We start from the raw sequence: 56,154 nt of genomic DNA on the forward strand, positions 1-56,154 counted from the left end.
ACCACGACCTGGCCGATCTGATGCGCCTGACCGATCCGCTCGGCTTCCCGCCGGTCGTGTGCGCCAACCTGCGCCCGCCCGCCGCCTTTCGGGGCAGGTGGGTCAGCGGGTTGACGCTCCGGGGCAGCACCCGCGTGGTGGGGATCGTGGGCTATCTCGGTGCACAGGCATTCGAGGCGATCCCGAAGGAGGAGCGTGACGGCTTCGACTTCCGCCCTCCCACCGCGGACCTGATCGCCGCCGAAGCGGAAACGCTGCGCCGCAAGGGTGCCGAGATCGTCATCGGAGTGAGCCACAGCGGCTTCCTCAACGACGTCGCCGACCAGGAAGCCGGCTGGCCGCTCGACACGGTGATCGCCGCCCACTGCCACTCCCCGTGGTCGCACTGGGCAGACGGATCGCGTCACGTGACGAAGCCGCCCGCCTCCGGCAAGGGGCTGCTCCGCCTGCGGATCGGCGGGAACGGGCTGGAGAGCATCAGCCAGCACCTGAACGCAGACGGCGCGCGGGACTTCGACGACCGTCTGGACGAGGACCTCGCCGGCTTCTCCGCCTGGGGCGCGGAACGGCTCGGTGCCCTGCACGAACCCCTGCCCGACCGGGACAGCGTGGCCCGCAAGCTCGTCGGCCGGGGCCTCGCCGCAGCCGGCACCGGCAGTTTCCTGCTCAACACGTACACCCTGCGCGGCGGACTGCCGGGCACCGTGACCCGACGAGATCTCTTCCGCTGCGCACCGTTCAACAGCGAACTGGTCGTCCTCAACGCCGGCCACCAGGTCGAGGACCTCATCCTCCGAGCCCGAGAACTGGGCGAGGACGTCACCGCGTCCGCTACGACGCCCGCCGGCCCGCACAGCATCGCCACGACCCGCTACCTGGCCGAGCGCCTTGCCGTGGCCTTCCGCCCCCTCGACCCGCCGTGCTCCCTGCACGACCTCCTCATCGACCTCGCTCAGGAGTCCCGATGACCAACCTGCTGACCTTGGACGGCCGCGACCTGACTCACGGCCCGTCCGCCCCGCGCCACTTCGCCGAGGCCCTCACCGGCCCCGGCGCCGGCCGCGCCCTGGTCACCTTCCCCGGCGCCGAGCACGAGCGGAACCTCGAGCTCAGCCTCAGCCTGCTCTCCAGCCTCGGCCCCATCCTGACCGTCTACCCCGGCGACGGCTGCTGGAGCGACCTGTCCGTCCGCGAGGACGCCGACCCCGGCCGTACGCACGGCGTCGGGGAGAACCGCCTCCACGTCGACCTCGTCGACCGCGACGGCCTCCCCCGCTACATCGCGCTGTACTGCGTGCGACAGGACCCCCATGGAGGAGGAGCCTCCGCACTGGCCGACCTGTGGCAGGCCGCCGACGCCCTGGGCGAGGACGACCGCCGGCTTCTGGGCCGCTCCGTCTTCTCGTACTTCGCCGACCGGGACGTCCACGGCGTCGGCGAGAGCCTGAAGACCTTCGCCGTGCTGCCCGCCCGGCTCGACGGCACGACGCCGGTCCGGTTCACCGCCAAGATGAAGCCGCACCTGGAGCGCGGCGAGCTCACCGAGGACGACGACCCCGTACCGGTGGCCACCGCGTTCGGTCGGTTCGTCGACGCCGTGTACGCGGCGCGCACGACGTGCCGCCTCCAGCCTGGGCAGCTGCTCGTCTTCGACCAGCACCGCTACGCCCACGGCCGGATGCCGCTCGGTGCGGGCCAGGGGGACCTGTCCGCGGACGTGCGGCGGCTGCTGAAGCAGACGTACGTCGGCGCCGCGCCGCTCGGGGGTGCCCTGTGATCCTCACCAAGACCGCCATCCGCGAGGCCGTCGAGGCCGGCGATATCACCATCGACCCCTTCGACCCCGAGCTGCTGAACCCCAACAGCTACAACTACCGCCTCGGCCACACCCTGAAGGCCCTCACCAGCGCCCCGGCCGACCCCCGCCGCGAGCCCGAGACGACCACCGTCGTCCTCCCGCCGGAGGGCTACGTCCTGCAGCCCAGGGTGGTCTACCTCGGAAACACGGTGGAGCGCATCGGCAGCAACGAGCGGGTGTCCAGCCTGATCGGGCGCTCCTCGGTCGGCCGGCTCGGCTGCTTCCTGCAGATCTCCGCCGACCTCGGCCAACTCGGAGCCGAGCACTGCTGGACCCTGGAGATCACCGTCGTCCAGCCCCTCAGGGTCTACTCCGGCATGCGGATCGGGCAGGTGTCCTTCTGGCGCCCCACCGGAGACCGGATGCCGTACCAGGGGCACTACGGCCGGATCAGCGACCCGGCGCCGTGGGCGCCGAGCCCCTTGCCCGGCGCGGTCGCGCACGCGGCGCTGACCGGGCAGGAGGTGGCCGCGTGATCCTCACCGGCCCGCAGATCGGAGAGCGCGTCAAGGACGGCGGCATCCGCATCGACCCCTTCGACCCGACCCTGCTCCAGCCGAACTCCTACGACTTCCACCTGAGCGGGCGGATCGGCTGGTACACCGACGACGTCCTCGACTGCGCGCGGGAGAACCCGTTCGAGGAGCACCCCTTTCCGGACGACGGCATGGTTCTCCTGCCGGACCGCATCTACCTGGGCTCCACCGTCGAGCGGATCGGCAGCGAACACTACGCCCCGATCATCCGCGCGAAGTCGTCCGTCGCCCGGCTCGGTCTGTTCGTGCACGTCACAGCCGACCTGATCGACATCGGCTCGTACGGGCAGCTCACCCTCCAGCTGCACGCCGTCCAGCCCGTCCGCGTCTACCCCGGAATGCTGATCGGTCAGGTGACCTTCTGGACGCCCGAGGGCGAGATCACGCTGTACGACGGCAAGTACCAGGGCTCCGACGGCCCCCGCCCGTCGGAAATCCACCGGGACTTCGAGGCCGACCGGTGACCGCCGCCCAGCGGCTGGCCGGGCCCAGCGAGCACGTCGTCGCCGTGGTCGCCCACCCGGACGACGCAGAGCTGCTCTGCTACGGCACCCTGCGCCAGGCCCGGCTCGCCGGCGCGGCGGCCACCGTCGTGGTCGTCACCCACGGCGCCAACGGCGTCTCCGTGGCCGACGCGGACGCCGGCCACCGGCTCGACGAGGACGACCGGGCCGCCGAGGTCCGTGCGGCCTGGACCGGGACCGGCGTCGACACCGTGTTCCTCGGCCTGCCCGACGGCGCCCTGGCACCGGACCGGGACCTGATCTCCGCCGTGGAACGCGAACTCGCCGCCCGGCAGTGCACGGTACTCATCACGCACAGCCCGCGGGCGGCCAACGACCACCAGGACCACCTCGCCGTCGGCACGGCCGCCGCGAACGCGGCCACCCGCGTCCCGTCCTGCCACACCGTGCTGCACGGCGCACCCCACGCTCCCCGCTCCGGCTTCACCCCCACCGTGCTGGTCGACATCACCTCCTTCCTCGACGACAAAGTCCTCGCCCTCAAGGCCCACCAGAGCCAGGCCGGCCGCTGGTACCTGGGCGAGGAGTACACCCGGCACCAGGCCGCGCAGGCCGCTTGGCGGCTGCGGCCCACCGCGGCGGCCGACGGCCGGGTCTTCGAGACCTTCGAGACGAGCCTGCTCACCCTCACCTTCCCCGCGGGAAAGGAGCCCCGCTCGTGATCTACATCGAGCAACCGCCGTTCTCTCCGTGGCTCGGTTTCTGCGAGGCCCTCATCGGCTGTGACACCGTCGCGCTGTACGACTCCGTCCAGTACACCGACGGCGGCTACCAGAACCGCAACACGATCAAGACCGCCGACGGCCCTCAGCTGATCACCGTGCCCGTGACCCGCTCGGCGGGCCGGCTCATCCGCGACATCCGCATCGCGCCCGCCTTCGACCCGGACGTCCTGCTCCGCCAGATCCGCCTGGCCTACGCCCGCAGCCCCCACGTCGACGAGGCCCTGCACGTCCTCCGCCCCGTCCTGGGCGCCGGCCACCAGTGGCTGGTCGACCTCAACATCGCCCTGATCGACCAGATCACCACGGCGCTCGGCGCCCGGGCCCGGATCCTGCTGACCTCCGAGATGAAGATCGACTGCGAGGACAGGACCGAGCGGCTGGCGGCCATCTGCGCCCACGCCCAGGAGACGGTGCTCTGGGCAGGCTCCGGCACCCGGCAGTACCTCGACACCACCGCCCTCGCCGCTCACGGCGTCGACGTGGTCTGGAACGAGTTCAACGACCGGCACCCCGTCTACCGACAGGCGTGGCCGCGGCAGGGCTTCCTGCCGCGGATGTCCGTCATCGACGCCGTCTGCGCCCTGGGCTGGGCGGGCACCGCCGCCCTGCTGCGCACCTCGTTCGACACCTACCTCCCCCACGGCCAGAAGGGAGCAGCGGCGTGACCCGCCCCCTGATCCTCACCGGCATCGACCTGCCCATGGAGCCGTCCTGCGGCTCCACCATCTGGTGCAGCGACGTCTACTCCCGCCTCGACGGCTTCCGCACGGTCTTCGTGGGCCTTCCCGGCAGCGGCACCTGGAAGCACGGCTTCACCGACACCGTCCTGCTCGGCGCCACGAAGCAGCCCTACGGCCCCGCCTTCGACGCCTACACCGACCACCTGACCGAGGAGGTCGCCGACCTCCTCGACGCACACCGCCCCGACCTCATCCACGCCCAGCACCTGGGCTTCGGCCTGTCCCTCGCCTTCGCCCGGGCGGCCGGGGCACGACGCCGGCGGATTCCGATCGCCTCGGTGGCCCACGGCACCGACGTCATCGCCGCCGCCGAGAACGACCAGGCCCTCAGCACCCTTCGGGAGATCGCCACCGCCAGCGAACGCATCGTCGTACCCACCCTGGCGATGGCCTCGGAGGTCGACCGGCTCACCGACGGCCGCCACACCGGCCGCGTGAAGGTGGTGCCGTGGGGTATCCCCCTGCCCGAAGCCCCCCTCGCACGCCCCGGTGGCGGCCGGCGACTGCGGCTGGTGCACGCCGGCCGCCTGGACGCCAACAAGTCCACCCGGACCGCGATCGAAGCCCTCGCCCTGACCGAAGAACCGCACCAGCTCACCGTCATCGGAAGCGGCAGCGAACTCGCGGCCCTCCAGCACCGGGCCGCCGAACTCGACCTTGGCGACCGGGTGCGGTTCGAGGCGTTCCTCCCACGAGACGAACTGTGGTCCCGCCTCCCGGACTTCGACCTCAAGCTGTTCACCACCCGCCAGTTGGAGGCGTACGGACTGGTCGCCGTCGAGGCCCAGGCCCACGGTGTGCCCGTCCTGTACGGAGACCTCCCGGGCCTGAAGGACATCCTCGGCCCCGGTGCACTGAGCTACCCGCCCGGTGACGCCACCGCGCTGGCGGCCCTGATCGACGACCTGGCCGCCGACCCGGCTCGGCGGCAGACCCTGCGCACCGACGCGATCGCCAACGCGCGCCGACACGACATCGCGGGCACAGCCGATGGTCTGGCCGCGCTGTCTCGGTCCGTTCTGGAGGGTCTTCGGTGACCGAGACACCGCTGTACGCGAGCCGACTGTGGCCGCCGGTACGCCCCCGGACCGGTGAAGCGACCGCCACCACCATCGACCTGCTGCGCGACCTGGGCCTGGTCGCCCGCACCGGAGCCACAGGGGTGCACACCCTCCTGCCGCTGGGCCTGCGCGTGCACGACCGCCTGACGGCCATCGCCCGGCGCGCGTTCGAGGAGCACGGCGCCCTCACCTTCTCCGCGCCAACGCTGCAGAGCCGGGAGCTGTGGCAGGAGACCGGCCGGTGGGACGCCTACCGCGCGGAAGGCGCCCTGCTGACCGTCACCTCCGCCGGAGGGGAGGAGATGTGCCTCGCGCCCACCTCGGAGGAGATCGCGACCTCCGTCATCCGCGAGCATCTGCAGTCCTTCCGTGACCTGCCGGTCCGTCTCTCGCTCAGCACGAGGAAGTTCCGCGACGAGATCGCCCCCCGGGGCGGGCTGATGCGCGGACGCGAGTTCGTGATGGCCGACGCCTACACCTTCGACGCCTCCCGAGAAGGGATGCTCGAATCGGTCGAATTCCTCAACGCCTCCGTCACCGCCGCCCTGACGGGCATGGGTCTGAGCGGCGTCTTCCAGGCATCCGCCGACGGCGGCAGCATCTCCTCCGGCCCGAGCACCGAGCACCTGGTGCTGTCCGACACCGGTCAGAGCACGATCGTCGTCTGCGACCACTGCGGTAACCGGGGTGACGGCGCCGTCATCGCCTCCCAACCCCCGCCATCCCCTCGGGACCCCATCGTCAACGTCATCGCCCTCGCGCTCACCCTCCCCGACGGCACGAGCCGCGCGGCCACCGCCTCCATCCGCGCCGACCTCCAGGTCAGCCTCCGTAAGGTCGCCGCCGCCACCGGAGCCGTCCACGTCCGCCTCCTCGACGAGGACGCCCTCCCCGCGCTCCTCGGCAAGAAGGCCGGCACGCTCACCCCGTGGGACGCCGCCACCGCGGACACCGTCCTGCCGCTCTACGACCAATCCGCAGTCGACCTCGAGCGGTTCTCGATCTCCGACGGCCGCGACGGACTGCGCACGAACGTCCAGTGGAGCGGAACATCCGGCCTGCCCGCCCTGTCCCCGCACGGCGCCGACCTCCATCACGCCGCCGACCGCAGCCGCTGCGCCCGCTGCCGCGAAGGCCACTACCGCGAGACCAAGGCCGTCGAAGTCGCCCACGTCTTCGAGCTGGGCACCCAGTACTCCCAGCCCATGAACCTCACCTTCACCGACGCCAGCGGCCAGCAGGCCACGCCGTGGATGGCCTGCTCCGGAATCGGCATCACCCGCTGCCTGCAGACCTCCGCCGAACTCCACCGTGACCACCACGGCCTGCGATGGAAGCCCGGCACCGGGCCCGCCGACATCCACCTCACCGTCCTGCGCGCCGACCAGCCCGAGATGCGCGAACGAGGCGACAAGCTCACCCAGCAGCTGCACACCCAAGGCCTCCGCGTCCTCGTCGACGACCGGCCGCTGCCGACCGGAGACAAGCTGCGCTACGCCCGCCTCCTCGGCCTCCCCCACACCGTCGTCCTCTCCCCCCACCGCCCGGCGAACGAGCTCGAACTCCTCGACCGCTGGACCGGCCGCACCACCACCACCACCACCGAATCCAGCCAGATCCACCAGATCATCTCCGCCCGATAGCAGCACATCCGCCCACAGAAGACAGCGAATAGCGTCGCCACAGTCCGCGAAAACAGGCGACGCTATCAGCGCTGCCGAAATAGAGAAATCCGCACAAGAAATCCAGATGATCAGCCTGGAAAAGGCTCTGGCTGGAATCTCCCGAACCGGTTGACGACCCATCCAGGGGCCTCTAGCTTGAGGAACATCGCCGAAGCGAACGGGTCGTAGCTCAAGGGCGGAGCACGGTCAAAGCGTGACCGAGGAGCTGGTTCGAATCCAGCCGACCCGACTCAACGAGAAACCGAACGCAATGCGGCAAAGCACTACCGAATTCGATGCGTCGCCGGGACCGCCACGATCACAGAATGGTGCAGATGAAAATTGCCATCACGGGCGGCGCCAGCGCCGGCCACGTCGTTCCGGCCCTCGCTGTCGCTGGCCAGCTCCGCGACCGTGGTGCTGAGCTGGTCTACCTCGGACGCGAGAACACGATCGAGCACGACTACGCCCAGCGCGCAGGGATCCCATTCCGCCACGTCCCCTCGGCCGGGCTGCGCCGCCACCGCTCCGCCGGCAACCTGCTGATGCCCTTCACCGTCGCCCGGGGCATCCTCGCTGCCTTCACGGCGCTGCGGCGCGAACGGCCCGACGCCTTGTTCTCCAAGGGTTCGTACGTCTCCGTGCCTGTCGGCATCGGCGCCGCCCTCGCCCGCGTCCCCGTCGTCATCCACGAGAGCGACCACTCCCTGGGCCTGGCGAACAAGATTCTGGGGCGGGTGGCCACCACCATCTGCCTGAGCGTCCCGGCTTCCGGCCCGACGCCGCGCTGGATGCGCAACAAGACTCAGGTGACTGGGCTGCCGCTGCGCGCGGACCTTGCCGACGCCAAGCCTGAAGTGCTGCGCGAGCGCCTCGGCGTCTCCGCCGACAAGCCGGTGCTGCTGATCTTCTGCGGAAGCAGCGGATCGCAGCGCATCAACACCGCCGTCCGCAGTCAACTCGACGTCCTGTGCGAGCGGTACAGCGTGTTGCACGTCGTCGGCAAGGGCAACCTCGAACCTCAGCTCACCGGCCGGGCCGGGTACTGGCAGCTGGAGTACCTCCACGACGACATGCCGCACGCCCTGGCCCTGGCCAACCTCGTCATCGGCCGGGCCGGGGCCACCACCCTCGCCGAACTCGCCGCCCTGGAGCTGCCCGCCGTCCTGGTACCGCTGCCCGTCTCCGTCAGCCGCGGGGACCAGCTCGACAACGCGCGCGCCTACGCCGCCGAGCACCCGCAGCGCTGCCGCGTCGTCGCCGACGAGCAGCTGACTGACGACCCTGGCGCCCTCGTCCACGCCTGCGCCGCCCTGTCCGCCGCCCCCCGCGGCGGACAGGGCGCCAGGCCGCGCCCGGAAGCCGCGGCCGAACGCGTCGCCGACCTCGTCCTGCGGGCGGCCGGCCGGCACAGGTAGCGGGAGGTCAGTCGTGGTTGCCGTACATGTCGCGGATCTCCGCCTCGCTCTCACCCCTGTAGGTGAGGTGCCAGTGCATGTGCTTGGACTCCTGGTACAGCCCCAGGTTCGTGTTCACCGAGCACGATCCGTACTCCTTCTCCACTCCGGCGGCCACCTCCCGCACCACCGCGACAACCTCGTGCAGAAGGCTCTCGTCAGAGTTCCCGAGGTCGGTGAGCGAGGGGACGTGCTCCTTGGGGATCACCACGATGTGCACCGGGTACGACGGGTTGGTGTGGTGGAAGGCCAGCACCCGATCAGTCTCCGCCACCTTCTCGATGGGGACCGCGCCGGTGAGCGCCTGGTGGCAGTAGAAGTCGGAGACGGTCTCGGTACTGGTCACAGGTGCGCACCTTCGTTGGGCAGGAATGTCGGACGAGCGCCCGCCGCGCGTGTTCGCCAGGCAGGCGTCGACGCCAGCGTAGCGATCAGCCAACCGACAGCCGAATCAGCTCAACACCGGCTCTGCGAACGGGTGTTCGTCGAACCTGTGCAGCGCTCCGCGGAACTCTCCCGCCCGGGAGGCACGAACCGATCCTGGACCATCGAGAAGGGACCACGTTCATGACTGTCACGCTCGAACCCGCGGTGGCGAAGCCGCCGACCGCGCCTGGGCTCCTCGAACTGGAGATCACACGGCGCTGCCAGTTGACCTGCCGATCGCACTGCTACGCCGAGGCCGGCCCGACGCAGGGGCACGGATCCATGACCACCGACGAGTGGAAGCGGATCATCAGCGAAGCCGCCGCCCTCGGCACGGAGCGGATCCAGCTGATCGGCGGCGAGCCCACGCTGCACCCCGACTTCGCCGAGCTCGTCGAACACGCCCTGTCGAGCGGGCTCGAGGTGCTCATCTACTCGAACCTCTACCACGTGCGCGCCGAGCACTGGAAGCTCTTCACGCGGCCCGGCGTCAGCCTCGCCACCTCCTACTACGCGGACACCGATGACGGCCACGACCGGGTCACCGGCCGCACCGGATCCCACGCCGCCACCCGAGCGAACATCGCCGAGGCGCACCGCCGCGGCATCCACGTCCGGGTCGGGATCGTCGACGTCCTGGAGGGACAGCGCGTCGCCGAGGCCCGCGCGGACCTCCAGAGCCTCGGCATCACGGACATCCACACCGACCGTGTCCGCGCCGTCGGCAACGCCGCCAAGGGCACGGCCCTGCCGTCCACCTCCGCGCTGTGCGGCCGGTGCGCCAACGGCATCGCCGCGGTCCTGTCGGACGGGACGGTCACCCCGTGCGTCCTGGGCCGATTCCTGCCCGCCGGCAACATCCAGGGCAATACGCTGCAGGGGGTGTTCGCCTCCTCGTCCTGGCGGCAGGTCGCCGCGAGCATCCCTGCCAGCCGGCATGACCCCTGCGGCCCCGACTGCGGGCCCAACGACGACAGCTGCAAGGGCGGCGGCACCTGCGACCCCGCCTCCGGCCTCACTCCGACCACCGCGGACTGAACGGGGAGAACTTCGATGGACTGGGAATCAGCGGCACGCCGGCTCGCCGCCAGCACTGCCGTCCGGCCGGAGTCCCGGTGGTACGCACCGGTTGCCACCACGCAGCGCCACCGGTTCGTGCGGCGCTGGTGGGCCCGGGACACTGCGGACGACGGCAAGCCTGTCTGGGTGCTGCGGGACGGTGCCGCTGACCCCGAGCAGTGGCTGCGGACTGCCTACAGCGACAGCACGCTCGTCACCCGGGTTGGCCCCCATCATGCCGACCACGCCGACCCGGGCCAGACCCTTGTCCGCAGCTCCGACCGGTACTCCACCTCGTCTTCCACGCTGCCCTCGCTGGTGCTGCTGATGTACCGCTCCGGATGCATCACCGACACCTCCCGCGTGCTGGTGACCACCGGAAGTGGCTACGGCACCGCCCTGGCATGCGCCCGGCTCGGCGAAGACCAGGTCACAAGCGTCGATGTCGACCCCTACCTCGTCTCGGCGGCCCGACAGCGCCTCGCCGATGCCGGTCACCACCCGCGGCTCGAGGTCTGCGACCTGACCAAGGCGCTTCCCGACGGCAGCTACGACCGGATCATCTCCACCGTGTCGGTGCCCGCCGTGCCTGTCTCGTGGCTGGAGGCACTCGCCCCCGGCGGACGGCTGGTGACCACCCTCGCCCGGACCGGACTGATCATCGTCGCGGACAAGAACAGCGACGGCGGAGCGACTGGGTACGTCGCGCCCGAGTCGGCCGGCTTCATGAGTGCACGTCACGGCGAGGACTACGACGCCATCCTCACGGACGACGCGCCCGGATGGCAGCACGCCCGGCACGCCGAAGGCGAGACCAGCACGGGCCGCTACCCGCTGACGTACGTGCCGGACACCTGGGACCTGCGGTCCACCCTCGAACTCCTGCTGCCCGGCATCGAGCACCGTCAGCACACGGCGGACAATGGCAGCCGCACCGTGTACATGCTGCACAGGGACGGCTCCTGGGCCCGGGCGACGGCATCAACGCGCCACGAGCTGCCGACGGTGCACCAGGGGGGGCCGACCCGCCTGTGGGACGAGCTGGACCGCATTCGCACCTGGCTCGTCGTAGACGGAGAGCTCCCCGTCCGGGGCGCTGCGGTGACCATCACCGCCAACGGGGTGGTCACCCTCTCGCGGAAGGGATGGACGGCCACGGTCGGGTGAGAGCTTGCCGGCCGGTTCGAGCCTGGCGACCGCCATGCCGTACTCCGTCTAGGCGAGCGGTCGCCCCCGTCCGCGAATGCCTGTCCGCTGCCGTGGCCTTCGCCCTCGGTGGCTTGCTCACCTCGACGACGGGCGACACCTGGCTCCGGCAGCTCATCCCGCTTCAGCAGTAGTACGTCGCTGGCTGTGGCGCGTCACCTCGACGCCCTACGGCCGCACTGCTGTCGGGTGCCGCGCAACAGCGATCTGTCCCAGAGGATGCCACCGTCGGCGATTCGGCCAACCGCTCTACTGCACAGACCTGTTGCGGGGGCTGGATCCGTGCATTCTCCATGCGCTCGCACCCGCTCTATCTCGGGAAATCCGAAGCGACTCAAATACACCAGTTCGATATGCCCGGCGTGGTCGTTGAGCCTCACGACCACGCCGGACGACCGTCTAGGGGGACCACGTTGACCTCGGCCGCAACGAACGAGCAGCAGAACTCAGCGCCTCCTCCGCCCCCGCCGGCAGAGATCACGTACAGCGGGCAGTACTCCGTTAACCCGCTCGCCGAGGTCTCCTTCCGGCGCATGTGCGCGCAGATCCCTGCCGTCCTGGGCCGAATCGGACGTCTGTCATGGCGAACCGACCGGCGGGCCGTGCAGCTTCTCCTCGGCTGCCAGGTAATCACCGGCGTAGCGGCCGCCGTACTGCTGGCCGCCACCGCTCGCGCCATGGCACCAGTCCTGGGGGACGGCACTGCTGCCGAGCGGTTGCGCGGCGCACTGCCGGCTCTGGTCGTAGTGGCGCTCGGCGCCGCACTGGCACGAGTGGCGGGGGCGGCCGCCACGTACGCCGAGCGGCGGATCACTCCGCGGTTGACCACGGAGACGGACACCGCCCTGGTCGAGGCGGTGTGCCGGGTCGAGGCCTCCGCATACGCCGAGGACGGCTTCTCGGACCGGCACGAGGCTGCCGAGATGGGGGTGATCCGCACACACGTCATGGTCACTGACGCCCAGCGGTTCCTGTCCGCGCTGATCCGGATGGTCACCGCGGGCGGGGTTCTGTCGGTGCTCAACCCGTGGATGCTGCCGCCGCTCCTGCTCGCGGTGCTGCCGGCCGGTGTCGGTGCCGTGTTGACCGCCCAGGTCGACTACGAGATCCACTACGCCAACATCGCCGACCGCAACGTGCGCGGCATGATGCGCTGGTGGGCGACTGAGTCGAAGTACGGCGACGAGGTCCGCGCCAACTCGATGACCGACTACCTCGTCTACTGGTACCGAGCCCTGTCCGACCGGTGCGACCGCCGCACCCTAGCCGCAGCCCCGCGTACCCTGCGGATCTCCCTGTTCTCTGCACTGGCCGGCGGCATCTTCCTCGTCGCGACCTGGGGCGCGCTGGCCTGGCTGGCGGTGTCCGGGCGAATCGAACTCGCGGTCGCGGCGACGGCGGTCATTGCCGTGCAGACCACGCTTTCCGCACTGTCTCAGGTGGTCATCAACGGCGCCGCGGTCTTCCACACCAGCCTGTACCTGAGCGACATGCAGGCCTTTCTCGACGACGCCGCCGCCCGCGCCCCCAAGCGCGGTTCCCACGTGCACACCGCGCCGACGGAGGAGATCCGGCTCGACGAGGTCGTCTACCAGTACCCCGGCAAGGAGAAGCCCGCCGTGGACGGCGTCTCCCTTACGCTGCAGCGCGGCCAGATCCTCGCGATCGTCGGCGCGAACGGCTCGGGGAAGTCCACGCTCACCCGGCTGCTGACCGGGATCTACCTGCCCGACAAAGGCAAGGTCACCTGGAACGGCACTGACCTGGCTGAGGTGGACCCCGTCACGGTGTGGGCGGACACCGGCCTGGTGCCGCAGATCTTCGCCCAGTGGCCCCTGCGGGTCCGGGAGAACGTCACCCTCGGCCAGCCCCGCACCCACGACGACGCCCCCGTGTGGGAGGCCGTCGACGCGGTCGGTCTGCGCGAGGCCGTCGAGGATCTCCCCGCGGGTCTGGACACTCTTCTGGCCCGGGATGTCTTCGGTGGCTCGGAGCTCTCCGGCGGACTGTGGCAGCGCGTGGCGTGTTCGAGGGCCCTGTACCGGCGCCCGGGGCTGCTGATCCTGGACGAGCCCACCTCCCAGATGGACCCGCGTGGCGAGCACCAGATGTTCGAGCAGATCAAGGCCATCGCCGCCGACCGCATCACGATCGTGGTCACGCACCGCCTGGAGAACACCAAGATCGCCGACCACATCATCGTGATGGAGCACGGCCGGATCACCGAGCAGGGCCGGTACGACGACCTTGTCCACGCCGGCGGGACCTTCGCCGAGCTCCTGGAACTGTCGCAGGACCGCTGATCCGCCTCGCCCCTCATTCCGTCAAGGAGGAGCCGTGCCACCATCCCCCGCCGTTGCCACCGTCTTCGCCTCCCGCTCCTCGTACGCTTCGCACCTGGGCACGAGGTGCACGGCGTGAGGCAGACGAAACCCCTGCCCACCGCCGTGCAGCGCTGGGTTGAGCAGCTGACCGGGCCGGTTGTGGCCGTACGCGACGCCTCGCACGACTGGCACCGCTCCCGGGTATGGGAGCTGACCGGCGGGGGTGGGGCCCGCTGGTACGTGAAGGTCTCGCCCTCGGGGAAGTTCTTCACCCGTGAGACCAGGGCCTACCGAGGCGTCGTTCCCGCGCTCGGGCACGGCCGGGCGCCCCATCTCCTCGACAGTCGCGCGGACGACTTGGCCTTGCTGCTCACGGTGGCGCCCGGTGTCCCGGCCCCGGGCATGAGCCTGGCCTCCGCCGAGTGGCGGTCCGTGCACTCGCAGGCCGGCATGCTGTGCGCCCGGCTCCACGAAGCCGGTGCACTCGATGCCCGCGACCGGGCTGAGGCCGCAGCGTCGTTGGCGGCCGCGGCTGACGGTGCGGAGAAGTACCTGGGACGGGCCGGGGACCGGCTCACCGAGGACGAGCAGCAGCTGGTGCGCGACTACGCGGCCCGGCTCCGCCGCGTGGGACGGGTGCCGCTCGGCTACATCCACGGGGACAACCAGCCGAGGAACTGGCTGTGGTCCGAGGCGGGGCTCGCGCTCGTCGACTTCGAGCGAACCCGACCGGCCGCCCGCGTGCAGGACCTGGTCATCCTCGCTGTCACCGAGTGGCTCGACCACCCCGACCGCGAGCAGGCATTCCTCCAGTCGTACGGGCGAGGGCTTACCGGCGCCGAACGGCAGGCTCTGCGCTGCCTGAGCGCGCTGGACGCGGTCAACTGCCTGGCCTGGGGCCCGGACAACGACCATCCCGAGGTCACCGCCCGAGGCCGGCGAACCCTGGACCGGCTCATGAAGGAGGACCGGCCGTGAGCGGCGTCCACCGCAGCATCACGCACGTCATGGTCCTGCTTCAGCATCCAGCCGACGGTCGGGTTCTCACCGTCCGGCACCAGCCGCGCTCGTGGCACTCTCCCGGACTGCTCACCGTCGTCGGCGGCCGACTTGAAGCCGACGAGTTCTTCGACGAGGGTGCCGCACGCGAGCTCGCCGAGGAGACCGGCATCCTGATTGCCCCGGCCCGGCTCGAGTTCTGTCAGCTGGTCCACCTGCACGCCGCGGACGGGGAACGGGTGACCGGCGTGGTGTTCCTGGCCCGGGAGTGGGAGGGCGATCCGTACAACCGGGAGCCGGGCACCCACAGCGAGCTGGTCTGGGCCGATCCCGCCAGCCCGCCCGAAGACTGCCACCCCTTCACCCACGAGGTCCTGCGCCGCTTCGCCGCCGGAGTGCGGTACGCCAACGTCGCCCCAGAGCTGACCAGCGGCGGTGAGTCGCCGTGACGGTCACCGCCCGGGCCGCGAAGGCCACCGCGTGGTCAAGTCCCGCTTTCCGGTTCCTGCTCGGCAGCGAGGCCGTGACCCTGTCCGGGTCGGCGGTGAGCACCGTCGCCCTGCCCGCGCTGGCCGTGCTGGAGCTGCGCGCGTCCACCACCGAGGTCGCCGTGCTCGCGTTCCTCGGACAGCTTCCGAGCGCGGTCGCGCTGTGGGCCGGGGCCCTGTCCGACCGGCGCCCCAAGCGACCCCAGCTGATCGCCTCGGACCTGGCGGCGGCTGGCGCCCTGGTGACCATCCCAGCAGCCGCTCTCGCCGGTGCGCTCACCGTCGGGCAGCTGTGCGTGGTCGCGGTCGTGCTCGGGGCGGCCAAGGTGCTGCACGACGCCGCGGCGATCAGCCTTCTGCCGGCCCTCGTCGATCCGAGCCAGCTCCACGACGCGAACTCGAAGATCGGCGCGGCGTCCTCGGTGGCCGACAGTGCCGGGACCAACGCCGGTGCCGCCCTGGTCGGCGCTGTCGGTCCCGCCCTTTCCGTCCTTGCCGACGCCCTGTCGTTTGTCGTCTCCGCACTGCTCATCTGGCGCATGCGCTTCCTCGAGGCCGCCACCGCTTCGCGCGCCCGTACGAGCCTGGCCGGGGACATCGCCGACGGCGTGCGCTACGTGGCCCGGCAGCCCACGATCCGCACGGTGATCGCCGCCTTGTCGACCCTCGCCTTCGGTCTGGCGGTGATGAACACCTACTGGGCGTACTACCTTCTGGACCGGCTCGGGGCTTCCCCGTCCGCCTTCGGCGTGATCATGGGCGTCGGCGGTGTCGGAGGATTGGCCGGTGCACTGCTCGCGCCCTGGATCGCCGCCCGGATCGGCATCGGGCCCACGATCATTGTGGGGTTCGCGGTCAGCCCCCTCGCCCAGGTGCCCCTGCTGTGCGCCGGCCCTGGCCTGCGGTGGCAGATCGTCCTGGCCGCCACGCTGGTGGTGCAGCTGTTCTGGGCGACGGCGTCGGGGATCAGCCAGCGCTCTCTGCGCCAGGCCATCTGCGATCCCGCCTTCCAGGGCCGTATGCAGTCCGCCAGCACCACGCTCACCGCCGGGGTCCGCCCGCTCGCCGCGGCCACCGCCGGCGGCCTGGTCCTCTTCCTCGACGTCCGGGCCACCCTCGCCATCGGCGCGCTCCTCCAAGTCGTACCCGTCGTCCTGTTGCTCGTCTCCCCCATCCGCGCGCTGCGGAAGATCCCCGCCCGCGCCGCCGTGCTGCCCGCCCGTGAAGGAGCCTGATGACCACCACGTCCACCGCGGCCGCGACCTACTGGGAGCCGCTCTGGTCCCAGGGCCGCCGCTACCGTCAGCTCGACGACACCGAGAACCAGCTGCTGGAGGACCACCTCGGCCCTGGCCGCGCCCGCCCGGCCCTCGACATCGGCTGCGGCGACGGCGCTCTTACCCGACGCCTCGCCCAGCTCGGCTACCGCACGACCGGCATCGACTGCTCCCCCAGCGCCATCGCGCTCGCCGCCACCCAGGACACCGCGCCCGGCCACGGCCCGGTCTGGCGGTGCGTGGACATCACCACCGACGACCTCAGCACCCTGCCGGAGCCGGCGTACGCGGCCATCACCTGCCGGCTCGTCTACCGGTGGATCGACGACAAGGCAGCCTTCCTCAACCAAGTCCGCCACCTCCTCGCCCCGGGCGGATCCTTCTGGGTCGTCACCGAGATCGCCGACCGCCGCCCCGCTACCGACCCCTTGCAGGACCTCGGCATCACCCCGGCCCAGGCCGAACTCCTCACGGCAGGCTGGTCCGCCGTCCACACCGCCGATCTCGACGTCCTGCGCTGCTACGCCCTGCGCCCCTGACCCCCCGCCCTGCGATCTGATGGAGGACCGGTGACCACCGAGCAGGACACCGTCGCGACCTGGAACACCTACGGCAACCACCAACTCGCGCGAGGACTCGAGCTACCCGAGCTGGACCGGTGGGACTGGGGCATCCCCGGCACCGGCCCCGGCATTGAGGTCTTCGGCGACGTGGCCGGGCTGCGCATCCTCGACCTCGGCAGCGGCCTCGGCCGGCACGCCGCCCACCTCGCCGCCCGGGGCGCCGACGTCACCGCCGTCGATGCCTCCCCCGCCCAACACCAGCGCGCCGCCATCCGCTACCCCGACACCCCGGGCCTGCGCCTGTTGTGCGCCGACGCTGTGGCCCACCTGCGCGCGGCCGACCCGTACGACCTGATCTACTCCGTCTGCTCCGTCCCCTACCTTGACCCCGACCGGCTGCTGCCTGTCCTGGTCAACGGCCTCAAGCCCGGCGGCCGACTGATCTTCTCTGCGCTGCACACCAACTCGGACGGCACCGGGCCGTCCACCGAGGTCGCCCCGCGGCCCGAGATCCTGCGCCTGCCCGGCACCACCGACGACCACCCCGTCGACATGTGGGTCCTCACTCCGCAGATGTGGGAAGACCTCTTGGTCCAGCACGGCCTAACCATGGAGGCGGTCACCGCGATCGGCTCCCCGAACCCGGACAACCACGTCTCCTACCGGCTGTACACAGCCCGGCGCCCGCAGCGGGTGCCCAGCCCGGCACGCGGCAGTCACGTCGATCCAGTCCCCCAGAACGACGGAAGAACCGTCGACCGGAAGCCGACCACGGTTCCAGGGGAGGCGACATCGTGGCCGCGCTGACGGACGATCCTCGCTTCGCCGTGACGACGTTCGTGGTGATCGACTTCGAGGGCCTCACCCCGCAAGGACGACCCGCCGAGCCGATCGAGGTTGCGATGTTGGCGCTGCGCCCGCTGGATGGCCGACTGGTGGAAACCGGTCGATTCGAGGAGCTGATGCGACCGCCTGCCGACGTGCCCGTGACCGCGCGGGATGTCCAGCTCAAGGGCATCACCCCGCGAATGCTCACCTCTGCGACCCCCGCTGCCGATGTGATGGCGCAGCTCGACGCGCGCCTGACTACGCCGCCGTACCGGCTGGTCGCCCATCATGCCTCCACAGAAGCCGGAATCATCGCCCGCCAAGCCGAGTACTGTCCCGTACTCGCCGCGACGCCGCTGCTGGACACGTTGCGCCTGGCCAAGGCCGTCGTGCCCGGTCTCGGCTCCTACGGATTGGACAGCCTGCTCGGCCACTACGGCATCCCCAGGCCCGCCGGACGGCACCGTGCGATGCCGGATGTCGGGGTCACCGCCCAGGTGCTGACCCGACTCCTAGACGACGGGTGCGCGGGCGGCCGGTGGAGCACGCTGCTCGAGCTGGACATGGCCGCCGGATTGCAGCCCACCCAGCCACCCCCGGCTCAGGACGCGGAACAGGGCTCCCTGTTCTAACCGGCGGACCGCCCCAGGAGGACGTCGCGCGGCGAACTCCATCCGGAACCACACCCGTAAGGAGACCTCTTCACCATGAACGTCCCACACCTGCCTTCGCTGCTGGGGGTGTTTGCGCACCCGGACGACGAATCCCTCCTGGCTGGCGGCGTCCTCGCGCAGCACGCCGCCGCAGGCGCCGCGACCGCCGTGGTCACGGCCACCTGGGCCCCCAACACCCACCGAGCCGCCGAACTCACGGACGCGCTCGCGGTCCTGGGGGCCGGCAAGCCCCGGATGCTCGGATACGCCGACGCCCGGATCCCCCACTCCGCTCCCGGCAAGTCCCGTCTGTGCGACGCCACTCTCGATGACGTGGTCGAGGTGCTCGTGGGACACATTCGCGAGCTTCGGCCGGACATCGTCGTCACGCACGACGCGTACGGGCAGCTCACCGGGCACCCCGACCACATCCACACCCACCGCGTGACCCTGCTCGCCGTACACGCCGCCGGGCTCCACCACCTCTACCCGCATGCCGGCACCCCCTGGCAGCCCAGCGCCCTATACGTGGCCACGCACCCGGAATCGGGCATCGACGAACTCGGAGGCCTCCTCCAGAATGTCGGCAAGACGGCCCACAGCGCCCCCGACGAACAGGTGACCGCGACCGTCGACGTGAGCTCCTGGGCGGAGACGAAGTGGGCTGCGATCCTCGCCCACCGCAGCCAGGTCGAGAGCCAGCGCCCTCTGCCGGCCCTTCTGTCCGGCCTCACTGCCGACGACCGGCACCGGATCCTCGCCACCGAGTGGTACACGCGCCTGGACACCAAACCCGCACCCGGGCCGCAACGGGATCTGACGCCCTGACTCCCTTCGTTGTCCGACGACACCGACACCCACCCCCTTCGACCCCTCTCAAGGAGCGCCCGTTGACAGCACACCCGTCGAACCCACCGCTGTGGGACGTGATCGGCCGGCTCGCCGCCCTCTTCACCGGCCTGGACTCAGAACGCGGGATGACCCCAGAGCAGCAGTGGACGCTGCAGGTCCTCAAGCTCACCGAGGAAGTCGGCGAGTCCGCGCAGGCCGTGGTCGGCGCCTGGGGCACCAACCCCCGGAAGGGGCAAAGCCACACGTGGCGACACGTTCAGGAAGAGGTGGCCGACACCGCGATCACCAGCCTGGTCACGCTGCATCGGATGCTTGGCGACGAGGCACCCGCGTTCCTGGCCGCCGTTCTCGCCCAGAAGTCCGCGAAGTTCCTCCCCCAGAGCAGTCGCATCGAGGAGGTGTGAGCCATGGGTAGGACATTGCGGCTGGCTGTCGCGCAGAGCACCGTGCCGGAGGACCCGACAGACCGCGGCGCGCTGCGGGCGGCCGGGCAGGAGATCCGGGCCCTGATGACCGAGGCCGTCGGGGCGGGTGCGCAACTGGTGCAGTTCCCCGAGGGGGCGATCGTCTATCCGAGCAAGCACGTGATGGCGGCCGGACCGGACGGACGGTTGGTCCCGGCCGACTGGAGCCGTGCCGCCTGGGACGTCATGCGCGAGGAGGCCGAGTCGATCGCCGCGCTGGCTGGGGAACTGCGGCTGTGGACGGCGTTCGGGTCGCTCCACCCGCTCACGCCGCCGAACAGGCCCCATAACAGCCTCTTCGTCGTCTCCGACCGTGGCGAGCTGGTCGCCAGGTACGACAAACGCTTCCTGTCGCATACCGAGGTTTCCTACCTGTACACCCCGGGGCGCGAGCCGCTCGTCTTCGAGGTGGGCGGCATTCGGATCGGCTGCGCGCTGTGCGTGGAGGCGAGTTTCCCGCCGCTCTTCGACGAGTACGAGCGCCTGGGCGTCGACTGCGTTCTGCTCTCCGTGATGGTGGACGATGCTCCGAGGGTGTAGGGTCTCAAATTTCGTGTCGGAATCTCACGGCCGATGTCGGATGGAAGTCGGATCCGACATCGGCCGCGAGACACCGCAGTTCAGCGGGGTGCGCCGTCGCAGCCGCTCGTCGGTGACTGCGATTTCCGACACGGGGCTGAGACGCCGACTGTCCGACATGACGTGAGACATCGGACGGACCCGCAGGTCACGAGACCTACGTCCGACACGAGCGGCGAGACCCTACAGAGGGCGCGCGTCGCCCAGGCCTACGGGACGCTGTACTGCTACTGGGTGGGCTACTCCGTACCGGCGCAGTTCAGCGCCACGGTGCCGTCCGGGATCGTGGCGCCCGGCGGCCGGTGGATCGCACAATGCCCTACCGACGGGCAACCCGCTCTGGCGGTCGCGGACATCGACCTCGGTTCGACCGATCCGGACCTCGAGGTGGCCCTTCGGTACGCCCGGCCTTGGCGCCGCCGGGCGCAGGACGGGCTCTACGAGGATCGACTGGTGGTCGGGGACCCGCGCAGCGACATCCGCACGGCCTTCTGAGAGCCCATCCACCTCTCACCCCCTGCCCCTGCTCACTAGACTCCGTGGTCATCCGGCAACTGATGCCCGTGCGCAGATCAAGCTCGACACCAAAACCGCCATCCCCGACAGTCTCCTCACCACCATGCCCACTACGCCGCTGCCCACGGTCGCGCAGGCCCTGGAAGCACTGGACCTGTGGTGATGACCGAGGCCGCGGCATCGCCCGCATCTGTGCTAGCGGTAGCCCCGGGCGGCAACACTCAGGCGAGGCCGTGTGCGCAGGGCGCACACGGGGGAATGTACGGACCAGGCCTTGGCTGAGGGGGCCTGCGCTTAGCTCTATCGCACTCGCAGTTCAGCTGGGCTCAAGGGCTTCGGCAGCAGCTGTGCCAGGTGTGCTGCCACAGCAATGACCGTGCGGTCGGCGAGGTACGGCCCGACAATCTGAATGCTCAGTGGCACCCCGTCGGTCGTCCGTCCGGCGGGGACGATCGCTGACGGGAGGCGTACCTGGCTGGTCAGGTTCAGCCAGGTCGTCTGGTCGTAGTAGCTGCGCTTCGCTCCGTCGACGGTGATGGACCGCTGCTGCACCGGGATGGACGTTTGGTCTTCGACAGCCGCTGTCGGTGTGGCCGGCGTGATCAGGATGTCGTGCTGGGTGAAGTACTGAGCCCAGCGCTGGCGCAGCTTCTCGCGGGCCTCGTTGGCGATCAGCCAGTCGCGATGGCGCTGCGTGCGTGCCCGCAGGTAGAAGGCTCCGGGAGAGGTGTCACCGGGGGCGAGCTTGTCCGCCTGGTCCACCTCGCCCTGGAACACGACGTCCGGGGTGGTGGCGGTCGACGTGGCGTACATCAGGTTCGTGAAGGCCCGGTCGGACTCCGGCATGCTGACGGGCCGCGTGGTGACGTCGACCTGCGCCCCGGAGGAGCGTACGAGTCCCGTCACGGTGTTCATCAGGTCCCGGGTGGCCGCATCGACACGGCAGTAGTCGTCGTCGGCCCAGATGCCGACCCGGTAGTCCCGCAGCCGGGACAAACGGGGGCCGGGCAGCTCTACCCGCCAGGCCGGGGCGTCTGCCGGTGCCGGCCCGACAAGGACGTCCAGGAGGAGAGCGAGGTCGGCCGGCGTCCGCGCGAGCGGACCGAGCGTGGTCATGTCACTCGAAGTGAGCCAGCCGGGCAGCCGCGGAATGTGGCCGCGGGTGGAGATCAGCCCGTAGCTCGGGCGCAGGGTGTAGACACCGCAGTAGGCCGCGGGGAGCCGGAGCGACCCGGCGAGATCGCTGCCAACCTCAGCGCTCGTGAGGCCTGCGGCGACGGCGGCCGCCGGGCCGCCTGAAGAACCGCCTGCGGTCCGGCCGGGAGCGTGCGGGTTCTTGGTGGTGCCGAAGAGGGCGTTGGAGGTCTGGATGTCCTGGCAGTACGCCGGGGTGTTGGTCTTCCCAATGATGATCGCGCCCGCTTCACGAAGCCGGGCGACGGCGTCCGCGTCCTGGTCGGGAACGTGGTCCTTCAGGTCGGGTGTGCCGCATGTGGTCCGCATGTCGGCGGTTTCGAGGGCGTCCTTCACCGTGAGGGGAAGGCCGTGCAAGGGTCCGAGCGGTTTGCCCGTACGCGCGATGTGCCGGTCGGCGCTGTCGGCTTCCTTCCTCGCCCGCTCGACATCCAAGGTGACGATCGCGTTGACCCCTGGGTTGGCCGCTTCGATGTGCTTCAGCTGCAGCTCCAGGAGCTGTCGGCTGGAGATCTTTCGGCTTGCGAGGGCTGCCACCTGCTCGTGGGCGGGGCGCAGGTGGGGAGCGGTGGTCATGGGAGCGGTCCTTCGATTGTCCTTGGCCGAGGGGCGGGATGAAGTGCCTACTTGGGCGGCGCTGGCCACCGAGGTGTTCACGGCCGCGGCTGCTGCGGTGGCCGCCAGGAAGGTGCGTCTGATCACTGTTCGTCTCCCGCCCGGCTGTCGGAGCGTGCCGGGTGCTGTGCTGTCGGAGTTGATTCGGCGGGCGGAGTGAAGTGTGCGGCGATGCGCAGTTGGGCCTGCATGTCCTCTTGTGTCGTGGCAATCGAAAGGCGGGCATCGGCGTACTCGGCCGGCTCGGTGAAGTCCTGACCACGCGTGAGGCTGGAAATAGCCTGGCTGATTTGCTCTGCAGTCACCGCGGCCGCAAGGTCCGGATCTTGGAGGCCCTGCCCTGCAAGTCGCGTTTCGGCTACGGCTCGAACTTGCGGGTCCAGGTATGGCCGAAGTTCAATCATTCCGTCACGAATCTCAGTTACTCGCCGGTACAGCAGGAAGCCCACCGATCGGAAGCGCACAAGCTCCTGCAACTGTGACGGAGGGGGCATCAGGGCGATCGTGGGCGCGACTGCATGGAGCGCCCGCCAGAGCGGTTCCAGGCGCCACAAGGCGTAATGGCTGCGCGTCCAGCTTCGAACACCCTCGACCCGTTCCATCAGGGTGGGGAGGAAATATCCGATCAAGGTGAGCAGGGCGCCGACATCTCCGCAGAACCAGGCGATGTCCTTGAATCGGGCGACGCTGAAGCCGAACGAGTCCCCGAGGATTCCCCCGATCCGGATGGCGCAGTAGCCCATGATCACGACCGCGCCGATGGTGATTGTCCGCAGGCCGCGGACGACCCAGACGTTGCCGGCGTGGCGCGCGTGCCGCCAGCAGACGACCCCGAGGTAGATCTCGGCGGCGGTGTACGCCGCCATGTAGAGCGCGAGGTAGGCCTTGTAGGCAGGGTCGTGGACGTAGTAGGTGGCGAAGTCGGAGGTTCGCTGGACGGCTGGCGTCAGGAAGGCGAACAGCACGAACATGCCCACGATGACCGCGAGCCCGGCGAGCCCAAAGAGCCGTGTCCGCCGATGTGCCTCCTGGGCCGGCAGCGCCCAGTGAGCCAGCACGCTGGTCTGGAACACCAGGACCAGGATCACGCAGCTTTGCGCGAGCGGGACAGCAATGTTCGTGACTCCGAGGGTGCTGTCGATGCGTATCCAGATAGGGGTGATGGATATGGCAAAGCTCAGGGCGGATGACAGGTAGACCAGACTTAGGAGGATGAGAGCGGCATCTCGGCTGTTCTTCTTGAGGTCCCGGAGCAGGAGAAGAAACCCCAAACCTGCGATTATCAAGCAGATGGGGTGAAGTATGTCCTTCACGGGGCCTTACTTTCTTCCGCGCAAGAATGTGCGCTCAACTCGGCGGTCCACTTCCGAACTTCCGCGCTGCGAAATGACGCGGTACTGGGATGCGTGAACGTGGGCTTGGAGATAGGAGCCATCGAGTTCGGCTTCCATCTCGTCTTTCTCGTCATACTGAGTTCGACCGAGCACCATTTGAATCAGATCGGGATCAAGATCCGGAAGAAGCCCACCGACAGTCTCGCCACCAATGGTCGCGCCGCCTTTGTGCTTCCTCAGCATGTGAGCGAATTCGTGAGCGATGATGTGGTCCTGGTGCGCCAACGTAGTCCGCGGATCGAAGAACACGATGTGTCGGCCCTTCATGGCGACCCACATGCCGCACGGCGCGGACCAGTCCAGCTCGGCAGGCTGAAGTTCGACCTTGCGCCCGGTGCGCCGCTCGATCTCGGGCACCAGGTCGCGGATGCTGTCGACGGGTGGGAGATGGAGGCCCCGGACGAAGCCCTCGCTGGCTCGCCTGTGTTCCTGAATCAACGGATCCTCCCGGGCTGACGATAGGTGCCGGTCAGACACACTAGAGAGTCGTCTCATCGGGCTCATCGGGCAGCCCCTCAAGTTCTCGCACCCTGTCGATCATGGCCATCAGCGTGTCCATGCTCTTCGGCGACAGACCGACGGCGCGCAGGGCGACGCGCTCCACACCGGCCTGCTGCAGTTTTTGTAGACGCTTCAACTGTTCGCCGTATCGGCGCGCGAGGTCATCGTCAAAAAAATACGCCGGAGGCACCTTGAAGAAGGCCGCGATGGCCTCATAGTGACGCCGCGTCGGATTGTCGCGCCGGCCGGTGCGCAGCTGCCAAAGGTAGGTTCCGGATATCGTGGAGCCGCCCTGCTCTTTGAGAGCTTCGGCGACCTCGTCATTGGTGTAAGGACCACGGCCCTTCGGGTGGACGACTTCGAAGAGCCGGTTCAGCTTGGCGGCTAGCGAGAGACCTGCGTCACAAGGGTCATTCGCCGGGCTCGGCTCTTCGGGCTGAGGCCGTGGGTTCGCGGGTGTCATGCAGTCCTTCTCGGCTTCGAGGGCGATCCATCTCAGTTGACTATGCCACGGACATACGCATACGTTCATACCGGCCAGATCAACTGGGATGGATCGAGGAGCTGGCGCTGTGGGGGTCTTACGCCGCGTACCGTGACGCAGAGCCCTTTCGTGCGCTGCCCGCCGACGTGGATGGGCATCGCGTAGCCAACCCTCCAATCTGCAGGGCGAATTGAGCTGCCGCCGCCAGTCGGAAACAGCTCACATTTGCGTGCGCCAACGATCCGGCTGGCGGCGGTTGCCGTGTCGGTGGGAGACGGGGCTCATCGGCATGGCCGCCGCAGGTGTCCACCGCGGCAGGCAAGGGCGTGCCGGATTGACCTGCGTCCCGCCGGGGTCGGCCCGGGAGGGCCTGGCCGACCCGCCGACGCCACGATGGTGTCGCAGCGTTCGAGACCCGTCTCGATATCAAGGGGGAAGTAGCGGAATGTCGCGCAACGACGGCTCCAGCCGGTCGGCAGACATGGCCCACGACGCATCGCGAAGGAAGCCAGAGCGCAAGGTTCGCCGACTGCGGGCTCCACACAGACCCGCTCGTTGCGCAAGGTCACCGCTCTCCATCACCCCACCCCGATGAAGGGGGCAACGAGGCGCCCGTCGTCAGCAACGGGGTGCGAACAAGCGACTCGACACAAAAATAGAACATGTGTTTGCCTGTGGTTGAGCCGGAGAGTGACCTCGGGGGAACGCATCCGGCATCCGGGGCGCGGGGCAAGGAGGACGAACGCGATGACGGGGTGGGATCGGCGGCGGTCAGGCGCACGGCGAGGCGCGGGACGCTTCAGGCTGCGCGAGGTATCGAACAGCGGACATCGCCGGTACCTCCTGCGGGCCCTCCTGCGGTGGCGCAGGGATCCCGCGCAGGGCGATCTCATCAAGGAGTGCGAGAGGCTGCTCGCCGATCTGCCGGTCCCGACGCCGTTCAGTGTCGAAGCGCTGGTGAAGAACATGGAGCAGGTACTGGAGCGCCGGATCCAGCTGGTGCCCTTCGATGATCCTGACGGAGGTATGGGCACGGCCTGCGGGCTTCGGATCAAGACGCCGGAGTTCACGATCGTGCTCTACCGGCGCCGGTCCAGCCGCAACCAAACCGAACACATCATCCTTCACGAACTTGCGCACGAGTGGTTGGACCACGGGTCCACCTTGACCCCTGACGAGATCGAGCGATACGTCCCTGTGCACATCCAGGAGGAAGTCCTTCGACGCTTCCCCTCAGCTCTCGTTCAAGGGCGCGTCAACTACGACAGCCCCGAGGAGCAACAGGCCGAGATGTCGGCATCTCTGATCAAGCGGTTCGCGCGCAGCGTGAAGTTCGCCGGGGACGACATGGTCAGCCTCCTGGAGTCCTCGCTGTCTCACCCCGTGGCTCCCCCGCGTCGAGGCGGTCGCCGAGGATGAGCGACGGCGTACTCGACTCCTTCCGCTACCTAACCGCAGGGGTGATGACCCTCATCGCCGTGTGGCGATTCCCGGCTGTCCGCTACGGGGACGCCCACCGCCGGGCCCTCTGGGGCGGCTACGCCGGATTCGCCGTGGCACTGTGGCTCTACACGCCGGCCGTGATGCTCGCGGTGGACCGCATTCCCGTGGTCGACATCAGCGCACTGATGCGGCACTTCGCCAGCACCGCCGCCATCATCGCGTCCCTGACCTACGTTGCGACCAGCTACGGCAAGAGCACCGAGAAGGTGGTGCCCCGGCACGTCGCAGTCTCCCGCTGGATCGCCCGCGCGTCCTACAGAGCAGGCGCCGTCGGCGTAACGCTGCTCACTGTTTTGTTCTTCACCGTGGTGGACCGCCCCAGACAAAGCGACGACTTCCTCAGCGATCACGCCGGGGAATGGGGCGCCGCAACGTATATGACCGTGTTCTACTTCTTCCCGCTCGTCACCACCGCTGTCTGCGGATACCAATGGTCGCGCGGGGCACGGCAAGCCGAGACGACGAGCATGCGCATCGGGCTCCGGCTCATGGGAATTTCGATGTGGATGGGGCTCGCCCACACGGCGGCCCGAATCGTCATTGTGTGGACGGCGGTACTTTTTCCGCTGAGCGACTCCGTCATGGAGACGCTAATCGATCTCACGGCAATGTGGATGAACCTGCTGTTCCTGATTGTGGCGGTAGGCGCGAGCATCCCCACGACAAGTGCAGCCACCGCGCGCTGGAAGATGCTGAAGACTCTCTACTACCTTCACCCGCTCTGGTACGACCTGGTGAAGGCATTCCCGGGGACCAGTCTCTACCCGCCGAAGTCGCGCTTCGCAGAGCTGACGCACACGCGTGTGCCCAACGACGTGCGCCTTGACCGATGGACCCAGGACATCGCTGATGCCAGCGAGAGGCTGAGGTACTACGCTCCCGAGGGCCTGCTGTGGGCTGCGGAGGACGCGACCGAATCGCACCCTGATCCCGAGCCGGCCGCCGAGGCCTATTGGATCGCGGCTGCGCTCCAGGCCGCCGCCTCGACCAAGCCCAGCCAGTACCCGAGTGCACCGTTGCGGGAGAAACCTTTCGTCGACACGAACAGTGAAGCGGCTTGGCTGATTCGGGTGAGTAACAAATATTCCCACATCTCCCCAGCTGAGGCTCAGGACATTCTTCGGCAATCTGAAGAGATAGACGCTTGATGCGCCAGTGCCTCAGTACAGGAACTTTCCGGCTGGCCGATAATCAATGCAAGGAAATGGAGGAAATAACCAGTGTGAATGTGCCCGAGGTGCACAGTCGACTCATACGGTGCGGGCAGGACCGCCCGAGCCGCAGAATGACGGCTGGTATCTTGGGCCAGACTAAGGGTGGCCTCGACTCCACCCCATAAGCACGCCCGTCTCCGGCACGCGAAGCGCAGGCACTGTCGCCGCCACGCGTCAGCCGGGGCCGCTGTTCAGTACGGACAGCTTGCAAATTCTCAGTAATGGAGCTCCTGCATGTCTCACCGCACCGGCCTCGTCCTCGACTTCGGAGGCGTGCTCACCACCCCCCTGTACCCCGTGGTGCTCGCCTTCGAGCAGCGCGAAGGCCTCCCCAAGGGAGCCTGCATCAACGCCCTGTACCTGGACGAAGAGGGTGTCCGGATCACCAGTGACCTTGAGCGCGGAGCGGTCAGCCAGACCGAGTGGAACGAGTTCGCAGCCAAGAAGCTGGGCGTACCCGCCGACAACCTCATGGGCCGCATCTTCGGCGGCCTGAAGCCTGAGCCGCTGATGATCAACGCGGCGGCCGCGGCCCGGCGAGCCGGCATCAAGGTGGGGATCCTGTCCAACTCGGTCGGCCTCGCCCCCTGGGATCTGTACGACGGCTACGACCTCGACAAGCTCTACGACGTGGTGGTCATCTCCGAGCACCACCAGATGCGCAAGCCTGACGCGGCGCTCTTCGAGGCCACGCTCAAGCTCATGGAGCTGCCGGCCGAGCAGTGCGTCTTCGTCGACGACACCGAGAAGTACGTCCAGGCGGCAGAGCAGCTCGGCTTCGCTGGTGTCGTCAACGAAGACCCCAAGCAGACTGTCGCCCAGCTCTCGAATCTGCTCGGCGTGGACCTCACCGCATCTGCGTAGTCTTCTGCGTCGCCCGCTCCTCCAGGGCGCAATCGTTGCCCGGCTGGCCCGTGTCTCCTCCTGGTAAGGAGACACGGGCCAGCTGGGTAATGGACCCGGGGCAACTGCTGCATGCAGTCCGTTCGCGCACATCGAACGACGGCGGCCTACGAACAGCTCCACCCGTTCCCGACTCAGGCTGTCTGGTGCGCTGCCGCTGGCAGGTGTCTACGGCCGGGAAGCTCAGTGAGGCGGGGATCGGCCACTCCCTGGTGTGCTTCTCCAAGGCGAGGTCCGTCCGAGGATGTGTCAGCGACGCCGCCGGGGCCGACACAGCCTGATGCGTCGACGTACGCGTCCACGAGTGATCGGTGGAGCCGTCGCGCCTGCATCCGTCGCCGGGTGCTACCCCTTGTCCTTGATGTCCGGCAGCTTGTGCTTCAGCTCTCCGACGAGCTCGTTGATCTTCGCCATCATGCCGGCCGACAGCCCTGAGTGATTGCCGCGGGCGGCCAGGCCGAGGATCTGACCACGGTGGATCGATCCAAGGAAGCGAACGGCTTCGAGGAACTCGCCAGCCGCGGGGCTCAGCTCTGCATCGTCCTGGAAGAGGGCGGCGTCGACCTGGAGAGCATGAGCCAGTCCGGCGCGTACGGCTTCCGAGGCTTCCGTCGTAGTGCCCGCACGCAGCGCGGCAATGTCGGGGGCCGTCACGCTCGTGACGCCAGTGTGCTCGTTGACGGCTCGGGCGATCTGCTCGTCGGACGGAGGCGCCTGGCCGACGTACCCGTGCTCGAGGAGATAGTTGATCTTCTCCCCGACGGTGCGAGGCGCGGATGGCTGTGCCTCTTGCGGCCGCTGGGCCCCGCGCACGCCGAAAGACACGTCCTGCGCCGCGAGCAGTTCCTCCTCCCTCACGCCGTAGGCGCGTGCGAGGGGCCGAACGTAGGCATCCTGCAGCCGGCGCCGACCGGACTCCGCGTTGGCGATGGGTACACGGCTGGCGTTGATGATCTCTGCTGCCTGGGCCACGCTGAGGCCGGCGTCACAGCGGAGGAGTTGCAGGTCCACAGGCCCGTCGTGAGGGAACAAGGTGTCGAGGTCCTGACCAAGTGCCGCGGCGATCGCGGGGAGCTTGTCGCCCTTGGGGAACTCCTCGCCGCTCTCCCACCGCGCAACTGTCGGACCCTTGACGCCTACCGTCGCGCCCAGCTCCTTCTGGCTGAGCTCTTTGCCTCGTCGGACAACCCGCACTCGGCTGCCGTCGAACTGACGTGGCACATGAACTCCTGCGACTCGGCGGTCTGGAACCTGGGGGTGATGGCGAGAACCCTAACCACAACTGGCTTGATCGATCCACGCATCTAGCGTACGTTTCCGTATCGGGCCTGGTGGTGAGAGCTCTGCCTCACAAGGCGATCTTATGCCGTACCTAGTCCACGCCTGAACTACCTGTCCTGCAGAGGACGGGCCTACCGGACCCGGTCACGCTCTGGCCTAGGAACCTGAGTGACCGGATCCGGTTGTAGTCCCCGAACGGAGATCCGGATGAGTGTTGCATCAAAACGCCCTCGCTCACAGTCGCCCTACCGAAATCGGCTTCATGCTGCTTCGGGCGCCCCCGTCGAGATGAGTGCGGGCACTGCGCTGACGCCACCTGTAGTCGCTGCTGCCCCGTGTGGCCCGGGATACCGGATCCCTGACACGAATCTCCACACTTCTTCCCCCTCTGACCTCCTCTGACCAGCGCGGACGAGCGGCACCGCAAGCCCGCTGCCGACCGTCCGACGGATTTTCGCGAGAGCTCGCTGTACGGCCCGGCTGGCCGGAATCTGAGCCCGTTGATCCACTACAGAGGGAGTCACCCCATGGCGTACGAGCCGCCGGCCAAGGGCCGTCCGTTCATCGCGTTCGAGAAGAAGGCGCGCGCTGCCGCCGGGCCTGACGGCCAGACCGTCCGCGCCCGTCCGAGCGTGTACGTGCGGGAGCACGTGGGTGTGAAGGTCAGCGCGTACAAGGTGAAGACGAAGGCGACCGACGACGGCCCCTTCCGCACCGGCCGCGTGACCTTCGACGCCGAGTCCGTCGGGCTGGAGCACGACTTCCACGGGTCGGTCCAGGCCGACTCCAAGGCAGCGGAACTGCTGGCTGAGGCGTTCAAGAACGACCTGCCGGTCACCGTTGCCATCGAGACGACCCGCCGGTACAAGCAGAACGACAGCGGTGAGCTGATCAGCCCGCTCACGCCCATTCACGAGCTGCGCGGCATCGTCGGCGACTCGACCCGGGCGAACGCGGAGATCACCAACCGCAACTGCCGCAACCTCGTGGTCGCGGTCAACGGTGAGTTCACCGACGAGCTGGTCTCCGACCCCGAGGAGTGGGAGTCGCTGCGGGAGAACCGCGACGGCAGCCTCGCCCCCGACGGGTACGCCGTCTTCCAGGGCGCGATCATCCCCGCCGCCAACGCCTCGTCCGGCAACGTCGACGTGAGCCAGCAGATACGGAACGAGCTGAAGAAGTTCTTCGGCTCCTCCAGCACCGCCCCGGCCACCAGCGCGCGCCCGGGCCGCCCGGCGCAGCGGGCTGCCCACGCCGCCGAGGCCAAGCCGTGGGAGGACTGGAACACCGACGGCCGGTTCAACCACGGCTCCTACCTGGCCACCGCCATCCGGGAGACGTACGCGCAGGCGCACCAGATGATCACTTCGGCGGGCGTCGACCCTGACACCGATCCGGCCGTGGTCGGTACCCTCGCCGAACTGATCCTGGGGATGGCCGACCGGATCCAGCTCGGCGTCTACCGCAAGACCGACGGCAGCGCCATCCGGTCCGACCGCTCCCACCACGAAGCCCGTGCGTGGATCGACTTCGTCGTCAGCCACCAGCCCGCACTCGCCTACACCGCCGAGATGACCGATCCGATCAGCGCTGAGGCGGTCCTCGCCCGCAACGCGTGGGCGAGCAAGGTCATCGCCACCGTCGGTCCGCTGATGGACACGGTGGCCCGCGTTGCCGAGACCGACCGCGCCGTGGGCCCGGACGGTATCCCCGTCGTGCACCCGGTGCTCAAGAGCGATGCCTTCGACCGCTTCAAGATCCTCATGGGTCACAAGGACGTCGGCCTCGCGGGCTGGCCCGACCGCGTCTTCCCGCTCCTGACCGACCGCTTCGGCACCCACGAGCTGGACCGCATCGAGGTCGCCCACTTCCTCCCCGCGCTCGCGGAGTGGGAAGCCGACCCGGCCGCGTTCCTCGCTGCCGCCCGGGCCAGCGCCGCCGCCCGCCAGACGGCCGAGGCCGAACCCGCTGCCACAGCAGCCTGATCCACCCCGGTGGGGGCGGGAGCGCGGCACAGACGCTTCCGCCCCCACCGGGCCCGAACGAGAGAAGGACGCACGATGGGCACCAGCATCGACATACAGCGCCTCATCACCGACCGCGGCTACCGCCCCTGTCCGTCATGCCCTGCCGTGCTCCGCCCCACCACGACCCGCTGCCCCCACTGCCGCACCCTCGTACCGGCCCCGTCGGCGGACGCGCCCCAGCCGAAGAAGACCTCCGGCCCGCGCCTGGCCGCCGTCAGCGAAGCAGCCCTCGGCAGTCTGCAGAACCTCCCCGAAAGGCGACTGACCTTCACGGTCATCGGAACGCCCGTCACCCAAGGCTCTGTCGAAGTTCCCGCCCCCGGCGTCGTCAAGTACAGCCGTGAACTCCGCGAGTGGCGCCGCCAGATCAACGCGGCCGCGCAAAAGACCTGCGGCACGGACTGGGAGCCGGCGAACTGCCCGCTCATCATGTCGGCCGTCTTCACCCTGCCCCGGCCCAAGAGCGCACCCAAGACCAAAGCCGTCCACGCCGCGACCAAGCCCGACATCGACAAGCTGATCCGCGCCGTCCAAGACGCACTGTCCCCTGCCGACAAGAAGGCCTTCCGCGTCTACACGGAGGACTCCCGCATCGTCGGCTACGAAATCGGCCCCCACAAGACGTATCCCGCGCCGCTGGGAACGCACGACTGGGCTCTCCCGGAGCCCGGCGTCACCATCGCCGTCGCCCCCGCACCTTCCGCAGCTTCCCGCCAGGACATCGCATGAGCACCACACCCTGCATCATCCACGCCGATCTCTTCCGACTCCTCGAGGACCTGTCCGGCTCCGGCATCAACGACCAGATGCTCGACGGGGACCAGCTCGCCATGTTCACCGACGAGGAAGCCGACTTCCGTGAGGCCCTCGGCCAGGCCCGCGCCCTGTGCGCCGCCTGCCCGATGCTTGAGTCGTGTCTTTTCGCCGCGGTAACCGATCATGCGGTCAAGGGCATCGTCGCCGGCACCACCGAGACCGACCGTGAGCGGATCCGCAGCAGCCTCGGCCTGGCCCCCTTCGCGGAAGAGGACACGGACATCTACCTCATGGTCCGCCGCACCTACGACGAGGTCGACGCCGAGAAGGTCGCCGCCATGACCGCGGCCGGCCAGCTGACGCAGTTGGAGATGGCGGAGGAGCTCGGGTGCTCCACCCGCACGATCCGCCGCAAGCAGCGCAGCTCCTGCAACGTGCGCCGGCGGCCGCGACGGAACCCCCTCACCCCGAAGAAGGTCCTCAGCACCGCCGAACAACTCCTGCCTTGGTTCTGACCGTGACACCGAACAGCGCGAGCTGCGGCAGGCCGAGAGCGGTCTCCTCGCCCGTTGCGTTACCGGGGTCGGCCTCCGCCGCCCACAGCGGCTGACCGCCGACCCCGGCTACCTCGCTTCCGGTCTCCAGCCGGCAAGCGCCCGCCCCTGAGGCGGATCCCCTTCTTCCTCCGCACCTGAGCGGCAGCCACGCCTGACTTTGTGCTGCCCGAAAACACTGAGAGCCCCTCTTCATGCGCCGCCCGTCCCACCAGCCGCACGCCGAGCCGCATCGGCTGGAGCCTGTCCCATCTGCCGAGCAGGACGTCATCACCACCCGGTCCCGGCGCTGCCAACCTCGCGCCTGGCTCCGGGCCGTCGCCTGGCTCATCGACAGCGGCGCGCATCCCAAGGCACTGGCCACCACGACGGTCGACATCGCCCTCGACCTCGCTGCCCGTATGGACTTCCAGCGGGGCATCGTCCTGTACGACCTCGAAGGCACCGCCCGGCGCGTCGGCATATCGCGCGCCACCGTGAAGCGGCACATCAAGGTCCTGCGCGAGCTCGGCGCGCTCGTCTGGCTGGAACACGGCAGCCGCCGCAACCTCCGTCTCCCGGGCCGCCCGTACACCGCCACGGCCACGGTCTACGGCGCCACCATCCCGCCGGCTTACGACGCTGCCCACGGCCACCGCCTGTCCGGCCACGGATACACCGCTAGGCATACCGGCTTCACCCCTGAAGGCCGGGCCCAGGCCATCGCCGCCGCGCAGGAAACAGCAGATCAGAACCGGCGTGAGCCCCCTTCCCGTAGCACCACCACCCACTCCCCTAAAGCTGACGTGAGAGGTAGATCAACAACTACGCGCCAGGCGCGAGCGAACAAGATCACTCAGCCCAAGAAGAAGTCCGTCCTCGGCCACCCCGTCACCGCCACCGCTTACCAGGTAGCCGACCGGTTCGCCCGAGCACTCCGCCCGCTCCACAACTGGCTTCAGCGCACCCGCATCGAGCAGCTGTCCTGGGTCCTGGTCGACAAGGCCGCCGCCGGCGCATCCCTCCAGCAGGTCCACGCCTGGCTCCACGAGATCAACCCCAGCCACTACTTCGGACCGCGCTGGCGCCCCCATCGCGCGCACGCCTACGTCGCCGCACAGCTCCAGCGAGACGCCGCCCAGGAACGGGAGACGGCGCAGCGGCTGGCCGACGAAGCCCAGGCCACCCCGCCCACCGCCGAGTTCACCAACGCCGTCCAGGCCCTGAGGAACGACAGCGCCGGCAACGCCGAGGAGATCGAGGAATTCGCGGCGGCCACCACCATCGACGAGCTCGATGCCAGCCTCGTGCAGCAGATGAGGGCCGACGCCTGGGGGCGCTTCAAGCACTACGGCGACACCGACCTGGTCCTCACCGCCGTCGACGGACTCGGTGTGGCCGAGGCATCCCGCCTCTACACCGCACAGCTGGTCGACGCCTGCATCCGCTTCCACAACAACCCGCGCCTGCAGAACGCCTGCTGACCCGCACTCGAGCACGAGGAGGACGAACGACATGACGGCACACCCCGCCATGCACCTGGAACCGGACCTCACCGGTGCACCGAATGCGGACGCCGCTGCTCTCCCCACCACCCCTTCCACCGAAGCAGCCACAGAGTCGGCCGCAGGCGCTGACCTGGCGCGAATCGCTCTGCGACGGGCCAGGGCCGATGCCAAGAACAACCCCGTCAAGACCAAACGCAAGCGGGCTGCTGCTCCCCGGCGGGCCAACGGCGCTGACGGCCGGGACCCCAACCCCCTGGGCAGCATCATCAGCCAGCTTGTGGTGGACAACGAATGGGAGGGAGAAGCTGCGGGAGCGGACCTGAAGAAGGAGTGGCCCTCCCTCCTCGGTGAAACACGTGCCACCCACTGGAAAGCCGAAGAGTTCGACGAAGAGACCGGCACCCTGCGAGTCCTGTGTGAATCCGCCTCATGGGCGGCCAACCTCCGGCTCCTGTCAGCCCAAGTGATCGCCGAGGTCAACGAGAAGTTCGAGCGACTCCAGGCCCAGACGCACCAGGGCAAGCGCCGGTCCAGCCCGCTGCGCCGACTCGACGTGCAGCTACGCAGCGGCCGCCCCACCGCGTCATCCCACGACGCTGCGCCAGCGGTCCCCGAGGCACCTGCTGCCCCGGTACTCCGCAAGGAACGTGCCGCACCGCCCACCGCCGAGTACCAGCAGGAACGTGCCCGGCAGGCGGAAGCCCGGGCCGCACGGAAAGCAGCTGGAGAGCCCACCTGCCCGCAGCCGTCAGGAACACCCGCGCCTCCTGCGCGCCCGCACCCGGGCGACGCCCCCAGCGCCGAGTACCGCGAACAGCGTGAACGGATCCGGCGGGCACGCAGAGCCACCCGCGAGCAGGTCCTTGCCATAGCGAGGGAGGAACTCACCCCTTCTACCTCCGAGGCCTTCTACGCCTACGCCAGCTGACATCTGACCCAGAGAAAGGAAGCCGTCCCATGCCTGTACCAAGCCCCCCTCCGAGCGCGCCGGGAAAGAGCACCGCGGCGACGTCTCGCCCTGTACGTGAGGTCGGCGACACGGACACTGCCGCCTTCATGGACCATCTGTTCGATCTGTCCCGCTCAGCTCCCGTGGCGGTGCTGTCTCCTGATCCCCGCCGCGAGGACGGCGTCCCGCTGATCGATCCGATCCGCCTGTACGACCGGGTCAACCCTGAGGCGGAAGTCGCGGTTCTCACCTCGCACACAGCCGCCCGCAACTTGCGGGAGCTGATGCCTGATCTGGCCGTGTGGGGCGGAGCCGTCCGCATCGTCCGTCCCGGCGCAGCTCCGGACGACCCCAAGCACCGGCATCCTCTCGTGAAGATCACCCCCGGCCGCATTGACGAGGCCCTCCGGGAGATCCAGCACCAGCTGCTCGGGCGCACCCTCGTCTACAGCACCACGACGCCCCAGTCCGGCAACAGCCGCCCGCCCGCGCCCGGCAACCGCAGCAGCCATGCGCCGGATGACATCGAGCACCTTCGCACCCTGCTGGCGGCCGAGAAGCGCACCACTTCATCGCTGCGTCAGGACGTACGGCGGCTCAGCAAGGCGCTGCGAGCAGCCGAAGAGCGAGCCGAGATCGACACCCCCACCATCTACGCCGACCCCGAACAGCAGTTCCGCTACGAGCTCGACCAGTGCTGGCTGCGCATGATCGCCGAGCCGGACCGCCCCAGCCAGCCGCTCGCCCCCTTCACCCTCGGCCCGGACTGGCTCACCTCGCTGCACGCCATCGAACTCGTGGACCGACGCAAGATCGTCGAGGTGACCGTCGAAGTCCTCACCGGCCTCGCCGCCGCCATCCCCGGCCGACAGGTCCACCGCATGCGGGCCCGCGACGAGCGCGGCGGAGTCCCGCTTGTACGCGCCGACCAGGCCGTCGCGATGCGCTGCCACCTCAAGAACCAGACCTCGGCCGCGCCCCGCCTGATGTGGTGGAGACTGCCCGATCAGAGCATCGAGCTGGCCAGGGTCGCCCTCCATGACGACACCCATCTGCGATGACACACGCACCGACAGCACGCCGACTCCGGGCGACAGTGATCCATACACGCCGCCGACATGCGAGGACCCCAACCATGGCCAGCACCAGCCTCTGGAACATCCAGAAGTTCGACCAGACACTGGGCACCTACACCAACCTCGACGCGGCCAAGGCCCACGGCGACCACGTCATCCGCGACCACTACCGTCCCCACATGGACCGCCACCGGGTGCCGGCCAGCCACCGAGCCGTCGACTGGCGTGTTCCCTGCTGCGGCCACCTGCACGGCCCCGGTCAGTTCAACCACACCGCCCACCTGGTCACGCACGCGGTCGGATGCCGGCCGCCGGAGTTCCGTGCGCTGGTCCTGCGCCCCTTCTGGTCCGCTACCGGCACGGCGGCGGGCACCGGCCACGTGAGCACCGCCTGGGGGATCTGGCAGGGCTTTGCCTACGACCGGTTCGACCCCGGCGCGACGCTCGCATAGCCCAGCCAAGTCCGTAGGTGACGGTGCCCGATCTGCGTATACGCAGGCCACCGTCACACCAGGCCGGAAGCGCGGCTCTTGCTCACCTCCCTGCTCACCGGCTGCGGACCGGCGGATCAGAGCTGTCCGCTTTCCCGAGCACGATCCGGGTAACACCGCTGTCGACTCGGGAGGACCACCCTCATGCCCGCGGCCAGAAAACGCCGCCGTCCCGCCGCCCGCCGGCCCGCCGCAGGGCCCGGATGGCCGGTTGGCGCGCACACCCGAACGTGGCTGGCGTTCACCCTGGGCCGCGACCGCAGTCGCGCCTTCGGGAAAGTGCCGCACGTCCTCCTCAACTGGCTGGTCATCCTGCTGCTGGCCGGAGCCTGGTACCTGCAGTGGCGCCAGTGGCAAGTCCTCTCCTCAGCCACCGTCACCGCCCTGCTGTACACCATCGGGCGGGCCGCACGGGTCATCCCCCGCCAGAGGCGAGCTCTGTCCGAGCTGTACGGCCGTGTGATGAAGCCCTGCGGACTGCCGGCTCCCACCGTTACCCGGCCGGTCAACGAAGGCCAGTACATCCGCGTCACCCGCTGGCGGCGCTCCACCGTGATCGCTGCCGCGCGCATCATGATCGCCCCCTCGGCGCCGGCCGCTCAGGCCCGCACCCGGTGGCAGGCGGAGAAAGCCGTTGAAGCCGCGCCCATCCCGCCGGGCACCGGCTGGGTCTTCGACTGGGCCAACCCCGGCTCCCTGGCGTGCGATCTCGTCAACGAGGGCGACCCCCGACTGCTGCGTATGCAGGACGAGCGGTGGATCAACACGGTCGTCGGCCAGCTCTTCCCGGCGCCCCGCGGTGTCGACGTCGACGTGTCCGTCGCGGTCGGCGCGTGGGAGGACCGCGACGGTCGAGAAGTCCCCATCGAGCTGACTGTCACCTTGGGCGCCTACGACGTCTCCCAGCGCGCCTTCCGGGAGAACGTCGAACGCGTCATCGACGCCCAGATCGACCGCGGCCACGTGTGGATCTACACCTGGCAGCCCGGGGAGCTCACGATCCATGGAGTGCCCGCCGGCTCACCGGAGGCGATCCGTAAGCAGGGCACCCGCTACATCTCCGACCTCATCACTGCCCAGATCCCGGCCCGGCAGGCCGGCCAGCTCACCGTCGACATCACCAAGTGGGAGGACGACCCCAACAGCTCCAGGGCCAACACGCCCCTTGAGATCACCATCGGCCTGGGCACCCTGGACGTCGCCGCGCCAGAACTACGCACCCGTATCGAGCGCACCCTGGACACCGCCCTGTCCAAAACCCTTCCGGACCGGACCTGGCTGCCGGACTGGACCTTCGCCAACACCAACCGGCTCGTCCTGAAGGCTGTTTCCAACGCCGATCCCCGCGCCATACGGAAGCGGGAAACGGCCCGGCTGCAGGCCGTCGTCGAGTCCAAGTTCCCCACCAAGCGCGGCCAGGACCCCGTCGAGGTGGACATCCACACCTGGAGCAGCCACCGAGGAAGCAACGGTTCCCCGGTCGAGCGGCCCGAGTCCTTCACCGTGACCTTCGGCGCCTACGACGTCACCAAGCCAGAGACCAGGGACGCCTTCGAACAGCACGCTGACTCCCTCACCGACACCAACGACTGGCACTACGCCTGGAGCGAGGCGGAAGGACGGGTCACCGTCAGCGCCGTCCCCCGACTGCCCACCCAGCTCGCCTTCCCCGAACCCGGCAGCCCCGAGTTCAAGGAATTCCTCGCCCTCGCCCGCCGCGGCACCATCCGCTTCGGCCCCGTCAAGGGAGGCGGCTGGCTCGACTGGGACCTGCAGCAGACCCCCCACGCCCTCATCGGCGGGAAGACCGGCGCCGGCAAGTCCGTCGCCCTGTCCTTGATCCTCTTCCCCGCCCTGTACGACCCGACCATCTACCAGCTCATCGTCTGCGACCCCAAGCGCACCGACTTCACCTGGACCCCCGAGTTCCCCGCCGTCATCAGATTCGCCGCGACGGACGAAGAGATCTACGAGGCCATCCAGGCGTTCGCCGGCGAAATGGACAAGCGCCAGTCCCTCCTGAACAAGTACGGGCGCCGCAACCTGCAACTCCTTCGCGATGCCGTCGCCCGAGGCGAAGTGGTCCTGCGTGACGACGACACCATCCCGGGCCGACTGATCCTCTTCTTCGACGAGATCGCCGACTACCTCGCCAAGTCCGCGAACAAGGAGATCGAGGAACTCAAGAACGACGCCAAGGCGATGCTCGAGAAGGTCGCCCGTCTCGGCCGCGCACTGGAGACGAACATTGCCTGCGCCGCCCAGAAGCCGGCCGGCGACATCCTCGGCATGCAGTTGCGCTCCCAGCTCGGCCGGCGCCTCGGCGTCGGACCACTCGACCAGTACGAATCGCAGCAGATCCTCAACTCCGACCACGGCACCCGCTTCCCGGCCGAAGGCACCCCCAAGGGCCGCTCCTGGGGCTACGACCCCAAGTACGGCTACCAGCAGGCCCAGATCATGTTCCTGCCCGACGACACCACGCCCCTGCCCTGGGACCCCACCGTCACCATTCACGGGGCCAAGGACCTGGCCCGCGCACACCTCGCCGAACTCGGCTACGAGCAGGTACTCGTGCCCAACAAGGACGGCGGCCAGGACCCCCGCTGGGTCCGCCGCGACCTCGTCGACGAGCCCCCGCCGACCCCCGACTCGACGCCGGAGCCCTCACCAGCTCCAGCGGATGAACCCCAGCGGCCGCCCCTGTCGAAGACACCGGCCCCGAAGGCGCCCCCGGCTGCTCCGGCTGCCCCTCCGGCCGCCCAACCGCCGGAGCAGCCGCGCCAGCTCGAGACTCCGGCCCCGAAGCCGCCACCTGCCCCACCCGCGCCCCAGCAGCCAGCCCCCGACCAGCCCCCGGCCAGCAACTGGATGTCCGACTTCGACTTCAGCTGACCTCGCGCAGCACACCTCACCCCACGCCAGAACCTAGGAAGAACATGAAGATCTGCATCGTCGACGGCTACTCCACCGGCGCCAGCCTGACCCGCCGCCTGCGCGACCTCGGCGTGAACTGCATCCACGTCCAGAGCGAGCCCCGCACTAACGGCTTCCTGCAGCGCACCTTCCGACCCGACGACTACTCCCTGGACTTCGGCTACACCGACGACATCCCCGCGCTCGCAGGGCAGCTCGCCACCCTCGGCATCTCCCGGGTCATCGCCGGCTCCGAATCCGGTGTGACGCTGGCCGAGACCCTCGCCCAGCAGCTCGGCCTCCCCACCAACACCCCCGTCGGCCGTCTGGCACGGCGGGACAAGGCGCTGATGTACCAGACCACCGAGCGCGCCGGGCTCGACGTACCGCAAGGAACTACGGCAGTCAGCCCGGCGGCCGCGGCCGCATGGTTCACCGCCTCCGGCCTCACTGAGGCGGTCGTCAAGCCCCTGGCCAGCGCGGCGACCGACGGTGTGCGCTTCTGCCGGACCCCTGAAGAGATTGCCCACGCCACCGAGGCGATCCTGGCCAAGCCGAACATCTTCGGGCAGCGCAACGCCGCCGTCATCGTCCAGGAGCGGCTGTCCGGCGACGAGTACTACATCAACTCGGTCAGCTCGGGTGGCGTCCACCGGATCGCGGAGATCTGGCGCTACACGAAGCGGGCCTCCGACGGACCCATGCCCGTGTACGACTACGAAGAGCCCGTCGCCCCGCACACCGCCGAGGCGAAGCTGCTCAAGGCCTACACCTGCCGTGTCCTCGACGCACTCGGCATCCAGGAATCGGCCGCCCACACCGAGGTGATGCTGACCGCCCGCGGCCCCGTCCTGATCGAAACCGGCGCCCGACTCGGCGGCGCCACCTCCCCCGACATCATCGACAAGTACCTGGGGACCTCACAGACCGCTCTGCTCGCCGCGGCCCTCGTCGACCCCCGCACCCTCCTCGACTTCGACGACCAGCTCACCTCCTGGCCAGGACGGATCCGGAATGTCGAGTTCATCAACCCCACCCCCGGACGTGCCAGCGCCGAGGCCGCCGGCACGGTAGCCACGCTCCCCAGCGCGATAGCGGTCTGCTCCTCGATCACCCCCGGCGAACCACTGGAGCGCACAAGCGACCTGACCAGCTCCCCCGGCTACGTCTACCTCGCCGCCGAAGACCAGCGCACCATCGAGCGTGACTATGCGCTGCTGCGGCAATGGGAACGGGACGGTCTCCACGTCCAGTAGCCGCTCCTGCTCTCCCGAGCTGACGGCTGATCCGAGCCGCCGCTTGACTGCCCGCAACACCACATTTCGGTGACACGAGAGCCCCGCCGCATCTCTCTGCGCCCTGTACCGTCCACAGCCGCTCGGCGTCGGCCCCAGCAACTAGATGTCCGAGCTGGGGACGAGGCAGGGCCCGAAAGGCGCAGGCGAGGGCCGACGGGACTCCTCCGAGGTGGAAAGCGTTCGCGCAACCCCACCGGGCCGGATAGCTTCTGCGGATGATGGCTCCGTGAAAGAGAGCAGGCTCCTGTAGCTCAGAAGGCAGAGCGGCCGTAAAACGGAACGGCGACATGGTGAGACGGTTGCGGATGCACCGGGACCGGGCCCTGGCAGTCAAAAGCTCCAGGGGTGGGGAACCTAAGCGAGGGACCTGAAGACTCGGGCCCCGAACCCCCGGCAGGGAAGCGCGTTTTCCAAGCTCACCTACTTGGCGCGGGTTCGAGTCCCGCCAGGAGCACAAAGCAGCAACCAAGGGTCATCCTCAAGATCAGGATGGCTCCTGACGAGCGGCCCGGCGCGGGTGCAGCGCTGCGTCCCGTATCTCTCCCGGGGGGCCGCAGCGCGCCCAGGCTCGGCGCGGCATGATGATGCACGTGAACGGATCCGTACCCCATCAGCTCATCGTTGCTGCAGCGCAGGCCGCCGGCCCCTGTCGACCCGGGCTGGAGGCAGCCTGGCACGGCCGGGTGCGCGAGCTCGCGCTGAACCTCTACCTGGACGGCACCCAGCTGGCCGCCGACATCGCGCGCGTGGAAGGCGCCAAGGACCGTGTCCGCGGCGTTCTCACCCGTGTCGAGATCGAGGAGAGCAGCAACCGCGCCTTCATCTACATCAAGGCTCTGGGCCGGGGTGAGGAACGGTTCCGTACCGATCGGCTCGAGAACGACTCGGGCAAGGCGCTGTACGCCACGGCCCAGCGCCTGGTCGGCCGGCTCGTCCGCGTCTACAAGGAGATGGAGACGACGAAGGCCCAGGCTGGAGAGCGGCCCAGCAAGGTGCGAATGGCCGTCCACCTGGTCGACCTCGGACCCGCTGACGGAGCCGTCGCCGAGAAGGACGCCAAGGACATGATGGTCGAGGCCGTGGGCGGGGACACTGAACGCGCTGTCGCCGCGTGGCGAGCCGCTGGTCTCCCGGACTCCGGGCCGATCGCCCAAGAGAAGCTCGAAGCGGCGCTGGCCGCCATCACGGCCGGAGACCCAGAGAACGACGGCGCCCAGGAGTAGCCCACCGGGATGCCAGCGCCTGCACCTGGCCGAGGGGTGTCCGGTCACGGCGGCAGGATCGACCCATGATTGACCTGGGAATCCGCATCGAATTCTTCGACGCCGCCACCGTGGACGTGGACCAGCGTCGCCTCCTCGGGGCGCTCTGCCGCCCGGACGGGTACCTCGCTCTCGCCGTCCCGGCCATCGGCAGCCGCCTCAGCGTCAGCTCGCTACGACTGACGTCCCGCGACGACTTCCGCCCCTTCGTCCTCGGTTCCACGCTGCGCGTCTGTGATGTCGTCCATCAGCCGGCGCCACGACGGCAGGGGCGCGTGCCGGACTGGTGGGGGGACTCACCCCACGAGCCGACCGCCACCGTTGTGCTGAGGGCGGCCCTGCGAGGCTCCTCTCTCATGCTGCTGCCGCAGATCCGGCAGTTCGCCGCCGATGGATGGTCCCTGCAGGACCCCACCGAGGGAAGCGAGCTGGAGCGAGCGTGGCACAAGGCCCAGCAGCAGGTCGCCGAGCAGTGGCCGCTCACCGCCTGAGCGGGCTCTTCGTCCGGTGTCCGGCCGTAGTGGCCGGGAGCGCGTGCAGGGCGTTGTGCCGCAGTGCGAGGATCACCTTGGCGGAGGGCCTCACCCCCGATGCGGGTTTCGCCTAGGCTCGGCGCGTCGGTCCTTCCGGAGGAAGCTCTCGCTCATGATCACACCCATCGTCGACCCGCCCTCCGAGGAGGCGGTCGCCACCTATCTCCACGACGTAGCGAGGCTTGCTGAGGGCAACTACAACACAGACGGATGGGCGTTCCCCACGCTCTACCACTTCCTGCTCAGCCACGGTCGCCGCTTCACCGTCTTCCCTCCTCCGCCCGACCTGACGGGCATGGAGCCACGGCTGTGCTACAGCAATGCCGCCCGGTACGCCCGCGACCACCGCTCCAAAGGTCTGGTCTACGCCGAGGGGTTCGCCCTCCCCGGTGGCGTGGACTTCCCTCTCGCGCACGCCTGGTGCGTCCGGGCTGATGGGACGGTATTGGACCCCACCTGGGCCGATACTCCCGGCCGTGCCTACATCGGAGTGGCGTTCCGTGATCCGCAGCGGTGGCCGTATGACGGCGGCGGCATCCTCCAGGACCCGGACAGAAGCTATTCGCTCCTCAAGGACGGCCTGCCGGAGGATTCCCTGCTGCCCGCCGGGCGTCCCCTCTGACTGGCCCGGCATCCGCTTGAGCTGGTGGCGGCCTCGGACTTCGGCGGCCGCCACCAGCTCCTCTGCCCAAGAACACGTACGGGCGGCGTCGGCCCAGATGACCCAGGGCCAGTCCCCTCACATGCCGTCTACGGCCGTGTCCCCCAGCGCTCGCCGTGTCGGACACGGAGACGCAACCCCGCAAACCGGGCAACTGCCACCCGAGATGAGCGGGTGGAGAGCGCGGACGTCATCCACCGCGGCCGCGAGCCGGTTGCGCTGATCAGCAAGCGGTACAACCACCCGCCCAAGAACCGACTCGACGATCCACTGGTTGCGGTGCTTTTCGTGCTCGTCGGCAGGCGGCCTCACCCCGTCGTACAGGGCCGCTGTGAGCTCCCGGCGCATCTGCATCGCCTCGACCGGACCGAGTGTGGGTTGCAGGACCTCCTTCAGCAGCCGGTGTGCCGTCACCGTGCATCGGCCGGAGGAGGCATCTGGGAATGCTTCTCTCAGCAGTGCCCACAAGGACCGGGAGGTCATCTGCGGCGATCGACCGGTGGCCGGAGCGCCGGGATCGACGCCCCACGGCACAGCCACCTCTCCCGGCCCGGGCGTCGCAGAAGACTGCCTGGGCCTGGGGGCCCGTCCGCGGCCCGGATACGCGTCGGCAAGATCACGCAGGCGGCGAGCTGTGGCGACTGCTTCCTCATCCAGGTGCCGCTGGTGGCGAAGCCCCAACGCCCCCAGGTCGGCCCACCGGTCCTCTGACCAAGCGCTGTTGGTCTCCGCCCGTACCCTCTGGAGCTGCTCGACCTCGGCCAGAGCCAGCGCTCGGCGCTCCGAAAGCTGGAGAGTCCAGCGCTGCTGCTCCGATGGATTGTCGGGCGCACCGAACAGGTCGAACTCCTCCTCCAGGTCCTCGATCCGGTCTGCGCACCAACGCCGCAGCGCACGGGCGATCGTGTCGCCGTGCGTCAGCAGCGCGGTCTCGTCAAGCAGGTCGTCGCCGGCGGCCGGTCCGGCACTCGGGTCCGTGGTCATGGGCAGTTCACTCCAGGCTGGGAATCAACAGACCCCAGTGTGGAGCGAACGGCGCAACAGCTGCGGATTCGACTGTCCGCGCGGTCCTCCCTGACAGCGAGAGCCCGTGGGTCCGGCGGTTTTCCCGCAGGGTTCACATCCCCCGGGTGTCTTCCCCATTCCTCGGGCCGGCTCGCACGCGGAACCGTCAGCCGCGGGCGACTGCGTGGCTCACGAAACGGTCGAGCATTCGTGGAGCAGCCGCTCACGTTGCTGGGCTCGGAGGGACTGCAGACGCCGCTGCTCGTCCAAGCCGACCTCCGCCAGAATGCGCCTCCGCGCAGCGGGCCCAACGCCGGGCAGCGACTCCACCAGCCGGCCCACCCGGGTACCGCCGACCACCCTGTCCTCCCGGGCCAGTACATCGGGCAGCGACAGGTCGCCGGTTTTCAGCCGCCCCAGCATCTCCGCACGCTCACGCCTGACCTCAGCAGCCTGTCGGAGCGCCAGCGCCCGGTCCTCGGCGGTGCGCTCCGGAGGAGGAGCCGCAGGCGCTGCACGGCGCCTCTTGGGGGTTTGGGAGACGACGTCGTCTGGATCAGGGCCGCTCAGCTGCCCGAGCCGTGTCGGCCGGGCGAGCAGTCTGCTGGTCAGGTCGTGCTGAGCCGCCCGAAGAGCGCGGATGGAGCACGGCAGGTATGGGTGCTTGGCCGGCTCACCGTAGCGGGGCCGGCCCGGCTTGATGGTGACCCACACCTGCGTGACGGTCCCACCCTCCAGCTGTTCGGTCAGCCGCTTCCAGGTCTCCAGCCACCGGTTCATCGTCCGCACAGCCAACTCGTCCAGGGGGAAGACGCGCTCTCCCAGGGTGACGGTGGGTGGGTCCGCCTTCAGGTCGAGGGCCGACACTTGGAGACCAGCGAGTTCGGACAGCGGGCGGCCGGTGACGAGCCTCAGGGCCGCAAGCGCGCTGGTGCGTTCCCACGTGCTGCGGTTCGTGCGCGGCGGTCGGTTGTCCGCAAGGAGCTCCACCACCCGGCGGCTCTCGTCGACCGGCAGGCCCTGGCTGTCGGGCCACCCCTCGGAAAGACGCTCCGGCTGGCCGAGGTGGCGAGCAAAGGCGTTGAAAGTGGCGCAGCGAGCTGCCTGCGACGCCGCGGCCGCGTCCGGTTTGCCGGCCACCCGACGCTGACGGGTGTAACCCGCGGCCGCGGCGTTCAGCCACGCGACCGCGTAGCCAACGTCCGCGAGGTCGCCTGCCTGGATCCGCTCCTCGGGGAGCTCGAGGAAGTCGCTGAGCACCCTCAGGTACTCGTTCAGGAAGAAGGCACGCTGGTCGTACGTCGCCTGCGGGCCGCGTGCCAGCTTCTTCAGCAGCGCGGTGATCTCGGTGCGGGCGGGGCGTTCGAGCCGGTCCATGACGTCACATCGTACGACCGGCGTGTCCGCCGCCTGGTGATGCACGCAGGGCAGCATCTAAGCAGCGGACTCACCGATGCGGCCACCGGCCGACAGATCACAGCTCAGGCCGAGACAGCCGTCTCCCAGTGGGCGGGGAGTTCAGGCTGCCTGCCGGTCAGCTCCTTGTACTCCTGGTCATGCCGCTCACGCTGATCCCGCTCCCGCCCGTTGCAGGCGTCCCACTCACGCCACATCGCCTCGGTACCCCCGGCATCCTCCCAGCGCCCGGAGTCCACCGCGGTCCGCCAGGCCTCCACCCGCTCGCGGACCTTCTGTACATCCCGCTCAAGATCGGCGTCCTCGGCTTCGTGCCGGCGCCACAGAGCAGCGAGCTCCGCCTGGTACGCCGCGTACGCACGGTCGAACGCCTCCTCGGCCTCCCACCGCGCCTCGGTCTCCCGTGCAGCCTCGAGACGCTCGCACGGAACGGTGCACCCGACGTGTACGGTCCAGCACTTCACCAGGCGGCAGCCGTGGCAACCTTCCGGCATGACGCTGTGCTCGATGATCCGGGCGCCCGGGAACCGGGCCCGCAGCAGCGCAGGAGTCAGCGGCCACCCTCCGAACAGAGAGATCTGCTGCCTGGAAGTCAGCTCCGCGCCGTCGGCATCGGGGTCGTTGACGTCACTCCACGTCAGGTCGACTCCCTCCGGAGTCCGCACCCGGTACGCCCAGGAGTCCCCCTGGTGCCCGGGAGTGGTGATGTCGTCCACGACGTGGTGAAGATCGACGACGTACCCCTCGTAGGGCGCATTGACCGCGCGCAGTTCACGGTAGGCGGCGGCGGGCCGCTGTCCGGTGGCAGCCACGCGGGCCTGGGTGTTCCGGCGCGCCTTACGGCTCTTGACCATGGTGAACCCCTCCGGCGGACCCCACGCCCCCGCCGCCCGTTCCACGATGGAAGACGTACCGGCTGGCTACACGACAATGCAGCGCTGCGTCCGAGACGGCTTGGCCGGTCCTGCGGCGGCGTGGGCGCCCATGCAGGCCGGAGTCAGGTTGCGCTACTCCCGGAGCCCGACTCTAGCGGTCGTCCCAGATGCCCCGAGCCTGCCGATGGTCGCCTCACTCTATTGAGGGACTCGGGGGTCTGAGCGCCTACCGCTCGTATTCCTCTTCGTCCCAGTCGACCCTGCGCTCAGCGTCGATCAGGTCGTTCATCTCGTCGTGGCTACGTTCCTGGCTCATACCTGGACCTCTGGTGTCGATCGGGCGGTAGTGAAGAAAGCGAGAGAGGCGACGCCAGCGGGGTGCCGGAAGCCGGCCTGCGGCTGTCCGGAAAGCTGGGCCTGCGCCTGGCGCGGAGGAGCCCGGCTGTCAGGCCGTGAGGAACGTCCACCGGACCGTCGAACACCGCGACAGCCTCGGCCAGGAAGACCGTGAAGTCCCGGCCCACCTGACGCAGCAGCATGTCGCCGGGCCGCACCGCAGGTTGCGAGCGGCAAGGAAGAGGGCGCGTAAGGCTCATGACGGAACACAGCAAACTCTCTCCCCTCGGATTGGCAGGCCCATGAGGACGCGGATTCCGTCGGCCACAATGGCAAGGCCTGCGGACACCGGCGCAGGCATCAGGTCCCCACTTGCCGAGGTGACAGTGAACGGTCTGCGGTTCCGAGGTATGCGCCTCACGCCGTACACCTCCGACGGACAAGCCGTTGAGCACGACGTCCGGACGTGGCCGTTGCTGGGAGTGGCCTGCCGGGACGAAGCCGGCACCCGGCTGTGGCTGGAGACCACCGAGTCCGTCGCCAGCGCGGTACAGCAGTTCACTCCGCCCCCGGCTGACGGCTGGCACGAGGTGGCTCTCTGAGCCGACACCTCCGACGGAGATCTGGGGCAAGCAGTGGTTCGCGAGGTGGAAGCCCTCCGACTTTGGGCTGTCGGCCTTGGATACGTCGCTCTGTACGGCGGTCCGGGCAAGGAGCCGGAGCTCACCCGGGTACCCACACCCCCTGCCGGAGTAGAGCTGGGCAGCGGCGACCGCCCGGGCGCATGGTCGGCAGCAGCTATGGGGCGGCAGATCGCGGATGAGTGCCGCTCCACGGAGGAGGCTCGCCAACGGCGGCGTGCGGCGGTGGAAGCCGCCCGGAACGAGCGCCGCACAGCACGACAAAGGGCTCGGGCCTAGCCAGGTTCCGATCGCTCGGTGCCTGAGTCCGACAGCCCGGAGGGACAGCCGGGACGCGAGGTCAGAGGACGACCAGGCCCCGGTGCCCAGCGGGACGGGCACCGGGCACCACGGCGGCTCACTTCTTCTGGGGCGGGAAGAGATCGAGGAGCTTGGCCTTCTGACGGGGTCCGAGCCCTCGGACTCGGCGGCGTTCGGATATACCGATGTGGTCCAGGAGCTGGCCGGCACGCATTTTGCCGATGCCCGGCAGCGCTTCGAGCAGGGGGCGTACGCGGATCTTGCCTGCGACCGTGTCCGTACGGTCGAGGACTTCGTGAAGGGGGATCTGGCCTGCCTTGAGGCTGATCAGCAGTTCACTGCGTTCCTTGCGGGCAGCGATGGCCTTCTGCAGTGCCTGGGCACGGGCGTCGGCGGTGAGGCGGGGCAGGGCGGTCACGAGAGGGTGCTCCTGGTCGTTGTAGGGGTGTGGCTGTCGGAGGCGGCCGCCGACTCGTGCCCAGGCGCGGCCGCCGGCCGGGCAGGCGTCAGCGGGCTGCCGAGCAGTGCTGCGGCGACGGCTTCGGCGTAGGGGCTGATGACACCTTCGTCGTCGCCCTGGGCAGCGTCCTCAAGCAGCTCGGTGAGGGGCTCGTACAAGGCCGGGTCGACGAGAGGGTTGCCCTGGCGCAGCGAGGCGATGGCCTGCTGCAGGAGGGCGTCGCCGCGCGCAGCGGGAGCCGCGTCGTTCATGATCGTCCTTCCTTGACGACCGGCGTCGACACGAGCGTGCGAGCGGTCGACCACATGCGATGTCCGTACGGCCGCCCCCGGCGCGAGCTCGCGCCGGGGGCGGTGTGTGGCTACGTGAGGCAGTCTGCCGTGCGAAGCGGACACCGCGGTGCTCACGCAGTTGATGGCCGGACCGGCCATCAACTGCGTGAGGTGACGCCGTGGCGTCTGCGGAAGTCCTCAGATGTCCGTGCGGAGCCGCACGAAGTGCAGGCTGCCGTGCCTGCCGACCGGCGGACGCACCTCGGCAAGAACCACCCCGACGACCAGGTGCTCCTCGGAGCCGTCGTCGCGCTGCCGGCGAGCGCCCACGTGGCCTGTGAGCTGCCGGGCGACTTCCGCAGCGCGCACAGAGTCCAACCGCGGTGAAGTCTCCGCTTCCCTGCCGTTGACCAGCACTCGCAACGCCCAAGGACGGTGCACCGGCCCGATCACCGCGATCACCTTCGCGTCGACCGGATCACCGTCGGTGCGCCACTTCACCCATGCCCGGGAGGCCCGCGTGCTGTAGGGCGAGTCAAGCCGGCGGGAGACCACACCCTCCACTCCAAGATGTGCCAGATCCCGCGCCTGCTGTACCGCCTCGGCCGCGCTGTCGAGCCCCGGCACCCATCGCACACCGCGTCCCGCCAGGGCTCGTTCAAGGAGCAGCAGCCGCTCCCGCAGCGGCCGGGAGCGAACGTCGAACGCAGGCCTGCCAGGCGAATCGGAGAAGGCCAGGATGTCGAACGCGGTGAAAACGACCCCGACTCCGTGGGAGGCCCGCCACGTCGGCGTGCGTGCGAGGGCACCGAAGTCCATCCGTCCGTCCGCGTAGGCCGCCACGATCTCACCGTCAAGGACACAGTCGGGCAAGTCCATGAGCACAGTGCGCAGTTCGGGCAGCTCCCTCGTGATGTCCCGGCCGGACCGGGAGTGGACCAGGACCTGGTTGCCGCGGCGGTGAACGGCTGCCCGCCACCCGTCCAGCTTCATGGCATGGGACCAACCGGGCCCCGCAGGCACGGACGACACCGCGGAAGGGCGCATGAGCGGGACGGGAACAGGCACAGGCTCGGTCATCGGGTTCACCGTGCCGTGCACAGCACGGTGAACCCGTAGCGGCGCGCGTCGGCGGCCGTCAGTTCACCAGCTCGGCGCCCTGACCTGCTACTCGGGCACGGCCGTCGACGGCAGCCTTCAGCTCGCGCGCCACACCGTGCCACGCGCTGGGCTCGACCACCGCGCGCTGACGGATGCGCTGCCCTGTCCACAACTCCCGGCCTTCGACGACCGCCGCGATCCGCTCGGCGGCCACGCTGGCCACCGGCGTGATCGGGCCTCCGGCGTAGAAGACCGGGCTGGGCCGCTGGGCCGGATCGATGGAGGTGAAGGACCATCCGTGTTCGGCATCCCAGGAGAACCACTGCAGACCACCCAGCTGGTTCCGCTCGCGCAGTGTCACGTCGCCGTCGGCCGACAGGTCGAACCCGTCCTCCACCCGGACCGCGGCCTGCTCCGTCACAGGGATGCCGCGGCCAGTCAACAGCTGTCCGACGAGTTCGATGTAGGCGCCGATGGCCGGCTCGAGGTCCGTCGCGACGTCGAGGAGCGCCTGACCGTCCGCCCAGGTGTGCACTTCCTCGACGTCCGTCCACTCACCCAGCAGCTCCTCGACCCGCCAGATGCAGTCCTGTCGGTGACGCCGGCCCACTGGCCGGTCGCATGACTCGCACACATCGGTCTGGTCTTCGTCCCCCTCCTGGTCCTCCTCCGCCTCTGCCTCGGCCTCCGCCTGGGCGTCGACACGAGCCTGCCAAGCCGCGGCCCGTTCCTCCTGGCGCGCCTTGTTCTTCGCCACGTCCTCGTCCGGGGCCGGAAAGGCGAACACCCGGAACTCCCTCCCGTCGACGACGACGGTGTAGCCGTACAGGGGGATGTGGCCCCAAGCGGCCCAGTCGCACGGGAATGTGTGGGCTCCGGCGCCGGGAAAATGCCGGCCAAGGCATTCGGTGAACGCCTGCGTCAGCTCCGTGCTCCCGGAGACCTCGGCGAACCGTGCCACGGACGTGACGTGCCCGCACCGAGGGCACAGGGCAGACCACTGGCTGATGTCGTCCGTGCCGAACCGGGCCCGCCCGGCGGCCAGCCATTCCTCGTGCGTGAGACGCGCCCGCAACGGTGGCAGCGCGACCACCTGGTCGCGGGCGGCGTTGAACCCGCCGCCCGCCCGCCGCTGGAGCTGGCGGGCCCTGCGCTGCACTGTCCGGTTCCGTGCCATGCTGCGTCCTTCGAGGCCGCCCACGCCCGGCCGTCAAAGTCCACGGTCGGTCTCACAAGAGATGGTGCGTGCCGGGTCCGGGACTCACCCCGTGGACACCGCGAGGCTCCTTCGCCTCGTCGCTGGGACCGCGTGGGGTGTCGCATCAGCGGGAGACCGGCAGGCACTCTGCCGTCCACCCGACGCTACCGGAACAACGAGGAGCGACTGCCGAGAAGTAGGCAAAGGTCCCTCGAAAGAGGAGCCGTGGTGTTGACGGCCAGTGCCCTCGGGGCGGTGCGGACCAAAGGACGGGCGGTCTTCTGCGTGCCGGCGGCAGACGTCACGCACCGCTGTCCGCCGCCGGCACGCCCTTGCCCACCCATCAACCAGTCAGGGCCGGCACCTCGGGGCCTTGGGACGCGGCCGTCTCCCGGCTGCCGGCGCTGGAGTTCGCGGACTGATGACCATCTGCTCGGCCTGCGCAAGCATCCAGCCGACACCCCCACAACCGCGATCCCGCCCACTCGGAGAAGTCGATGACGCACCGCCACCCCACCGATGGAACCTGCGCCGCCTGTGACGCCACTGGGCTGCCGTACGTAACGGCCAGCCAGCTCAAGCCTGGGCTGCTCATCCAGACGGTATTCCGGCCGTGGCTCGGCCAGGAGTACGAAGTCGGAGAAGTGGCGACGGTGGAGGTGGAGCCGCTCGATGTCATGCGCGACGGAAAGCCGGTCGACGCGGTCACCTGGACGTTCGCCTGGCACCTGACCTGCCGCGACGGGGAGGTGATAGCCCAGTTCGCCGACAGGACGAACACCTCGTACATGATCTGCGGCTACAGCGAGTATGCCCTGTTCGAGCCCGGCGCGGTGCAGCGGCCCGACCGCACGGTCCGGTACGGCGCCCAACGTCCACCCGCCCCTGTCTACCCGGGGCCGCCTCCCGCCTCCGCGTAAGGCCGCCCATCCCGCCCATCTACGAACGGAGAGCACCGTGGGCAGCCTCTGGCGCCGTATGGACGCCACCGCTATGACCGGCACACTCATCCGCTGGCCAACGCACCTCGACAGCTACGGCGGCTGCGGCACCAGCGTGTACGCGCTATGGCCCGAGCGCACCGAGGAGCCCATGATCGTGTGCGCCGCAGGTCTGGACGTCCATGCCGTGCTCACCGAGGAACCGGTGGGCCCGGCCCCGGCATGGCGCCAGGCATTCCCCGACTTGGACGACGACGACATCGACGTCTCCTCGCGCTCCGACTGCCTGATCGGACATCTGCTGCTCGGGACCACCGGGGCGACCTGGGCCCTTCGGGACCCCGACGCGGATCCCGAGGCTCCGATGCACGAGGCGTTCTCAGGCTTCTGGCACGCGACTGAGGAGGACCTGACCGGGGCAGGCTGTCAGGTGATCGATGCCCTCAGCGCCTCCTACGGACGACGGCCCGTGCTGCTCACCGTGCAGGACACCTGATCTTCCAGCGGCGCGGGCGTGCTGCGCGCCCGCGCCCTGCACGCTCGATAGTGCGCCAGCGCCTCAGCCAGGGGTTCGTCCACGAACCCCTCGGCCTCCTCGACGGCCTCCAGCGGAAGGAGGTCGTCGGCGGCATATCCCAGGGCGGGGATCCCCCGCAGGTGCAGACTGAGCGCCTCCAGCCGGCCGAGGATCATCGCCTGGCGGGCCTGCTCCATGCTGAGACAGCGCCACCACATGTACCGGCCGGAGGCGCTGTCCGGTCGGGAAGGCAACAACGCCTGGACACCGGCGGCGCGCACGGCCAGCACCTCCGCTACCGGCTTGGCGAGCTGGACAGCCAGCCAGGACACCGAATCGGACCTCGCAACCTCTGCCGTGACCATGGGGCCCACGATCGCAGCCGTCACTGACATCGAAGGGAGAGCTAGGGCATGCTGAGCCTCTTCAGCCAGGCCCCGATGTCGGGGCGCGGACGTTGTCCGCTTGACCTGGTTGCCCGTACGACAAAATGCGCGAGTGGATCAACCAGACGCGGGGTGCGAGGGAGTGACGGCTGACGGTCCGATGAAGTCCGTGGCCAGAGCATCCATCACCATCTCGTCGCACACCTGGCCGAGCCAGTACCCAGCCTGCCGGATCGCACCGACCTTCCGGAAGCCAGCCTTCTCATACGCGCGGATCGCGCCCACGTTCGGCGCGAGAACCTTCAGCCAGAGCACCCGAAGGTTCGTGACGTGGAACGCGTAATCGAGGGTGAGCCGGGTCGCGGCCGTGCCCAGGCCCCGTCCACGGGCCTCCGGACCGAGCATGATCACGAACTCGGCCGTGCGGACACCGTGGTCCGGTAGCAGGGTCGCCACGCCGACCGGCGTCGGCTCGGAGTCGCCCAGGTCGTAGATGGTGAATCGGATGTTCTCGCCGCGCAGTTGGTGGGCCATGCCCTCGGTACGGGCCTCCAGGGACTCGGGCGCCTGGCGCCCGTAACCGACCAGGAGGGCGGGGTCCTGCTCCCAGCGCCAGTACGTCTCGACGAGATCAGCGCGGTACGGGCCGAGCCCGCAGGTTCCGGTGCGCAGCCAGATGATCGGGTCAGCAAGGCTGTTGATGACGGTCTCCGATCGTGAGCACGGGGGTGTAGGCGCGGGTCGAGAACGGCTCGGCGACGTCGTCGCCGGTCATAGCCTGCACCCAGGCATGGAGCCGGATCGGGTCGGACGCGATTCCGTGGCACCAGCGCACGCCGAGGCGCCGGGAGGCGAGCAGAAGTACGGCGGCGACGGACTCCTCCAGGCACGCGGTGCGTCCGGGGGAGTATCAGCCGGCCCGGCCATCATCGCTATCGCGGCGCTATTCACGACAGGTTCAGGAGGGTAAGGGCCTCCGCGACGACCTGGTCCGGAGTGAGCGCGGTCGTGTCGATCACGTCGGCCCGCTCACTCAGCCAGGAGCCGTACGCCTGCTCGTAGACCTCGAGCTTCCGACGCCGGAAGGCGCGGACCTTCTCGCTGCGCTCCTCATCGCCGGGGAACTCCATGCTGCCTTCGATGCGCTTCTTGATGACGTCGGAGTCGGCGTGCAGAAGGAGGTGGTGCACCTCGACACCGGCCTTCGCGAGGGCATCGAAGATCTCCTCGGCGTACTCGCGGCGCAGCAGCGTCATCGGCGCGATGACCGGCCCGCCCCGGGTCTGGCGGTCGAGCTCGGCGCAGAGGCCGGCGACCAGGGTGCGCCAGGCCGGGTAGTCCTGGAAGTCCTTCTGTCGGCTGGGGTGGTCGCCGATGCTCTTCCGCAGGACGAAGCCGATCTCCTCGGGGTCGGTGATCAGGCTGGTGGGGAGCTGCTGGTGGAGCAGGCGGGCGGTGGTGGTCTTGCCGCCGCCGAAGGGACCGTTAACCCAGATGATCATGTGTGCGTCGCTTTCGTGTTCTCGGTGATGGTCCTCTCCACGCAAGCGGACAGGTCCGTGTCGGCGCGCCGGTCGAGGGAGGCGTACAGCCCCTGTTCGAGAGCTTCGGCGTCGGCCAGCCGCCCCCGCACCCACCAGCCGCTCAGGGCTTCCGCGAGGTCCGCGACCGCCCCAGCATCCGCGCGATTGTCATCGACCTCGCCCACCGCCAACCCCCACACCAGACGGACCGAGAGGCTGACTGTGTCCAGGCCGCTGTGTTGTCAGTCCAGCAGGCTGAACTCGAGGTCGACGATGACCCGCGCAACGTGCTCCGGGTGCTTGCCGAGGAAGCTCCGCAGGTCATCCCAGAAGGGCCATCCGTCGAATGAGTCGTGGGCGTAGAGCTTGAGAGCGCCTCGGGGTTCGTCCTCGTCGGGTTCGCGTTCGAGGTAGGCGTACCCGAGGCGGTCCAGTTCCTCCATCGTGCTGCTGATCTCGCTCTGTGACCGGCGGGTGCGCCGGGACACCTCGGCGATGCCGAGTACGGCGTCGGCCTGGACGAGGAAGGAGAGGAGGCTGCGGGCCGGCGGGGTCAGCTCGGCGAGCTTGTCCGCGATGGTGTTGACCATCGCGACGTCGTCGTGCTTCTCGTCGGGCGTGAGCTTGTCGATCCCGATGGCGGCGTGCAGTGCGTCGAGGGTGGTGGCGTAGTGGACGGTCGCGGCTTTCGTGTGATCGGTGAACTGGGCCTCGATGTACGCGGCCGCGGCGCGGAACCGGTCTTCGTGCTTCCTCTTCATCCTGCGCAGCATGGGGGCGGGGTACTTGCTGCGGCTGTTCACGTGGTCGATCCGGGTGTGGTGCTTGGGGCATAGGAGCATCAGGTTGTCGGCGGCCCGGAGGGCCTGCCGGTCCAGTGCGGGATCGTGCCGGGGGCTGCTCGGCTCGACGCCGTGGATGTGGGCCACTTCGCCGATGAATGCGCCGTCTTCGCAGATGAGCCGCTCGGTGCAGGGGTCGAAGGCGCATTCGTTGCCGCTGAGGATCCACAGTTCCCGGGCGACCTGGCCCAGCGGCTCCATGCGGTTCGTCGGCTTCTTGGGTGAGGGGGGCACGGTGGGAGTCTTGCGTACCGCGGCGTCCCTGTGTGAGCGGATGCCGGATCTGTGCCGGCCGCCCCGGTGGAGCTGTCCGTCCCTGCTTGCGGGGGAGACTTCACCGGGGCGGCCGAGCCCGGCCGGGGTGAGGGCGTCCGGGTGATGGGTGGTTCAGGTCCGTTCTTCGGCTGCCAGTTCGTCGGCGAGGAGGCCGAGCTGCCACGCCT

Annotated in this window: 59 protein-coding genes and 2 pseudogenes (2 of these 61 cut by a window edge); 42 read left to right on the forward strand and 19 right to left on the reverse strand. The window is 69.2% G+C overall.

Annotation, left to right across the window (positions count from 1 at the left end; translation table 11 throughout):
• The 10 genes and pseudogenes from ACWD3O_RS08845 to ACWD3O_RS08890 form a co-directional block, all read left to right on the forward strand.
• Nucleotides 1-968 carry the 3' portion of a metallophosphoesterase gene (locus ACWD3O_RS08845; protein ID WP_451415331.1) on the forward strand. The gene continues 208 nt to the left of window position 1, outside the view, so the window shows 968 of its 1,176 coding nt (coding positions 209-1,176); its start codon lies beyond the left edge, outside the window; the stop codon is at nt 966-968.
• A complete protein-coding gene (locus ACWD3O_RS08850; protein ID WP_451415332.1) occupies nt 965-1,777 on the forward strand; it encodes a TauD/TfdA family dioxygenase in 813 nt (270 codons plus the stop codon). The genes ACWD3O_RS08845 and ACWD3O_RS08850 overlap by 4 nt, the downstream gene beginning before the upstream one ends.
• Nucleotides 1,774-2,334, forward strand: coding sequence for a dCTP deaminase (locus ACWD3O_RS08855; protein WP_451415333.1), 561 nt, complete (start codon nt 1,774-1,776; stop codon nt 2,332-2,334). The genes ACWD3O_RS08850 and ACWD3O_RS08855 overlap by 4 nt, the downstream gene beginning before the upstream one ends.
• Nucleotides 2,331-2,858: a dCTP deaminase gene (dcd, locus tag ACWD3O_RS08860; protein WP_451415334.1), complete on the forward strand. Its 528-nt coding sequence runs from the start codon at nt 2,331-2,333 to the stop codon at nt 2,856-2,858. Before ACWD3O_RS08855 ends, dcd begins: the two co-directional genes overlap by 4 nt.
• On the forward strand, nt 2,855-3,580 hold the full coding sequence (locus ACWD3O_RS08865) for a PIG-L deacetylase family protein (protein ID WP_332757141.1): 726 nt from the start codon (nt 2,855-2,857) through the stop codon (nt 3,578-3,580). Before dcd ends, ACWD3O_RS08865 begins: the two co-directional genes overlap by 4 nt.
• Entirely contained in the window at nt 3,577-4,308 is a 732-nt protein-coding gene (locus ACWD3O_RS08870; RefSeq protein WP_332757142.1) for a WbqC family protein, read from the forward strand. Before ACWD3O_RS08865 ends, ACWD3O_RS08870 begins: the two co-directional genes overlap by 4 nt.
• The gene (locus ACWD3O_RS08875) at nt 4,305-5,420 is read left to right on the forward strand and encodes a glycosyltransferase family 4 protein (RefSeq protein ID WP_451415335.1); all 1,116 of its coding nucleotides are present in this window, start codon (nt 4,305-4,307) and stop codon (nt 5,418-5,420) included. The genes ACWD3O_RS08870 and ACWD3O_RS08875 overlap by 4 nt, the downstream gene beginning before the upstream one ends.
• Nucleotides 5,417-7,087: a proline--tRNA ligase gene (locus tag ACWD3O_RS08880; protein ID WP_451415336.1), complete on the forward strand. Its 1,671-nt coding sequence runs from the start codon at nt 5,417-5,419 to the stop codon at nt 7,085-7,087. The genes ACWD3O_RS08875 and ACWD3O_RS08880 overlap by 4 nt, the downstream gene beginning before the upstream one ends.
• 200 nt (nt 7,088-7,287) lie before the next feature.
• Nucleotides 7,288-7,358, forward strand: a pseudogene (locus ACWD3O_RS08885).
• A gap of 85 nt (nt 7,359-7,443) precedes the next feature.
• Complete coding sequence (locus ACWD3O_RS08890) at nt 7,444-8,526, forward strand: UDP-N-acetylglucosamine--N-acetylmuramyl-(pentapeptide) pyrophosphoryl-undecaprenol N-acetylglucosamine transferase (RefSeq protein WP_332757145.1); 1,083 nt, start codon at nt 7,444-7,446, stop codon at nt 8,524-8,526.
• Nucleotides 8,527-8,533: 7 nt separating this feature from the next.
• Here ACWD3O_RS08890 and ACWD3O_RS08895 read toward each other — a convergent pair whose 3' ends face one another.
• A complete protein-coding gene (locus ACWD3O_RS08895) occupies nt 8,534-8,911 on the reverse strand; it encodes an HIT domain-containing protein (RefSeq protein WP_332757146.1) in 378 nt (125 codons plus the stop codon).
• Between the two features lie 221 nt (nt 8,912-9,132).
• On the opposite strand from ACWD3O_RS08895, the gene ACWD3O_RS08900 reads away from it, so the two are divergent.
• The 13 genes from ACWD3O_RS08900 to ACWD3O_RS08960 all read left to right on the forward strand — a co-directional run bounded on the left by ACWD3O_RS08900 (nt 9,133) and on the right by ACWD3O_RS08960 (nt 20,778).
• Nucleotides 9,133-10,029, forward strand: coding sequence for a radical SAM protein (locus ACWD3O_RS08900; protein WP_451415337.1), 897 nt, complete (start codon nt 9,133-9,135; stop codon nt 10,027-10,029).
• 15 nt (nt 10,030-10,044) lie between these two features.
• Complete coding sequence (locus tag ACWD3O_RS08905; RefSeq protein WP_451415338.1) at nt 10,045-11,217, forward strand: methyltransferase domain-containing protein; 1,173 nt, start codon at nt 10,045-10,047, stop codon at nt 11,215-11,217.
• A 452-nt stretch (nt 11,218-11,669) separates the two neighbouring features.
• A complete protein-coding gene (locus ACWD3O_RS08910) occupies nt 11,670-13,559 on the forward strand; it encodes an ATP-binding cassette domain-containing protein (protein ID WP_451415339.1) in 1,890 nt (629 codons plus the stop codon).
• 114 nt (nt 13,560-13,673) lie between these two features.
• Nucleotides 13,674-14,558, forward strand: coding sequence for a phosphotransferase (locus ACWD3O_RS08915; protein WP_332757150.1), 885 nt, complete (start codon nt 13,674-13,676; stop codon nt 14,556-14,558).
• Nucleotides 14,555-15,028, forward strand: a complete 474-nt coding sequence (locus ACWD3O_RS08920; RefSeq protein ID WP_451415340.1) for an NUDIX domain-containing protein — start codon at nt 14,555-14,557, stop codon at nt 15,026-15,028. Before ACWD3O_RS08915 ends, ACWD3O_RS08920 begins: the two co-directional genes overlap by 4 nt.
• Nucleotides 15,025-16,302, forward strand: coding sequence for an MFS transporter (locus ACWD3O_RS08925; protein WP_451415341.1), 1,278 nt, complete (start codon nt 15,025-15,027; stop codon nt 16,300-16,302). Before ACWD3O_RS08920 ends, ACWD3O_RS08925 begins: the two co-directional genes overlap by 4 nt.
• Nucleotides 16,302-16,883: a class I SAM-dependent methyltransferase gene (locus tag ACWD3O_RS08930; protein ID WP_332757153.1), complete on the forward strand. Its 582-nt coding sequence runs from the start codon at nt 16,302-16,304 to the stop codon at nt 16,881-16,883. Before ACWD3O_RS08925 ends, ACWD3O_RS08930 begins: the two co-directional genes overlap by 1 nt.
• A gap of 30 nt (nt 16,884-16,913) precedes the next feature.
• Complete coding sequence (locus ACWD3O_RS08935; RefSeq protein WP_451415342.1) at nt 16,914-17,714, forward strand: class I SAM-dependent methyltransferase; 801 nt, start codon at nt 16,914-16,916, stop codon at nt 17,712-17,714.
• On the forward strand, nt 17,702-18,367 hold the full coding sequence (locus tag ACWD3O_RS08940; protein WP_451415343.1) for a 3'-5' exonuclease: 666 nt from the start codon (nt 17,702-17,704) through the stop codon (nt 18,365-18,367). The genes ACWD3O_RS08935 and ACWD3O_RS08940 overlap by 13 nt, the downstream gene beginning before the upstream one ends.
• A gap of 75 nt (nt 18,368-18,442) precedes the next feature.
• Nucleotides 18,443-19,216, forward strand: a complete 774-nt coding sequence (locus ACWD3O_RS08945) for a PIG-L deacetylase family protein (protein WP_451415344.1) — start codon at nt 18,443-18,445, stop codon at nt 19,214-19,216.
• 62 nt (nt 19,217-19,278) lie between these two features.
• On the forward strand, nt 19,279-19,644 hold the full coding sequence (locus tag ACWD3O_RS08950; RefSeq protein ID WP_332757157.1) for a MazG-like family protein: 366 nt from the start codon (nt 19,279-19,281) through the stop codon (nt 19,642-19,644).
• 3 nt (nt 19,645-19,647) lie between these two features.
• Entirely contained in the window at nt 19,648-20,244 is a 597-nt protein-coding gene (locus ACWD3O_RS08955; protein WP_451415345.1) for a carbon-nitrogen hydrolase family protein, read from the forward strand.
• Nucleotides 20,245-20,406: 162 nt separating this feature from the next.
• Complete coding sequence (locus ACWD3O_RS08960; protein WP_451415346.1) at nt 20,407-20,778, forward strand: hypothetical protein; 372 nt, start codon at nt 20,407-20,409, stop codon at nt 20,776-20,778.
• 321 nt (nt 20,779-21,099) lie between these two features.
• Here the strand turns inward: ACWD3O_RS08960 and ACWD3O_RS08965 are convergent, their stop codons facing one another.
• Nucleotides 21,100-22,569 carry an amidase gene (locus ACWD3O_RS08965; protein WP_451415347.1) on the reverse strand — a complete coding sequence of 490 codons (1,470 nt, stop codon included), beginning with the start codon at nt 22,567-22,569 and terminating at the stop codon, nt 21,100-21,102.
• Between the two features lie 122 nt (nt 22,570-22,691).
• A complete protein-coding gene (locus ACWD3O_RS08970; RefSeq protein WP_451415348.1) occupies nt 22,692-23,921 on the reverse strand; it encodes an MAB_1171c family putative transporter in 1,230 nt (409 codons plus the stop codon).
• Nucleotides 23,922-24,014: 93 nt separating this feature from the next.
• On the opposite strand from ACWD3O_RS08970, the gene ACWD3O_RS08975 reads away from it, so the two are divergent.
• Nucleotides 24,015-24,458: a hypothetical protein gene (locus tag ACWD3O_RS08975; RefSeq protein ID WP_451415349.1), complete on the forward strand. Its 444-nt coding sequence runs from the start codon at nt 24,015-24,017 to the stop codon at nt 24,456-24,458.
• A gap of 22 nt (nt 24,459-24,480) precedes the next feature.
• On the opposite strand, the gene ACWD3O_RS08980 is transcribed toward ACWD3O_RS08975, so the two are convergent.
• Nucleotides 24,481-24,966 (reverse strand): hypothetical protein, encoded by a 486-nt coding sequence (locus tag ACWD3O_RS08980; protein ID WP_451415350.1) that lies wholly within the window; start codon nt 24,964-24,966, stop codon nt 24,481-24,483.
• 768 nt (nt 24,967-25,734) lie between these two features.
• Between ACWD3O_RS08980 and ACWD3O_RS08985 the strand changes: the two genes are divergently transcribed.
• The 3 genes from ACWD3O_RS08985 to ACWD3O_RS08995 all read left to right on the forward strand — a co-directional run bounded on the left by ACWD3O_RS08985 (nt 25,735) and on the right by ACWD3O_RS08995 (nt 28,568).
• Nucleotides 25,735-26,406, forward strand: coding sequence for a hypothetical protein (locus tag ACWD3O_RS08985; protein WP_451415351.1), 672 nt, complete (start codon nt 25,735-25,737; stop codon nt 26,404-26,406).
• Complete coding sequence (locus tag ACWD3O_RS08990; RefSeq protein WP_451415352.1) at nt 26,403-27,638, forward strand: MAB_1171c family putative transporter; 1,236 nt, start codon at nt 26,403-26,405, stop codon at nt 27,636-27,638. Before ACWD3O_RS08985 ends, ACWD3O_RS08990 begins: the two co-directional genes overlap by 4 nt.
• 300 nt (nt 27,639-27,938) lie before the next feature.
• Complete coding sequence (locus tag ACWD3O_RS08995) at nt 27,939-28,568, forward strand: HAD-IA family hydrolase (RefSeq protein ID WP_451415353.1); 630 nt, start codon at nt 27,939-27,941, stop codon at nt 28,566-28,568.
• Between the two features lie 384 nt (nt 28,569-28,952).
• Here the strand turns inward: ACWD3O_RS08995 and ACWD3O_RS09000 are convergent, their stop codons facing one another.
• Nucleotides 28,953-29,828: a helix-turn-helix domain-containing protein gene (locus tag ACWD3O_RS09000; protein ID WP_451415354.1), complete on the reverse strand. Its 876-nt coding sequence runs from the start codon at nt 29,826-29,828 to the stop codon at nt 28,953-28,955.
• A 587-nt stretch (nt 29,829-30,415) separates the two neighbouring features.
• Here ACWD3O_RS09000 and ACWD3O_RS09005 point away from each other — a divergent pair.
• The 12 genes from ACWD3O_RS09005 (at nt 30,416) to ACWD3O_RS09060 (ending at nt 43,859) form a co-directional block, all read left to right on the forward strand.
• Entirely contained in the window at nt 30,416-31,873 is a 1,458-nt protein-coding gene (locus ACWD3O_RS09005; protein WP_451415355.1) for a hypothetical protein, read from the forward strand.
• A 75-nt stretch (nt 31,874-31,948) separates the two neighbouring features.
• The gene (locus ACWD3O_RS09010) at nt 31,949-32,644 is read left to right on the forward strand and encodes a RusA family crossover junction endodeoxyribonuclease (protein ID WP_451415356.1); all 696 of its coding nucleotides are present in this window, start codon (nt 31,949-31,951) and stop codon (nt 32,642-32,644) included.
• Complete coding sequence (locus ACWD3O_RS09015; protein ID WP_451415357.1) at nt 32,641-33,186, forward strand: WhiB family transcriptional regulator; 546 nt, start codon at nt 32,641-32,643, stop codon at nt 33,184-33,186. Before ACWD3O_RS09010 ends, ACWD3O_RS09015 begins: the two co-directional genes overlap by 4 nt.
• Before the next feature lie 233 nt (nt 33,187-33,419).
• Complete coding sequence (locus tag ACWD3O_RS09020) at nt 33,420-34,688, forward strand: hypothetical protein (protein ID WP_451415358.1); 1,269 nt, start codon at nt 33,420-33,422, stop codon at nt 34,686-34,688.
• Between the two features lie 31 nt (nt 34,689-34,719).
• Complete coding sequence (locus tag ACWD3O_RS09025) at nt 34,720-35,640, forward strand: DciA family protein (RefSeq protein WP_451415359.1); 921 nt, start codon at nt 34,720-34,722, stop codon at nt 35,638-35,640.
• Between the two features lie 128 nt (nt 35,641-35,768).
• Nucleotides 35,769-36,722: a hypothetical protein gene (locus tag ACWD3O_RS09030; RefSeq protein ID WP_451415360.1), complete on the forward strand. Its 954-nt coding sequence runs from the start codon at nt 35,769-35,771 to the stop codon at nt 36,720-36,722.
• A 74-nt stretch (nt 36,723-36,796) separates the two neighbouring features.
• A complete protein-coding gene (locus ACWD3O_RS09035; RefSeq protein ID WP_451415361.1) occupies nt 36,797-37,189 on the forward strand; it encodes a hypothetical protein in 393 nt (130 codons plus the stop codon).
• 318 nt (nt 37,190-37,507) lie between these two features.
• A complete protein-coding gene (locus ACWD3O_RS09040; RefSeq protein ID WP_451415362.1) occupies nt 37,508-40,123 on the forward strand; it encodes an FtsK/SpoIIIE domain-containing protein in 2,616 nt (871 codons plus the stop codon).
• Nucleotides 40,124-40,167: 44 nt separating this feature from the next.
• Nucleotides 40,168-41,400 (forward strand): ATP-grasp domain-containing protein, encoded by a 1,233-nt coding sequence (locus ACWD3O_RS09045; RefSeq protein ID WP_451415363.1) that lies wholly within the window; start codon nt 40,168-40,170, stop codon nt 41,398-41,400.
• A gap of 632 nt (nt 41,401-42,032) precedes the next feature.
• Nucleotides 42,033-42,665: a hypothetical protein gene (locus tag ACWD3O_RS09050; protein WP_451415364.1), complete on the forward strand. Its 633-nt coding sequence runs from the start codon at nt 42,033-42,035 to the stop codon at nt 42,663-42,665.
• A 65-nt stretch (nt 42,666-42,730) separates the two neighbouring features.
• Nucleotides 42,731-43,195 carry a hypothetical protein gene (locus tag ACWD3O_RS09055; protein ID WP_332757179.1) on the forward strand — a complete coding sequence of 155 codons (465 nt, stop codon included), beginning with the start codon at nt 42,731-42,733 and terminating at the stop codon, nt 43,193-43,195.
• A 154-nt stretch (nt 43,196-43,349) separates the two neighbouring features.
• Nucleotides 43,350-43,859, forward strand: coding sequence for a hypothetical protein (locus ACWD3O_RS09060; RefSeq protein WP_451415365.1), 510 nt, complete (start codon nt 43,350-43,352; stop codon nt 43,857-43,859).
• 117 nt (nt 43,860-43,976) lie between these two features.
• Here the strand turns inward: ACWD3O_RS09060 and ACWD3O_RS09065 are convergent, their stop codons facing one another.
• The 3 genes from ACWD3O_RS09065 to ACWD3O_RS09075 all read right to left on the reverse strand — a co-directional run bounded on the left by ACWD3O_RS09065 (nt 43,977) and on the right by ACWD3O_RS09075 (nt 47,173).
• Nucleotides 43,977-44,882 carry a hypothetical protein gene (locus ACWD3O_RS09065; RefSeq protein WP_451415366.1) on the reverse strand — a complete coding sequence of 302 codons (906 nt, stop codon included), beginning with the start codon at nt 44,880-44,882 and terminating at the stop codon, nt 43,977-43,979.
• Between the two features lie 210 nt (nt 44,883-45,092).
• Nucleotides 45,093-46,280, reverse strand: a complete 1,188-nt coding sequence (mihF, locus tag ACWD3O_RS09070) for an integration host factor, actinobacterial type (protein WP_451415367.1) — start codon at nt 46,278-46,280, stop codon at nt 45,093-45,095.
• Between the two features lie 104 nt (nt 46,281-46,384).
• Nucleotides 46,385-47,173, reverse strand: coding sequence for a hypothetical protein (locus ACWD3O_RS09075; RefSeq protein WP_451415368.1), 789 nt, complete (start codon nt 47,171-47,173; stop codon nt 46,385-46,387).
• A 767-nt stretch (nt 47,174-47,940) separates the two neighbouring features.
• On the opposite strand from ACWD3O_RS09075, the gene ACWD3O_RS09080 reads away from it, so the two are divergent.
• Nucleotides 47,941-48,132, forward strand: coding sequence for a hypothetical protein (locus ACWD3O_RS09080; RefSeq protein ID WP_451415369.1), 192 nt, complete (start codon nt 47,941-47,943; stop codon nt 48,130-48,132).
• A gap of 436 nt (nt 48,133-48,568) precedes the next feature.
• Here ACWD3O_RS09080 and mihF (ACWD3O_RS09085) read toward each other — a convergent pair whose 3' ends face one another.
• The 4 genes from mihF (ACWD3O_RS09085) to ACWD3O_RS09100 form a co-directional block, all read right to left on the reverse strand.
• The gene (gene mihF / locus ACWD3O_RS09085) at nt 48,569-48,889 is read right to left on the reverse strand and encodes an integration host factor, actinobacterial type (protein ID WP_451415370.1); all 321 of its coding nucleotides are present in this window, start codon (nt 48,887-48,889) and stop codon (nt 48,569-48,571) included.
• A complete protein-coding gene (locus tag ACWD3O_RS09090) occupies nt 48,886-49,182 on the reverse strand; it encodes a hypothetical protein (RefSeq protein ID WP_376620733.1) in 297 nt (98 codons plus the stop codon). The genes mihF (ACWD3O_RS09085) and ACWD3O_RS09090 overlap by 4 nt, the downstream gene beginning before the upstream one ends.
• A 219-nt stretch (nt 49,183-49,401) precedes the next feature.
• Complete coding sequence (locus ACWD3O_RS09095; protein WP_451415371.1) at nt 49,402-50,196, reverse strand: ATP-dependent DNA ligase; 795 nt, start codon at nt 50,194-50,196, stop codon at nt 49,402-49,404.
• A 145-nt stretch (nt 50,197-50,341) separates the two neighbouring features.
• On the reverse strand, nt 50,342-51,481 hold the full coding sequence (locus tag ACWD3O_RS09100; protein WP_451415372.1) for a VVA0879 family protein: 1,140 nt from the start codon (nt 51,479-51,481) through the stop codon (nt 50,342-50,344).
• 518 nt (nt 51,482-51,999) lie between these two features.
• Between ACWD3O_RS09100 and ACWD3O_RS09105 the strand changes: the two genes are divergently transcribed.
• Together ACWD3O_RS09105 and ACWD3O_RS09110 are read left to right on the forward strand one after the other, a co-directional pair.
• Complete coding sequence (locus ACWD3O_RS09105) at nt 52,000-52,422, forward strand: hypothetical protein (RefSeq protein WP_451415373.1); 423 nt, start codon at nt 52,000-52,002, stop codon at nt 52,420-52,422.
• A 73-nt stretch (nt 52,423-52,495) separates the two neighbouring features.
• Nucleotides 52,496-52,939, forward strand: a complete 444-nt coding sequence (locus ACWD3O_RS09110; RefSeq protein WP_451415374.1) for a hypothetical protein — start codon at nt 52,496-52,498, stop codon at nt 52,937-52,939.
• Here ACWD3O_RS09110 and ACWD3O_RS09115 read toward each other — a convergent pair.
• The 7 genes and pseudogenes from ACWD3O_RS09115 to ACWD3O_RS09145 all read right to left on the reverse strand — a co-directional run.
• On the reverse strand, nt 52,897-53,292 hold the full coding sequence (locus ACWD3O_RS09115) for a hypothetical protein (protein ID WP_451415375.1): 396 nt from the start codon (nt 53,290-53,292) through the stop codon (nt 52,897-52,899). The genes ACWD3O_RS09110 and ACWD3O_RS09115 overlap by 43 nt on opposite strands.
• Before the next feature lie 171 nt (nt 53,293-53,463).
• A complete protein-coding gene (locus tag ACWD3O_RS09120) occupies nt 53,464-54,048 on the reverse strand; it encodes a GNAT family N-acetyltransferase (protein WP_451415514.1) in 585 nt (194 codons plus the stop codon).
• A pseudogene (locus ACWD3O_RS09125) lies at nt 54,032-54,244 on the reverse strand (lasso peptide biosynthesis B2 protein); the annotation flags it as partial. The gene ACWD3O_RS09120 and the pseudogene ACWD3O_RS09125, both read right to left, overlap by 17 nt.
• A gap of 49 nt (nt 54,245-54,293) precedes the next feature.
• Nucleotides 54,294-54,848: an AAA family ATPase gene (locus tag ACWD3O_RS09130; RefSeq protein WP_451415376.1), complete on the reverse strand. Its 555-nt coding sequence runs from the start codon at nt 54,846-54,848 to the stop codon at nt 54,294-54,296.
• Nucleotides 54,845-55,054: a hypothetical protein gene (locus tag ACWD3O_RS09135; protein ID WP_451415377.1), complete on the reverse strand. Its 210-nt coding sequence runs from the start codon at nt 55,052-55,054 to the stop codon at nt 54,845-54,847. Before ACWD3O_RS09135 ends, ACWD3O_RS09130 begins: the two co-directional genes overlap by 4 nt.
• 57 nt (nt 55,055-55,111) lie before the next feature.
• Entirely contained in the window at nt 55,112-55,945 is an 834-nt protein-coding gene (locus ACWD3O_RS09140) for a hypothetical protein (RefSeq protein ID WP_451415378.1), read from the reverse strand.
• Nucleotides 55,946-56,098: 153 nt separating this feature from the next.
• Nucleotides 56,099-56,154 carry the 3' portion of a hypothetical protein gene (locus tag ACWD3O_RS09145; protein WP_451415379.1) on the reverse strand. 703 nt of this gene lie beyond the right edge of the window, so the window shows 56 of its 759 coding nt (coding positions 704-759); its start codon lies beyond the right edge, outside the window; it ends in the stop codon at nt 56,099-56,101.

This window comes from Streptomyces sp. NPDC002640, from assembly GCF_053592575.1.

Bases quoted from the DNA above. Each gene is read 5' to 3' on its own strand.
- ACWD3O_RS08930 (WP_332757153.1), top strand. From the start codon at position 16,302: ATGACCACCACGTCCACCGCGGCCGCGACCTACTGGGAGCCGCTCTGG.
- ACWD3O_RS09095 (WP_451415371.1), bottom strand. From the start codon at position 50,196: ATGAAGCTGGACGGGTGGCGGGCAGCCGTTCACCGCCGCGGCAACCAG.
- ACWD3O_RS08955 (WP_451415345.1), top strand. From the start codon at position 19,648: ATGGGTAGGACATTGCGGCTGGCTGTCGCGCAGAGCACCGTGCCGGAG.
- ACWD3O_RS08850 (WP_451415332.1), top strand. From the start codon at position 965: ATGACCAACCTGCTGACCTTGGACGGCCGCGACCTGACTCACGGCCCG.
- ACWD3O_RS09055 (WP_332757179.1), top strand. From the start codon at position 42,731: ATGATTGACCTGGGAATCCGCATCGAATTCTTCGACGCCGCCACCGTG.
- ACWD3O_RS09090 (WP_376620733.1), bottom strand. From the start codon at position 49,182: ATGAACGACGCGGCTCCCGCTGCGCGCGGCGACGCCCTCCTGCAGCAG.
- ACWD3O_RS09075 (WP_451415368.1), bottom strand. From the start codon at position 47,173: ATGGTCAAGAGCCGTAAGGCGCGCCGGAACACCCAGGCCCGCGTGGCT.
- ACWD3O_RS08900 (WP_451415337.1), top strand. From the start codon at position 9,133: ATGACTGTCACGCTCGAACCCGCGGTGGCGAAGCCGCCGACCGCGCCT.
- ACWD3O_RS09020 (WP_451415358.1), top strand. From the start codon at position 33,420: ATGCGCCGCCCGTCCCACCAGCCGCACGCCGAGCCGCATCGGCTGGAG.
- ACWD3O_RS08990 (WP_451415352.1), top strand. From the start codon at position 26,403: ATGAGCGACGGCGTACTCGACTCCTTCCGCTACCTAACCGCAGGGGTG.
- ACWD3O_RS09015 (WP_451415357.1), top strand. From the start codon at position 32,641: ATGAGCACCACACCCTGCATCATCCACGCCGATCTCTTCCGACTCCTC.
- ACWD3O_RS08980 (WP_451415350.1), bottom strand. From the start codon at position 24,966: ATGACACCCGCGAACCCACGGCCTCAGCCCGAAGAGCCGAGCCCGGCG.
- ACWD3O_RS08945 (WP_451415344.1), top strand. From the start codon at position 18,443: ATGAACGTCCCACACCTGCCTTCGCTGCTGGGGGTGTTTGCGCACCCG.
- ACWD3O_RS09005 (WP_451415355.1), top strand. From the start codon at position 30,416: ATGGCGTACGAGCCGCCGGCCAAGGGCCGTCCGTTCATCGCGTTCGAG.
- ACWD3O_RS09035 (WP_451415361.1), top strand. From the start codon at position 36,797: ATGGCCAGCACCAGCCTCTGGAACATCCAGAAGTTCGACCAGACACTG.
- ACWD3O_RS08905 (WP_451415338.1), top strand. From the start codon at position 10,045: ATGGACTGGGAATCAGCGGCACGCCGGCTCGCCGCCAGCACTGCCGTC.
- ACWD3O_RS09065 (WP_451415366.1), bottom strand. From the start codon at position 44,882: ATGACCACGGACCCGAGTGCCGGACCGGCCGCCGGCGACGACCTGCTT.
- ACWD3O_RS09025 (WP_451415359.1), top strand. From the start codon at position 34,720: ATGACGGCACACCCCGCCATGCACCTGGAACCGGACCTCACCGGTGCA.
- ACWD3O_RS08890 (WP_332757145.1), top strand. From the start codon at position 7,444: ATGAAAATTGCCATCACGGGCGGCGCCAGCGCCGGCCACGTCGTTCCG.
- ACWD3O_RS09060 (WP_451415365.1), top strand. From the start codon at position 43,350: ATGATCACACCCATCGTCGACCCGCCCTCCGAGGAGGCGGTCGCCACC.
- ACWD3O_RS08995 (WP_451415353.1), top strand. From the start codon at position 27,939: ATGTCTCACCGCACCGGCCTCGTCCTCGACTTCGGAGGCGTGCTCACC.
- ACWD3O_RS09010 (WP_451415356.1), top strand. From the start codon at position 31,949: ATGGGCACCAGCATCGACATACAGCGCCTCATCACCGACCGCGGCTAC.
- ACWD3O_RS09105 (WP_451415373.1), top strand. From the start codon at position 52,000: ATGACGCACCGCCACCCCACCGATGGAACCTGCGCCGCCTGTGACGCC.
- ACWD3O_RS09130 (WP_451415376.1), bottom strand. From the start codon at position 54,848: ATGATCATCTGGGTTAACGGTCCCTTCGGCGGCGGCAAGACCACCACC.
- ACWD3O_RS08985 (WP_451415351.1), top strand. From the start codon at position 25,735: ATGACGGGGTGGGATCGGCGGCGGTCAGGCGCACGGCGAGGCGCGGGA.
- ACWD3O_RS09080 (WP_451415369.1), top strand. From the start codon at position 47,941: ATGCGCCTCACGCCGTACACCTCCGACGGACAAGCCGTTGAGCACGAC.
- ACWD3O_RS09045 (WP_451415363.1), top strand. From the start codon at position 40,168: ATGAAGATCTGCATCGTCGACGGCTACTCCACCGGCGCCAGCCTGACC.
- mihF (WP_451415367.1), bottom strand. From the start codon at position 46,280: ATGGACCGGCTCGAACGCCCCGCCCGCACCGAGATCACCGCGCTGCTG.
- ACWD3O_RS09030 (WP_451415360.1), top strand. From the start codon at position 35,769: ATGGACCATCTGTTCGATCTGTCCCGCTCAGCTCCCGTGGCGGTGCTG.
- ACWD3O_RS08965 (WP_451415347.1), bottom strand. From the start codon at position 22,569: ATGACCACCGCTCCCCACCTGCGCCCCGCCCACGAGCAGGTGGCAGCC.
- ACWD3O_RS09100 (WP_451415372.1), bottom strand. From the start codon at position 51,481: ATGGCACGGAACCGGACAGTGCAGCGCAGGGCCCGCCAGCTCCAGCGG.
- ACWD3O_RS09110 (WP_451415374.1), top strand. From the start codon at position 52,496: ATGACCGGCACACTCATCCGCTGGCCAACGCACCTCGACAGCTACGGC.